Origin of the sequence: Amycolatopsis marina, assembly GCF_900111885.1 — a bacterium.
Taxonomy (GTDB): Bacteria; Actinomycetota; Actinomycetes; order Mycobacteriales; family Pseudonocardiaceae; genus Amycolatopsis; species Amycolatopsis marina.
Window position 1 is genome coordinate 1 of record NZ_FOKG01000001.1, and the last position, 57671, is coordinate 57671.

General features: G+C 68.9%; 48 protein-coding genes and 1 other RNA gene (1 of these 49 running past the window's edge). 10 read left to right on the forward strand and 39 right to left on the reverse strand.

Going from position 1 to position 57671, the window contains the following annotated elements:
• The 7 genes from BM199_RS00005 to BM199_RS00035 all read right to left on the reverse strand — a co-directional run.
• Positions 1-921, reverse strand: a 921-nt coding sequence (locus tag BM199_RS00005; RefSeq protein WP_425425476.1) for a WXG100 family type VII secretion target, incomplete at its 3' end; no start/stop codon positions are given.
• A complete protein-coding gene (locus BM199_RS00010; RefSeq protein ID WP_425425488.1) occupies positions 915-1538 on the reverse strand; it encodes a YbaB/EbfC family nucleoid-associated protein in 624 nt (207 codons plus the stop codon). The genes BM199_RS00005 and BM199_RS00010, both read right to left, overlap by 7 nt.
• A gap of 2 nt (positions 1539-1540) precedes the next feature.
• Positions 1541-1849: a type VII secretion target gene (locus BM199_RS00015; protein ID WP_091667632.1), complete on the reverse strand. Its 309-nt coding sequence runs from the start codon at positions 1847-1849 to the stop codon at positions 1541-1543.
• A gap of 52 nt (positions 1850-1901) precedes the next feature.
• Entirely contained in the window at positions 1902-3782 is a 1881-nt protein-coding gene (locus BM199_RS00020; protein ID WP_143101727.1) for a hypothetical protein, read from the reverse strand.
• 30 nt (positions 3783-3812) lie between these two features.
• Complete coding sequence (locus BM199_RS00025) at positions 3813-4217, reverse strand: hypothetical protein (protein ID WP_091667638.1); 405 nt, start codon at positions 4215-4217, stop codon at positions 3813-3815.
• Between the two features lie 38 nt (positions 4218-4255).
• A complete protein-coding gene (locus BM199_RS00030) occupies positions 4256-5095 on the reverse strand; it encodes an ESX secretion-associated protein EspG (RefSeq protein WP_091667641.1) in 840 nt (279 codons plus the stop codon).
• Between the two features lie 317 nt (positions 5096-5412).
• Complete coding sequence (locus BM199_RS00035) at positions 5413-6039, reverse strand: TetR/AcrR family transcriptional regulator (protein ID WP_091667644.1); 627 nt, start codon at positions 6037-6039, stop codon at positions 5413-5415.
• Positions 6040-6135: 96 nt separating this feature from the next.
• Here BM199_RS00035 and BM199_RS00040 point away from each other — a divergent pair, with 96 nt between their 5' ends.
• Together BM199_RS00040 and BM199_RS00045 are read left to right on the forward strand one after the other, a co-directional pair.
• Positions 6136-7026 (forward strand): SDR family NAD(P)-dependent oxidoreductase, encoded by an 891-nt coding sequence (locus tag BM199_RS00040; RefSeq protein WP_218160268.1) that lies wholly within the window; start codon positions 6136-6138, stop codon positions 7024-7026.
• Between the two features lie 7 nt (positions 7027-7033).
• Positions 7034-8014: a helix-turn-helix transcriptional regulator gene (locus tag BM199_RS00045; protein WP_091667650.1), complete on the forward strand. Its 981-nt coding sequence runs from the start codon at positions 7034-7036 to the stop codon at positions 8012-8014.
• Position 8015: 1 nt separating this feature from the next.
• Here the strand turns inward: BM199_RS00045 and BM199_RS00050 are convergent, their stop codons facing one another.
• On the reverse strand, positions 8016-8933 hold the full coding sequence (locus BM199_RS00050) for an SDR family oxidoreductase (protein ID WP_091667653.1): 918 nt from the start codon (positions 8931-8933) through the stop codon (positions 8016-8018).
• 154 nt (positions 8934-9087) lie between these two features.
• Here BM199_RS00050 and BM199_RS00055 point away from each other — a divergent pair, with 154 nt between their 5' ends.
• Entirely contained in the window at positions 9088-9642 is a 555-nt protein-coding gene (locus BM199_RS00055; RefSeq protein WP_091667655.1) for a DedA family protein, read from the forward strand.
• 131 nt (positions 9643-9773) lie between these two features.
• On the opposite strand, the gene BM199_RS00060 is transcribed toward BM199_RS00055, so the two are convergent.
• Entirely contained in the window at positions 9774-10682 is a 909-nt protein-coding gene (locus BM199_RS00060) for a LysR family transcriptional regulator (RefSeq protein ID WP_091667658.1), read from the reverse strand.
• Positions 10683-10818: 136 nt separating this feature from the next.
• Between BM199_RS00060 and BM199_RS00065 the strand changes: the two genes are divergently transcribed.
• On the forward strand, positions 10819-11757 hold the full coding sequence (locus tag BM199_RS00065; protein WP_091667660.1) for an EamA family transporter: 939 nt from the start codon (positions 10819-10821) through the stop codon (positions 11755-11757).
• A 5-nt stretch (positions 11758-11762) separates the two neighbouring features.
• Here the strand turns inward: BM199_RS00065 and BM199_RS00070 are convergent, their stop codons facing one another.
• From BM199_RS00070 to BM199_RS00110, 9 genes are all read right to left on the reverse strand, one after another.
• Positions 11763-12404 carry an SDR family oxidoreductase gene (locus BM199_RS00070; protein ID WP_091667663.1) on the reverse strand — a complete coding sequence of 214 codons (642 nt, stop codon included), beginning with the start codon at positions 12402-12404 and terminating at the stop codon, positions 11763-11765.
• A 59-nt stretch (positions 12405-12463) separates the two neighbouring features.
• Complete coding sequence (locus BM199_RS00075) at positions 12464-13573, reverse strand: ABC transporter ATP-binding protein (protein ID WP_091667665.1); 1110 nt, start codon at positions 13571-13573, stop codon at positions 12464-12466.
• Positions 13570-14565, reverse strand: a complete 996-nt coding sequence (locus BM199_RS00080) for an ABC transporter ATP-binding protein (RefSeq protein WP_091667668.1) — start codon at positions 14563-14565, stop codon at positions 13570-13572. The genes BM199_RS00075 and BM199_RS00080 overlap by 4 nt, the downstream gene beginning before the upstream one ends.
• Before the next feature lie 5 nt (positions 14566-14570).
• The gene (locus tag BM199_RS00085; RefSeq protein WP_091667669.1) at positions 14571-15497 is read right to left on the reverse strand and encodes an ABC transporter permease; all 927 of its coding nucleotides are present in this window, start codon (positions 15495-15497) and stop codon (positions 14571-14573) included.
• Positions 15494-16498, reverse strand: a complete 1005-nt coding sequence (locus BM199_RS00090) for an ABC transporter permease (protein ID WP_091667672.1) — start codon at positions 16496-16498, stop codon at positions 15494-15496. Before BM199_RS00090 ends, BM199_RS00085 begins: the two co-directional genes overlap by 4 nt.
• Before the next feature lie 81 nt (positions 16499-16579).
• Positions 16580-18259, reverse strand: a complete 1680-nt coding sequence (locus tag BM199_RS00095) for an ABC transporter substrate-binding protein (RefSeq protein WP_091667675.1) — start codon at positions 18257-18259, stop codon at positions 16580-16582.
• Between the two features lie 222 nt (positions 18260-18481).
• Positions 18482-19042: a uridine kinase family protein gene (locus BM199_RS00100; protein ID WP_091669465.1), complete on the reverse strand. Its 561-nt coding sequence runs from the start codon at positions 19040-19042 to the stop codon at positions 18482-18484.
• A gap of 18 nt (positions 19043-19060) precedes the next feature.
• Positions 19061-19657 carry a recombination mediator RecR gene (recR, locus tag BM199_RS00105; protein WP_091667677.1) on the reverse strand — a complete coding sequence of 199 codons (597 nt, stop codon included), beginning with the start codon at positions 19655-19657 and terminating at the stop codon, positions 19061-19063.
• A gap of 114 nt (positions 19658-19771) precedes the next feature.
• Positions 19772-20149: a YbaB/EbfC family nucleoid-associated protein gene (locus BM199_RS00110; protein ID WP_091667680.1), complete on the reverse strand. Its 378-nt coding sequence runs from the start codon at positions 20147-20149 to the stop codon at positions 19772-19774.
• Positions 20150-20213: 64 nt separating this feature from the next.
• On the opposite strand from BM199_RS00110, the gene BM199_RS00115 reads away from it, so the two are divergent.
• Complete coding sequence (locus tag BM199_RS00115) at positions 20214-21044, forward strand: N-acetylmuramoyl-L-alanine amidase (protein ID WP_091667682.1); 831 nt, start codon at positions 20214-20216, stop codon at positions 21042-21044.
• Between the two features lie 92 nt (positions 21045-21136).
• On the opposite strand, the gene BM199_RS00120 is transcribed toward BM199_RS00115, so the two are convergent.
• The 7 genes from BM199_RS00120 to BM199_RS00150 form a co-directional block, all read right to left on the reverse strand.
• Positions 21137-23215 carry a DNA polymerase III subunit gamma and tau gene (locus BM199_RS00120; RefSeq protein WP_091669468.1) on the reverse strand — a complete coding sequence of 693 codons (2079 nt, stop codon included), beginning with the start codon at positions 23213-23215 and terminating at the stop codon, positions 21137-21139.
• 97 nt (positions 23216-23312) lie between these two features.
• A complete protein-coding gene (locus tag BM199_RS00125; protein WP_091667685.1) occupies positions 23313-23678 on the reverse strand; it encodes an RNA-binding S4 domain-containing protein in 366 nt (121 codons plus the stop codon).
• 90 nt (positions 23679-23768) lie between these two features.
• Positions 23769-23863, reverse strand: an RNA gene (gene ffs, locus BM199_RS00130) — signal recognition particle sRNA small type.
• 79 nt (positions 23864-23942) lie between these two features.
• Positions 23943-25484, reverse strand: coding sequence for an acyl-CoA synthetase (locus tag BM199_RS00135; RefSeq protein ID WP_091667688.1), 1542 nt, complete (start codon positions 25482-25484; stop codon positions 23943-23945).
• Positions 25485-25616: 132 nt separating this feature from the next.
• On the reverse strand, positions 25617-25868 hold the full coding sequence (locus BM199_RS00140; RefSeq protein ID WP_091667691.1) for a DUF397 domain-containing protein: 252 nt from the start codon (positions 25866-25868) through the stop codon (positions 25617-25619).
• 375 nt (positions 25869-26243) lie between these two features.
• Positions 26244-27095 carry an SAM-dependent methyltransferase gene (locus BM199_RS00145; RefSeq protein WP_091667694.1) on the reverse strand — a complete coding sequence of 284 codons (852 nt, stop codon included), beginning with the start codon at positions 27093-27095 and terminating at the stop codon, positions 26244-26246.
• A 77-nt stretch (positions 27096-27172) separates the two neighbouring features.
• A complete protein-coding gene (locus tag BM199_RS00150) occupies positions 27173-28030 on the reverse strand; it encodes a helix-turn-helix domain-containing protein (protein WP_091667697.1) in 858 nt (285 codons plus the stop codon).
• A gap of 245 nt (positions 28031-28275) precedes the next feature.
• Here BM199_RS00150 and gndA point away from each other — a divergent pair, with 245 nt between their 5' ends.
• Positions 28276-29715, forward strand: coding sequence for an NADP-dependent phosphogluconate dehydrogenase (gene gndA, locus BM199_RS00155; protein WP_091667700.1), 1440 nt, complete (start codon positions 28276-28278; stop codon positions 29713-29715).
• A 57-nt stretch (positions 29716-29772) separates the two neighbouring features.
• Here the strand turns inward: gndA and BM199_RS00160 are convergent, their stop codons facing one another.
• Entirely contained in the window at positions 29773-30543 is a 771-nt protein-coding gene (locus BM199_RS00160) for a S1 family peptidase (RefSeq protein ID WP_091667703.1), read from the reverse strand.
• 264 nt (positions 30544-30807) lie between these two features.
• On the opposite strand from BM199_RS00160, the gene BM199_RS00165 reads away from it, so the two are divergent.
• Positions 30808-32172 carry a TrkH family potassium uptake protein gene (locus tag BM199_RS00165; RefSeq protein ID WP_091669470.1) on the forward strand — a complete coding sequence of 455 codons (1365 nt, stop codon included), beginning with the start codon at positions 30808-30810 and terminating at the stop codon, positions 32170-32172.
• The gene (locus tag BM199_RS00170) at positions 32165-32830 is read left to right on the forward strand and encodes a potassium channel family protein (protein ID WP_091667705.1); all 666 of its coding nucleotides are present in this window, start codon (positions 32165-32167) and stop codon (positions 32828-32830) included. The genes BM199_RS00165 and BM199_RS00170 overlap by 8 nt, the downstream gene beginning before the upstream one ends.
• A 44-nt stretch (positions 32831-32874) precedes the next feature.
• Here BM199_RS00170 and BM199_RS00175 read toward each other — a convergent pair whose 3' ends face one another.
• From BM199_RS00175 to BM199_RS00205, 7 genes are all read right to left on the reverse strand, one after another.
• Positions 32875-33306 (reverse strand): SRPBCC family protein, encoded by a 432-nt coding sequence (locus tag BM199_RS00175; RefSeq protein ID WP_091667707.1) that lies wholly within the window; start codon positions 33304-33306, stop codon positions 32875-32877.
• 121 nt (positions 33307-33427) lie between these two features.
• Positions 33428-34630, reverse strand: coding sequence for a cation:proton antiporter (locus BM199_RS00180; RefSeq protein ID WP_091669473.1), 1203 nt, complete (start codon positions 34628-34630; stop codon positions 33428-33430).
• Between the two features lie 259 nt (positions 34631-34889).
• A complete protein-coding gene (locus BM199_RS00185) occupies positions 34890-36137 on the reverse strand; it encodes an ABC transporter substrate-binding protein (RefSeq protein ID WP_091667710.1) in 1248 nt (415 codons plus the stop codon).
• Positions 36138-36151: 14 nt separating this feature from the next.
• The gene (locus BM199_RS00190; RefSeq protein ID WP_245788125.1) at positions 36152-37240 is read right to left on the reverse strand and encodes a branched-chain amino acid ABC transporter permease; all 1089 of its coding nucleotides are present in this window, start codon (positions 37238-37240) and stop codon (positions 36152-36154) included.
• A gap of 52 nt (positions 37241-37292) precedes the next feature.
• Positions 37293-38171 (reverse strand): branched-chain amino acid ABC transporter permease, encoded by an 879-nt coding sequence (locus BM199_RS00195; RefSeq protein ID WP_091667713.1) that lies wholly within the window; start codon positions 38169-38171, stop codon positions 37293-37295.
• Positions 38168-39013, reverse strand: coding sequence for an ABC transporter ATP-binding protein (locus tag BM199_RS00200; protein ID WP_091667716.1), 846 nt, complete (start codon positions 39011-39013; stop codon positions 38168-38170). Before BM199_RS00200 ends, BM199_RS00195 begins: the two co-directional genes overlap by 4 nt.
• Positions 39010-39822, reverse strand: coding sequence for an ABC transporter ATP-binding protein (locus BM199_RS00205; RefSeq protein ID WP_091667719.1), 813 nt, complete (start codon positions 39820-39822; stop codon positions 39010-39012). Before BM199_RS00205 ends, BM199_RS00200 begins: the two co-directional genes overlap by 4 nt.
• A 240-nt stretch (positions 39823-40062) precedes the next feature.
• Between BM199_RS00205 and BM199_RS00210 the strand changes: the two genes are divergently transcribed.
• Positions 40063-41121, forward strand: a complete 1059-nt coding sequence (locus BM199_RS00210) for a class I SAM-dependent methyltransferase (RefSeq protein ID WP_091667722.1) — start codon at positions 40063-40065, stop codon at positions 41119-41121.
• Here BM199_RS00210 and BM199_RS00215 read toward each other — a convergent pair.
• Genes BM199_RS00215 through BM199_RS00225 form a run of 3 tightly spaced genes read right to left on the reverse strand, consistent with a single transcriptional unit; the run spans position 41103 to position 53850 of the window.
• On the reverse strand, positions 41103-45212 hold the full coding sequence (locus BM199_RS00215; protein ID WP_177242414.1) for a non-ribosomal peptide synthetase: 4110 nt from the start codon (positions 45210-45212) through the stop codon (positions 41103-41105). The genes BM199_RS00210 and BM199_RS00215 overlap by 19 nt on opposite strands.
• Entirely contained in the window at positions 45209-45979 is a 771-nt protein-coding gene (locus BM199_RS33665) for a thioesterase II family protein (RefSeq protein WP_177242415.1), read from the reverse strand. The genes BM199_RS00215 and BM199_RS33665 overlap by 4 nt, the downstream gene beginning before the upstream one ends.
• A complete protein-coding gene (locus tag BM199_RS00225; protein ID WP_177242416.1) occupies positions 45976-53850 on the reverse strand; it encodes a non-ribosomal peptide synthetase in 7875 nt (2624 codons plus the stop codon). Before BM199_RS00225 ends, BM199_RS33665 begins: the two co-directional genes overlap by 4 nt.
• Before the next feature lie 363 nt (positions 53851-54213).
• Between BM199_RS00225 and BM199_RS00230 the strand changes: the two genes are divergently transcribed.
• The gene (locus BM199_RS00230) at positions 54214-54915 is read left to right on the forward strand and encodes an esterase/lipase family protein (RefSeq protein ID WP_091667732.1); all 702 of its coding nucleotides are present in this window, start codon (positions 54214-54216) and stop codon (positions 54913-54915) included.
• 22 nt (positions 54916-54937) lie between these two features.
• Here BM199_RS00230 and BM199_RS34370 read toward each other — a convergent pair whose 3' ends face one another.
• The 3 genes from BM199_RS34370 to BM199_RS00240 form a co-directional block, all read right to left on the reverse strand.
• Positions 54938-55192, reverse strand: a complete 255-nt coding sequence (locus BM199_RS34370; RefSeq protein WP_245788048.1) for a response regulator transcription factor — start codon at positions 55190-55192, stop codon at positions 54938-54940.
• The gene (locus BM199_RS00235) at positions 55129-57225 is read right to left on the reverse strand and encodes an ATP-binding protein (RefSeq protein WP_245788049.1); all 2097 of its coding nucleotides are present in this window, start codon (positions 57223-57225) and stop codon (positions 55129-55131) included. Before BM199_RS00235 ends, BM199_RS34370 begins: the two co-directional genes overlap by 64 nt.
• Before the next feature lie 87 nt (positions 57226-57312).
• Positions 57313-57671, reverse strand: the 3' portion of a protein-coding gene (locus BM199_RS00240) for a response regulator (RefSeq protein ID WP_091667734.1). It continues 268 nt past the right edge of the window; only the last 359 of its 627 coding nucleotides appear in the window; its start codon lies beyond the right edge, outside the window — the gene reads right to left on this strand; the stop codon is at positions 57313-57315.

Genomic DNA, 57671 nt, shown 5'->3' on the forward strand with positions numbered 1-57671 from the left:
CGAGCCGGAGGGACCGGTGGAGGTGTCGATCTTCGGTGGTGGGGACACCGGGCCCGAGTCCGCCGAAGAGGGAGTCGTGCCTCCTCCTGGACCGCCGCCCTTCGGCACCTCGGTGATCTTCTGCCCGCCGGGGAGGTCCTCGGGTGTCGCGGGCGTGCCCGGCTTGCCGTCGCGGATCTTGCGCAGTGCCGCCCCGGCGTCGCTGAACAGATCGGTCGCCTTGCGCAGCAGAGGGCTCAGCGCCTGCAACGCCTGCACCAGACGCTTGGTCAGATCGGCGATCTGCGCTGCCGTCTTGGCGACCGCGGTCACCACCTGCGGCACCACCCAGAGCAGACCGATCCCCAGAGTGAACACCACCTGCAGGGCCCAGCTGATCAGGTGACCGACCAACTCGGCGATGATGTCGCGAACCAGGCTCCGCACCGCGGCCACGACCTCGCCCGCTGTCTTGATCCCACCCGAGGCACCGTCGGAGGCCTGCTGGGCGGCGGTGAGCAGAGCGACCGTGTCGGCGGAGCGGGCCCGGTACTGATCGCCGGACACGCCTTCCCACGTGACGGTGTCGTTGGCGACCATCCCGGTCAGGTCGCTGCCGATGCTGCCGAGTTCGGTGGCGATGTTCTTCCACGTCTCGGAATGCGCCGTGATCTCGTCCGGATCACCCGCCAACGCGTCCAGCGCCTCCTTGAGCGGACCGATGTGCTCCATCAACCAGCCCACACCCGCCGCCAGGATCGCGCCGAACGGATCCAGCACGGTCGCGAGCGCGTCCAGCGCGGTCCCGACAGCACCCAGCGCCACCGCCGCCCAGTCGCCACTGTTGATCGCCGCGTTCAAATCGTGCGCCGACTCCAGCAACGTCACCCCGGAATACGACTCGGTCGAACTCGTGGTCTCCGCGATCAAAGGATTCACCACGGGTTGTTGTCCTCCTCGTCGATATCGCCTGCGCCTCGGCCGCCGCCCGCCCCTGGCGGCGAGGACGGGCCGGATTCACCCTGACCGCCCGGGGCAGCAGCAGCGTCCGGGGCAGCAGCAGCGTCCGGGGCAGCAGCAGCGTCCGGGTTGTTTGGGGCCTGGCCCTGCTCGCCCTGCTGGTTCTGCTCGGGCGGGTCCGCATCCGGGTCCGCGTCCGGGTCGGCGTCCGGGTCGGGGAACCGGGAGCGCAGGCTGCCGAGCATCACGGCTCTGGTCTGCAGGTCCTCCTCGCCGAGCTGCTCAGCCATGACCTCGCCGACCCTGGTCGCGATGTCCGCCTGAGCACGCCGCATGGTGGCCAAGATCTGCGCGGACAGTTCCGGCAACGGAATACTCCTGGCCCTGTTCGCGAACTCGAGGTCGGTCACCGCGCCGTCCGCGCCCACCGTGACGCGCACCGCGCCGTCAGGACTGGCCGCGGTCAACCGGATCCGCTCGGTCTCCTGCTGCGCCACCTGGTACCGCTGCGCCTTCTCAGCGAACCCCCGCGCCCAGCTGTCGACACGGGCCATCGCCTCATCCGGATCACCACTGAGCGCGCCGAGGCCTCCTGGCATGCTCACAGGTCCGCTCCCGCCGCATGAAAGGGAGCAGCGTGCGTCTGATCGGCATCCTGGTAACCGGCCGCCGCGGCGCGCACGTTGTCGGCGGTGATGCCGACACCCTCCACCGCGGCATCCAGCGCGCCGGACGCCTCCTCCTCCATGGGATTGACGATCATCGGCATGAACGCACACAGCAGGCCGTAGGCCTGGTCGGACATCGACACCGTGCGCGCGGCGGACGCGGCCGTGTTCAACCTGTCGACCAGCCCGTCCAGATGGCTCGCATGAGCAACCAAGTCCTCGGGCACGACCTCGTAACGCACTGTTCCTCCTCGCATCGGGCGGGACTATCGGCAACGTCCGGCTGGCGTGCCGCTACTTCCAGTCCTTGTTCTTCCAGTCCCCGATCACCGGGGGCGCGACCACTTCGTCCGCGGCGAAGATGGCCGGGTCCTCCGGCTCCAGGTACTCCGCGACGCGGTACTCCTTGTCCTCTTCGGACTTTCCGCGCCCCGCACCGGCCCCCATGGGCATGCCACCGACTCCCCTGGCCGCACCGGCACCGGCACCCGCACCGGCGGCCGGGCCCGACCCGCCGCGACCACCGGACGGGTCACCGGTTCCGGACACGCTCCCAGTGCCCACGCCCTGTCCCGGTGTTCCGCCTGCTGATCCCAGCGCCGCACCTCCGGCGCCCGATCCACCACCGATTCCGCCCAGGCTCCTGCCTGCCGTGGCACCTCCGGGGATGCCGCCCATCGCCGCGGTCGAGGGCGAACCGCCGCCGCGGCGGGTGTCGCCGGGTGCCTGCGAATCCCGGTCGCCGCCCCGCGACGCGGTTCCGGGAAGCCCGCCCAGCCTGCTGGCAATGCTGTCCCCGTTGATGCCACCTGATCGGCCGATGCTCGGTCCGCGTCCCCGCCCGGTGTCCGATCCGGTCGGCACGCCCGGGCCACCGAACGCGGGAACCCCGGACGCCGTTGTGCCCTGTGGCTGGCCGGTGAACTGGGTGCCACGGTGGGAGAACTCCTGCCCCGCGGTCGTCGCGGCAGGCACACCGCCCGGCGAGCCGTGCGGTGTGAAACCGGCAGCGCGAGTGGAACTGTCGAACTCGGGCAACGGCCCAGGCGTGACCGGGGGCGTGGCACTGCCCCGCTCCCCGGTAGCCCCGGTCGCCTCGGCGAAGCGGAGGGAAGAATCCGGCACCACCGGGGCACCTGCTCCCGGTGTCGCCGAAGCAGCAAGGGAGCTTGTCCCCGGTGCCGCCGTTCCGACGGGGTTCGCGGTGGCGTCGGCCCGCTCCCCGAGCCGCAGTGCCTGGCCGCGCGCCGCGCTTTCAGCATCCATCGACGCCGGAGGGGCCTCGGTGCCGGGGCGCACCTCCCCGAACCGGGCACCGGCTGCCGCGCCTCCCCCAGCCGTCTGGGTGGCCGACATCGCGAATGCCAACGTCGGCGGCGCCGCGAACACGGGCATCGTCGCCGCGGAACCGACGGTCTCGTCGAACTGGTTCATGATCCGGGCGGCCTGCTCGCGGGCGGACTGCTGCACCTGGAATGTTTGCATGTCCTGCTGCGCCTGGAGCGCGAACTGCACGGGATCACTGATGGTCTGCAGCCGGGCGTTGGCCTCCTGCGCCGAGAACGGCACCGGCGGGTTCGCGGTCATCCGCTTCTGCGTCTCGTTGAGAGCCTGGGAGTGGATCTGCTGCTGGCGACCGGCCAGCGTGGCGCCGGACGCGGTAGCGCCGAGCCATCGGCCCACCTCGGTGAGGTGCGTCCTGGCCGCGTCTCCACCCTCGCCCTCCCAGTTGCCCATGCTGTCGTTGATCGAGGCGGCGAGGGCGCGCTGGTGTTCGGTCAGCTCGTTGCCGAGCCGCACCCACTCCTCGGAGGACTCGGCGATGACCGCGGAGTCGGCGTCCCGGCTGATGGCCTCGACCATCTGCTCGTGCGCGGCGTTGTCCCACACGGTTCGCGGCGGCCCGCCGTCCGCCCGCAGCTCGAGCCCCTCGTCGAGGCCATCGCGCGCCTCGTCGATGCGTTGGGCATACCGCTGCTGAATCACCTCGTCCCTGATCAGCGGCAGAATCAGCTTGGCGAGCCAGTGCTCGGCGTCGGCGATTTCCGCGTCCACCTCCGCGGTGACTTCGGCTCGGATCTCGTCGCCCGACTTCGCCTCGTTGCTCATCGGGCCGAGATAGTACGGGGACGACGGGTCCGTCGTGACGTCGTAACTGTCATCCGATACGGCCACGGCCATAGCTCCTCAGCATCGGGTGGTTGGTCAGACCTGCGGATCGAGCCGGGCGACGGAGGCACGGACCTCGTCGTCACGCTCGTAGTAGTTGCGCTTGGCCAGCCTGATGGCTTCCACATAACGTGGCAGCTCGGCGCGCGCCTGGCGCAACCGCGTGAGCAGCCCGCGTTCGTCGGCAGCGGTGGCCACCGTGCGACCCGCCATCCACTGCGCGGTGGCTGTGGCGCTCAGTGGCGGCAGTTCCTGCAACTTCTGCAGCGCCTGCCACCGCGACTCCAGACTATCCACTATGGACTCCAGTGACTCGATCATCCGGTCGCCGGTGGTCTCGTCGACGGCGAAGTCGCCGCTGCGGGCGAGAGCTGTCAGCTCCCTGCCACTCAGCTGCTCCATGGTCGGGACTTCCGCCTGTATGGACGGTTGTTCGCTCATCGCGACCCCCTCAGTTCGGTACCGGACATCGAATGCGGTCAGTAGGCGACGGAGAGCAGGTCCTGGACGGCGTCAGCGAGTTCGGCCGTGCCGGCGGGCACATACTCGGCCGTGACGGTCCCGCTCTCATCGGTCGAGGTCCGCACGAGGTAACGACCCTGCTCGGTGTCCAGCCACGTCAGTGGCGGAATCGGGCCCCGACCGCCACCCCCGCTGGTGACCACGATGTACCCGGATCCCATCCGCCCTCCGGCGAGAACACCGGTCAACTCGTCGATGTCATCCCGCCGGGCCCGCTGCCGTACCGGGCTGACCGCCTGAACCACACCGCGCAGTTCGATGTTGCCGAAGGCGTCCGTCTCGTCCTCGTCGTGTTCCGCCTCGGCCCTGCGCCGAGCGACCATGGCCGACACCGACGGATCCGGGCGATGTTCGACGGTGAGTGCGGGCCCCTGGGCGCCCCTGAGCAACGGGGGGACACCGGTGAGCACCTCGACCAGCTCGTCGTCGGAGAACAGGGCGAAGGTCATCTCGTCCGCACCTGCCGATTGGGTGATTCCCAGCGCCTGCCTGCCGTCGGTGAGTGTGAGTACGGTGATATCAGCTCCGCGACCATCGGTACCCGTGATCGCCACGGCCACCCGATGACTGCCGAAAAGTTCGACAGCGGCACGCACCGACGAATGCAGCGCACCCGAGCTTGACAGCCTGCGTCGTTCCAGATCCTGGTGGACGCGTTTCGCGAGTCGCACAAGACGCACCGGATCGGTCGTGGTGCCGCGGACACGAAGCGGGAACTGCCGCACGTTCACGCCGAGCGCCTGTCCGATGATGCTCAACTCGACGCTGCCCAGCGTGAACTCGAACCGATCAGCCATGCCGCCCGCTGCCACCCTTCCGGCGACTCCATCGCGCTCGTTTGCGCTACAACAGTCTTTCGGCGTACTGCATTCGTACGAGGAACTTGCCGACAACGGGCGCAAGGTTCTGTGCTGTTCGAGGGTGAAGAGCACCGATATTCGCGAACGGATAGCCCGGGATTTGGACCCTACCACGGAATCTGTGCCCGATGATCTCTTCCTCCCCGCGAGGGTTTGCTACATCTGACGACGATCGAGATATTGGACTGGACCAGGACAAATTTCCTCAGAAGACGCTCATATGAGCGGAATGGGGAGCTGGTGCGAAATACCGTTCACCCTGATTCACCTTGGCGCGCCCTCTGGTTCACCTTGTGGACACCGAGGGTCGTGCCGAGGATCTGGTCGGCGAAGGCGTGGGTCAGGGGTTGGGTGCGGAGCATCCAGCGGTAGAAGATCGGGCCGTACAGGGCGTCGGGGAGTGTGTCGATGTCGGTGTCCCGGTCGAGCTGACCAGCCCGGACGGCGCTGCGCAAGCGGTCCTTGGTCAACTCCAGTTGCGGGCGCAGGATGTGCTCGACCACCTTCTCCGCCAGTTCGTCGTCGTGCATCGACTCCACCATGATCGTGCGCTGCGCCGCCGAGCGCCGCTCGTCGCGGAGTTCGTCCACGATCGCGTGTAGCACCAGCCGCAGGTCCGCCTCCAGGTCCCCGGTGTCGGGCAGCCCGCCGGAGTCCGCGGCCTGCTCGCCCGCGTGCAGCGCCGCGTCGAACACCACCGCGCTCTTCGACGGCCACCACCGGTAGATGGTCTGTTTGCCCACCCCTGCCTTCGCCGCGATCCCCTCGATCGTCATCGCCAGAAAACCCTCGTCCAGCAGGAGGTCGTAGGCTGCCTCCAGGATCGCCACCCTGGCCCGCTCACTGCGCCGGGCCGTCGAAGGGGCTCGTCGTTCGGTCATCTGACTCTTCCTCTCGCGAGACGCGGCGTCTTGACAGTAATCTAGCTCATGCGAGACGATACGTCTCGTTCTACCTCGCGATCGAAAGGCTTACCAGTGACCGCAACCGAAACCCGACTCTGGCTCGTCACCGGCGCAAGCCGTGGTCTCGGCCGGGCCTTCACCGAAGCGGCGCTGCGCAACGGGGACCACGTCGTGGCCACCGTCCGCCGGGCCGACGCGCTCACCGATCTCGCATACGAGTGGGGTGACCGGCTGATCCGTCGCGAACTCGACGTCACCGACCGGGCGGCCGTGACCGAGGTCGTCGATGACATCGCCGACACCGTCGGCACACCGGACGTCGTCGTCAACAACGCGGGCTACGGACTCGTCGGCGCGACCGAGGAGATCTCCGAGACCGAGGCCCGCGCCCAGTTCGACACCAACTTCTTCGGCGCGCTCTGGGTGACCCAGGCGGCACTGCCACATATGCGAGCTGCGGGGCAGGGCCGAATCGTGCAGGTCTCCAGTGTCGGCGCGGTCGGCGCGATGCCGTTCTTCGGTCTGTACAACGCGACCAAATGGGCACTCGAGGGCTTCAGCGCGGCCCTCGCCCAGGAGGTCGCTCCACACGGGATCGGCGTACACATCCTCGAACTCGGCGGATTCGCCACCGACTGGTTCGGCCGGAGCATGCGGTTCGCGGACGAGAACGGCGCGTACAACGAACTCCGCGGAGGCATCTTCGGTGCTGCGCGCTACCCGGACCTGAGTGACGCGAGCCCGGCGGAGCAGGGCGAGGACGCGACCGACGCACCGCCGTCCGTGGCGGCCGAGAGCCTGCTCGAACTGCTGGACCTCGAGGACCCGCCCCTGCGCTGGGTCGCCGGGCCAGCTGCGAAGGACATGGTGCGGATGGCTCTGGAGGACAGGCGGGACGACTACGAGAAGGATCCGGAATTCACCTGGCCCTCGGGCAGCCGCGCCCACGACACACCGGCATGATCGATGGATGCGCGCTGAACGTCTGGTAGCCCTGCTCTTCACCCTGCAGCGCAAGCGCAGCGCCACGGCGGCCGAACTGGCCGGGGAACTCGGCGTCTCTGAGCGCACGATGCACCGTGACATCGCCGCCCTGCAGAGCGCAGGCGTTCCGCTGTGGACCGAGCCGGGGCGGCACGGCGGCGTTCGCCTCGTCGAGGGCTGGCGCAGCAGGCTGGACGGACTGACGTCGAGGGAGGCCGTGGCGATCTTCGCGATGGGCGTTCCTCGTGCGCTCACCGAACTCGGCCTCGGCACGGCGGTCTCGGCCGCCCACGCCAAGGTGACCGCCACCCTGCCCGGCCCATTGCGGGAACAGGCACAGGAGGTGGCGCAGCGCTTCCACCTCGACGCGCCCGGGTGGTTCCGTCGCGAGGACACCGGCGGCGACACCGGTGCCCTCGCGACCGTCGCCGGGGCGGTGTGGTCCCAGCACCGCCTGCACCTCACCTACCGCAGGGGTGACCTGTCCGTCGAGCGCTCGGTGGAACCGCTCGGCCTCGTGCTGAAGGCCGGTGTCTGGTACTTGGTGGCCAGAGTCCCGGAAGCGGACACCATTCGCACGTACCGGGTCGCGCGGATCAGCGCCGCGACCGAAACGGCCGAACACTTCGACCGTCCGGCGGGCTTCGACCTCGCGGGGTGGTGGCAGCGGTCCTCGGCGCAGTTCGAGCAGACACTGTTCCACGAGCGGGTGCGACTGAGACTGAGCCCGGCAGGCAGGCGCATCCTGAACGGCTTGGTCGAAGCCGAAGTCGCGTTGGCCGCACTGGAGAGTTCGACACCACCGGACGCGGACGGCTGGACCGAAGTGGACCTTCGCATGGAACGGCACGACATCGCGCTGTCCCAGCTACTCGGCTTCGGCGCCGAGGTGGAGATTCTCGAACCCGCCGAGTTGCGGGCCGCCTTCGCCGAGACGGCGAGAACAATGGCGGCCCGCAACAGCTAGCTCAGCGGTAGCCGGTGGGATCCGCCGGCTTGCCCACATCGGCGACCTCCACCATGTAGCGCCAGCCCACCGGCCTGCTGCCGTCCACATCGGTGAACCCGTACTCCAGTGCCATCTGCTCGCTGGACAGGGTCTGGCCGGTGAACCGCGCCGCCTTCGGGTCGGCGGCGAGCGCGCTGACGGCACGGCCGACGTACGTCGGCGACTCCGAGATGCAGAAGTGCGGCATCTTTTCCAGCGCGTCCCGCCAGTTCTCCTCGGTGACGCCGAACTCGTCCAGCATCGCTTCCGACCGCAACCAGCCGGGAGTCATGGCCACGGCGGTGCAGTCATGCGGGGCCAGGTCGTCAGCCAGCCCGAGCGCGAGGTGGTGGGCCGCGGCCTTCGCGACATAGAAGGGCAACGACGTGCCCTTGCGGTACCTGGCGTTGTACTCGGCGGTGCCGTCGGTCATCTCCACCACCAGTCCGCCCGGCCTGCGGATCAGCAGCGGGAGCAGGAAATGGTTGGTGATGATGTGCGCGTCGATGCCGAGCCGGATCATCCGCAGTGCTCCATCGAGCGACTGCTCCCACACGGGCTTGCCCCAGTCGAGGTAGCCGTCCCCGCCCCACAGGCCGTCGACCAGGATGTCGAGCCTGCCCTGTTCGCTGTCGACACGCTCGGCCAGTGCCCGCACCTGCTCAGGGTCCAGGTGGTCCACCCTGATCGCGATCGCCTCGCCGCCCGCTTCCCTGACCAGGTCGGCGGTGTCCTCGATGGTCTCCGGACGGTTCACCTCGGATCGCTGCTCTCGGGTGGTGCGACCGGTGACGTACACCGTCGCGCCCGCCCTGCCGAGTTCGGTCGCGATCGCTCGGCTCGCACCGCGCGTGCCACCGGCCACCAGCGCGACCTTGCCCTGAAGCTGCCCGCTCATCGTGCTCCTGTCTGTCTTGCGTGAACCCTGACATGAACACGATCGCGGCGAACATGGTCAGTTCCTGTCATGGTTTCCGGCACAGAACTGAGGGATCTCTCAGCGGGGGAAGGCGCCCCGGATACTTTTCCGGGAGTCCGGCGTTGTTTCTGTTGTGGACGTCTACACGGCCGGGATGCTGGCCCTGTTCGTGATCGCGCTGGTGCCGTTGCTGCCCACCGAGGTGGCACTGATCGGCATGGGCGTGGCCGCCGCACAGCAGGAGTGGTCGTTGATTCCGGTCGTGCTGGTGGCCGCCGTCGGCTGCCTGCTCAGCGACCAGTTCCTCTACGCGCTCGCCCGGCGCGGCGGCCCGCCCGTGCTGGACCGGCTGGGCAACCGGCGCGGGGTGCGCACCGGACTGGACTGGCTGACGCGGCAGTCCGAGTCCCACGCCCGTCCGATGCTGATCGTCGCGCGCTGGCTGCCCTCCGGCGGCACGGTCGGCGCGCTGCTGGCCGGTTCGCTGCGCTGGCCGCCGAGGACGTTCCTCACCGCGTCCGCCATCGGCGTCACCCTGTGGTCGGGCTACACGGCGCTGCTCGGCTACCTCGGCGGCCAGCTGATCCAGGAGCCGGGCCTGAGCCTGCTCCTCTCCCTCGGCGTCGCGCTCCTCCTCGGTACCGGCGCCAGCCTCGCGCTGCGGACGCGGATCAGCACGCCCGTGTGACTCGCACTTTCCCGGGAAAGTGCGGTAGTTGCGCACGCACGTATCGCACTTTCCCGGGAAAGTGCGAGTCGAGAAACTCCCGCCCCTGGTCGCGGGCTTGCCCCCTCACACTTTCCCGGGAAAGTGCGAGTTCAGCTTGGGGTGACTTCGCTCGCCTCGGCGCCCAGCGCGTCGAGTACCGCGGCCACCGCGGGCCGCGCGGAGGCACCCACCCGCAGCACTGCCTCGACGAGCCGCGCGGCGCGGATTCCGGCCAGTGGCCTGCGGAGCAGACGCCGCTGACCGGCCGTGTCCATCGTGTAGCGGGGCAGCAGCGCGATGCCGTGCCCGTCGGCGACCAGCGCCTCGATGATCCGGAAGTCGTTGATGCGGTGCACCACCTGTGCTCGGACACCGGTGCGGGTGGCCAGCGAGCGCAGCACGTCGTCCACGGGGAAACCGACATCCACCCCGATCCAGCGCTCCCCGGCCAGGTCCGCGAGGTCGACCCGGTCCCGGTCACCGAGCGGATGCCCCGGCGGCAGCGCGACGTCCAGCGGCTCCCGGAGCAACCGCACGACCTCCAGCCGCTCCGAGTCGAACGGCTCCGCGTGCTCATCTCTGTGCGTGACCACGACGTCGAAGTCGGCGACCAGTCCTGGCACCTCGGGCGGGGTCATGTCGACGTCGCGCACCTCGACGTCGAGCCGGTCGTGCTCCGCGACCCGCCGCAGCAGACCCGGCAACAGCATCAGCCCGGCGGACGGGAACACCGCGACCCGCACCCGCCCGCGCGGCACGCTCCGGTAGGTGTCGAGTTCGGACTCCGCACGCTGCAGAGCGGCGAGGACGTCGTCGGCCCTGGCGACCAACGCCCTCCCGGCATCGGTGAGCCGGAGGCCGCGGCCCGCGGGCTCGGTGAGCGGCAGGCCGACCTCGGCCTGTAGCGCACGCAGCTGCTGCGACACGGCCGACGGCGTGCAGTGCAGGGCACGTGCGGTGGCGATCACACTCCCGCGATCGGCGAACTCCCGCAGCGTGCGCAACCTGCCGATATCCACGGAAGACAGTGTATGTGAAGCACTACTGAATAATGGATGCAAATAATCTCGCTGGTCCTTTACGGTTCTCTCGGCGACTCTGAGGCCATGCCCTCCCGTCGCCCGGCCACCACCCCACAAGGAGTGCTGCGCACCGATGCTGGTTCGTGATCGCCTGCTTGCCGTGTTCGTCGCGGTGCTCTGGGGCTGCAACTTCCTCGCCATCCACGCCACCATCGAGCACTTCCCGCCGCTGTTCGCCGGGTCGCTGCGGTTCCTGGTCATCGCGATCCCCACCGTGCTGCTGGTGCCCTGGCCGAAGGTCAAGGTGCGCTGGCTGATCGGGTACGGGCTCGGCTTCGGGACCCTGCAGTTCGCGTTCCTGTTCGTCGGGATGGACATCGGCATGCCCACCGGCCTGGCTTCCCTGGTGCTGCAGGCTTCGGCTCCGTTCACCGTGCTGCTCGGCGCGGTGCTCCTGCGCGAGAAGGTGTCCCCAAGGCAGTTCGCCGGGATCACCCTCGCCGTCGGCGGGATGGCGGCGATCGCCTGGCACCGGGCCGAGTTCGCGGCACTGCTGCCGGTGGTGCTGACGCTGCTCGGCGCGCTGAGCTGGGCAGCGGGCAACCTCTGCGCGCGGCAGGCGCAGCCGCGGAACCCGCTGCACCTCACGCTGTGGATGTCGGTGGTGCCCCCGCTGCCGATGTTCGCGCTGTCGCTGGTGTTCGAAGGCCCGGGCGAACAGTGGGCGTCACTGTCGACCCTTGGCAGTTCCGGCGGGCTGACCGCGCTCGGCGGGCTCGCCTACATCGTGCTGTTCGGCACGATCGTGGGCTCCGGTATCTGGACCACGCTCATGCGGCGTAACCCGGCAGGCGTGGTGGCACCGTTCTCGCTGCTCGTCCCGGTGGTGGGAATGTCACTCGCGTTCCTGCTGCTCGACGAGCGGCCCGCCGTACTGGAGATCGTGGCCGGCGTCGTCGTGGTGACCGGCGTGCTGCTCGGCTCCCTGCGACGGCGCGCCGACACTCTCCCCGGAAAGAGCGACCCCGACGCGGAGCCCGAGCGGCGCATCGACGGGAAAGTGCCGGTGTGAGCGGCTCAGTCGAGGGAGGAGAGGGCCGCCGCTATCGGGACCTCCCCGCTGTGCACGTCGAACCCCCGGCTCTCGGTCAGTGGCTCCTCCAGGCTGGCCACGACGACCGCGGCGACATCCGCCCTGGACACGCGACCCGCTTCCAGGTGACCGGCGATCTTGACGCGGCCGGTGGGTGGGTCGTCGGTCAACGTTCCGGGACGGACCACGGTCCAGCTCAGGCTCGACCTGCGCAGGATACTGTCCGAGATCTGCTTCGCCAGCAGGATCGAGCGCACCAGCCGGTCACCCTGGTCCGGTGAGTCGGCGAACTGCGCGGACAGCTGCACGTAGCGCTGGACCCCGGCCTTCTCGGCCGCATGGATGGCAGCGATGGCGCCGTCGCGGTCCACCAGGTTGACCGAGGCGGGGTCGGGATCACCGGCACCGGCCGTGTTGATCACGACCTGACTGCCCTCGAACGCCTGCACCAGTTCCTCCGGATCGGCGGCGACATCGGCGACGACCGGCCGCGCACCGAACCGCGCCACCTCCTCGCCCCGCTGCCTGCTGCGCACCCCGGCGCGCACCGCGTAGTCCCTGGCACACAACAGGCGGACGATGTGGGTTCCGGTACGGCCGCTCGATCCGAGCACGGTGACCTGCATCCCCCGATCCTGCCCCGATTTCCGCCGTCGCGCAGCGGAAAACGGGGCAGAAACCCGCTTCAGTGCCCGAGTGTCTCGGTCATCGAGGCGGGACCGATCAGTGGTACGTCCGGCGCGGCACCGGAGTCGACATCGATCGCCTCCGGGCTGACGGCGTGCGGCTTTACCCGGCCAAGCTGGATCTCCTCGGCCCAGTGGCAGGCAACCCGATGGCCCGGACGGAGCTCGCGCAGCGGCGGCCGCTCCGTGTCGCACCGGGTCTCCTGCCGCCACGGGCAGCGGGTGTGGAACCGGCAGCCACTCGGCGGGGCGGCGGGCGAGGGCAGGTCACCGGTGAGCAGGATCTGCTCCCGCTCATCCTCCACGACCGGGTCCGGCACCGGAATCGCCGAGAGCAGCGCCTTCGAGTACGGGTGCAGCGGCTCGGCGTACAGGTCGTCCGAATCGGCCTCCTCGACGATCGAGCCGAGGTACATCACGCCGATCCGGTCGGAGATGTGCCGGACCACCGCGAGGTCGTGGGCGATCACCAGATAGGTGAGGTGCAGCTTTTCCTGCAACTCCTCCAGGAGGTTGATCACCTGCGCCTGCACGGAGACGTCCAGGGCGGAAACCGGCTCGTCGGCGACGATCAGATCCGGCTCCACCGCCAATGCCCGCGCGATCCCGATGCGCTGGCGCTGGCCACCGGAGAACTCGTGCGGGTACTTGCGCAGCGAACTCTCCGGCAACCCGACCGCGGAGAGCAGTTCCCGCAGCCGAGCCGACGTCTGCTCCTTGCTCTTGTCCAGGCCGTGCGCCCGCATGCCCTCGATCAGAATGGACTCCACGGACTGCCGCGGGTCCAAACTGGACAGCGGATCCTGGAAGATCATCTGCATCCGCCGGCGCAACTTCCGCAGCGGCTCGCCATTGAGCGTTGCCACGTCGGTGCCGTCGAAGTCCACCCGGCCGCTGGTCGGTTCCACCAGCCGGAGCAGTCCGCGGCCGAAGGTCGTCTTGCCGCAACCGGACTCCCCGACCAGCCCGTAGGTCTCGCCACGCCGGATCGTCAGACTCACACCGTCCACTGCGTACACGTGCCCGACCGTGCGGTCGAAAACGATGCCGCGCTTGATCGGGAAGTGCACCTTGAGGTCGTCGACCTCGACCAGAATCTCGTCACTCATCGTTTTCCCTCCCCTGCGGCGACCGCCGGCTCGACCGGATTGTGGCACCGCAACAGGTGCTGCCCTTCCGGTTCGAGCGCAGGAGAGACCTCGCGGCACACGTCGAGCGCGTTGGGGCACCTCGGCGCGAACGCGCACCCGTGATCCCACGGGATGTTGTCCGCGACCGATCCCTTGATGGGGTTCAGCTTGTCCCCCCTCGGCGCGTCCAGTCGCGGGATCGACTGCAACAGGCCATGGGTGTACGGATGCCGCGGCGCCGCGAAGAGCTCGTGGCGCTCGGCTCGTTCCACGATCCGGCCCCCGTAGAGCACGTTCACCTCGTCGCACAGCCCGGCGACCACACCGAGGTCGTGCGTGATCATGATCAGCGCGGTTCCGGTGTCCCGGACCAGATCCGAGAGCACGGCAAGGATCTGCGCCTGGATGGTCACGTCCAGCGCGGTGGTCGGCTCGTCCGCGATCAGCAGCCGGGGACGGCACGCCAACGCGATGGCGATCAGCGCGCGCTGGCGCATTCCGCCGGAGAGCTGGTGCGGGTACTCGTCGAGCCTGCGTTTCGGGTCCGGAATACCGACCCGCTGCAACAGCTCGGTCGCCTCGTCCCTGGCCTGTTTGCGGGACATGTCCCGGTGGCGTTCGAGCACCTCCGCCACCTGCAGGCCGATCGGGATGACCGGGTTCAGCGAGGAAAGCGGGTCCTGGAACACCATGCCGAGATCGCGCCCCCTGCGGTTGCGCATCTCCCTGTCGGAGAGGCGAAGCAGGTCCGTGCCCTCGAACTCCACGGAGCCGGTCACGCTGTTGCCGCGCTCGGCGAGCAGTCGCATGATCGCCAGTGAAGTCACCGACTTGCCGCAGCCGGACTCACCGACCAGACCGACGGTCTGGCCCGGTTCCACCGAGAAGCTCACCTTGTCCACCGCCGTGAACGGGCGCTGGCCCTTGCGCTGGAAGGTGACGGTCAGATCTTGGACGTCGAGCAGAGCCATCTGGGTCACCGCCTGTTCTTCGGATCGAGGGACTCGCGCAGTGACTCACCGAGCAGGGTGAAACCCAGTGCCACGATGATGATCGCGATCGCCGGGTAGAACGCCAACTCCGGCTTCACCGACAGGTACCGCTGCGCGTTGCCCAGCATCAGGCCCCACTCGGCACGGCGGATGTCGGGGTCACCCAACCCCAGGAACGACAGCGCCGCCGCGTCGATGATCGCCGTCGCCAGTGTCAGCGTCGCCTGCACGATCACCGGGCCGACCGAGTTCGGCAGCATGTGCCGGAACACGATCGTCTTGCGCTTCACGCCCAGCGCGGTCGCGGCGAGCACGTGGTCGCTGTGGCGTTGCGCGAGCATCGCGCCACGCAACAGCCTGGCGAAGATCGGCACGCCGACCATGCCGACCGCGATGATCACCGTCCACTGGCTGCCCTGCGCGAACATCGCGGCGATGGACACGGCCAGCAGCAGCGAGGGGATCGACAGCATGATGTCGGTCAGGCGCATCAGCGCCGTGTCGACCCAGCCGCCGAGTGCCCCGGCCAGCCCACCGATGATCATGCCGAGCGTCAGGCCGAACAATGTGGCCGTGACACCCACGATCAACGTCTGCTGCGCACCGACCAGCAGGCGGGAGAAGAAGTCGAACCCGTTCTGGTCACTGCCGAGCACGAATCCGGGCATGGGTCCGGGAATCGAGTCCGGGTACAGGTTCTCCTGCAGCACGTCGTAGGGAACGGATGGATCCTTCGGCGCGATCCACGGCGCGATCGCCGCCAGCAGGACGAACAGCGCGACGATGGTCGCACCGAGAATGGCGACCGGGTTGCGGATCAGCCGCTTGACGGCGTCGGCCGCGAGGCTCGTGCCACCCTGGGCGAGATCATCGATCCGCTCGGCCTTGCGTGTTGCGAGTTTCCCGATCATCGCACCCTCACCCTCGGATCGATGATGGCGTAGGAGACGTCCACCAGCAGGTTCACCAGGACGTACACCGTTGCGGCCAGCAGGATCAGCGCCTGTAGCCGTGGATAGTCACGCCGTTCGATCCCCTCCGCGAGGAGGAAACCGAGTCCTCGCCAGGCGAACACCTTCTCGGTCAGCACCGCACCCGCCAGCAGCAGGCCGGTCTGCAGGCCGATGGTGGTGGACACCGGCAGCAGCGCGTTGCGCAGGACGTGCCTGCGCCGCACCAGTTGCGCGGTGAGCCCCTTGGCGTTGGCCGTGCGGACGAAATCCTCCTGCACGACGTCGAGCACCGATGCCCTGGTGATCCGCACGATCACGGCGAACGGGATGCTCGCCAGTGCGATCGAGGGCAGGATCAGGTGCTCGATCGCGTCCACCGTCGCATCGAACTCACCGGTGAGCAGACCGTCCAATGTGGCGAAACCGGTGACGTTGGTGGCATTGATCAGCACGTCCTGCCGCCCGGACGGCGGCAGGATCGCGAGCTTCTCCGCGAAGAAGTACTTCAGCACGAACCCGAGCACGAAGACCGGGACCGCGACCCCGACCAGCGTGCTGACAACGGTGAGATTGTCGAGCCACCTGCCGTGGTAGCGCGCCGCGATGTATCCCATCGGGATACCGATCACGACGGCGAGGAACAGCGCGGTGAGCGCGAGTTCCAGCGTCGCGGGGAACGCGGCGGCGATCTCTTCGAGCACGGGACGCCCGGACACCAGCGAGTTGCCGAAGTCACCGGAGAGCACGCGGCCGAGGAACTTGAAGTACTGCACGTATATGGGCTGGTCGAGGCCGAGTACGGCGTTCAGTGCCGCGATCCGTTCGGGAGTCGCCTTGTCACCGAGCAGCGCGCCCGCGGGCCCGCCCGGCAGCGACCGCAGCCAGGCGAAGACCAGAATGGACAGAACTATCAGCGTCGGAATTGCTTGTAGCAGCCGACGGACGATGAATCGAAGCATAAAGTTTCCTCACCCGGCCACACCGGTGGCAGTGCGCTGAACTGGTCAGCGCACTGCCACCGGTGAGTCATACCAGGTTTGTCAGCCCTTGGTGACCGTGTGGAATCGTTCGTCGGTCAGCGGGCTGGGGACGAGCCCCTGAACGCCTTCCTTGACCGCAATCGCGGGCGGGGAGGACGTCAGCGGAACCGCGGGGACGAACTTCGAGATCTTCACCGCGGCTTCCTCGTAGGCCGCCTTCTTGGCCTCGGGGTCGGTGACCTTCGCGTCGGCCTCGCTCAGAGCCGTGAAGATCTCCGGGTTGTCGAAGCCGAACTCGGCCTTCTCCCGGCCGAAGAACGTACCGATGAAGTTGCCCGGGTCACCGTAGTCACCGGTCCAGCCGAGCAGGTGGATGTCGTGCTTGCCGAGCTTCTGCACGTCGTCCTTGTAGCCACCGTTCCACGGCCGCGGGACGAGCTGGACCTTGATGCCTGCCGCCTTCAGGTCGTCGGAGACAGCGCCACCGATCTCCTGCGGGTTCGGCATGTACGGCCGGGTGACCTCGGTCGGGATGTAGAACTTCAGCGTGAGGTTCTCGGCACCGGCCTCGGCCAGCAACTGCTTGGCCTTGTCCGGGTCGTACTCGTGCTTCTCCACCGCGTCGGTGTAACCGTTCAGGTCCTTCGGGACGAACTGGTCGCGGGCGGTCGCACCCTCGGGCAGTTTGTTCTGCGCGAGCTGCTTCTTGTTGATCGCGTGCTCGATCGCCTTGCGGACGCGGACGTCCTTCAGCTTCGGGTTCCCCTCCTGGTTGATGCCCAGGTAGAGGATGTTGTTCACCGGGCGCACGAGCACCTGGGCACCCGAGTCACGCAGGCTCTGGTAGTCGGCCGGGTTCGGCAGGTCGTACCCGTCGATCGTGCCCGCGGCGAGCTCCTGCTTACGCGCGTTCTCGTCCGGGATGATCCGGAAGATCAACTTGGCGGTCTTGGCCTTCTCGCCCCAGTACTCCTCGTTGCGGACCAGGGTGATCGTGCCCTGCGACGGGTCGTAGCTCTCGAACTTGTACGCGCCGGTCCCGGTGGGGTGCTCGTTGGCGTACGCGGGATAGCTGAACGAGTCACCGCTCTGGGTGACCTCGTCGGCGTTGTACTGCTCCAGCGCTTCGGGGCTGGACATCGAGAACGCCGCCAGCCCGAACGCGTCCGGGAAGGCGCCCTTCGGCTCGTTGAGGTTCAGCACCGCGGTGGTCTCGTCGGTGGCCTCGCACGACTTGTACAGCGGGTCGCCGGTCGCGTCGCCCTCGTTCTTGGCGAAGCCGCCGAAGACGTCGCCGTAGTAGATCATCTGGCTCTGGGCGGCGGCACCGCTCATGTTGTGCCAGCGATCGAAGTTGAAGCAGACGGCCTCGGCGTTGAACGGGGTGCCGTCGTGGAACTTCACCCCCTCGCGCAGGGTGAAGGTCCAGCTCGTGCCGTCCTCGTTCGGCACCCACTTGGTGGCCAGACCTGGGACGACCTCGGCGGAGCCCGGCTTGTAGCTCACCAGCGTGTCGTACATCTGCCGGATGACGCGGAAGGTCTCTCCGTCGTCGTTGAAGATCGGGTCGAAGTTCTTCGGATTGCCCGCGGCACCGAAGACCAGCGTGTCGCCACCGGAGCCGTCGCCACCCGAGCCATCGCGCTCGGATTCGGCACAGGCGGACATCGAGACCGCGAGCGCGCCCGCAAGCCCGATCAGGGCGATGCGGCGCGTTCGAGCCACCCGCTTTTGGAGCATGTTGGCACCCCTTGAGACATGTGTCAGTTCGGACCGCGACCCCGCTCACGAAGCACGCGGCTATGTGGTGTGGTCGCAGACACTAGCCGTTATCGACCGCTCACTTAAGCACGCCAGGTTACGATCGCGCTACGCGCACCCGACCCTGAACTCGTACGGTCGGGAAATAACTACCGAACGTGTAGCGATACGTAGGCCGCTACTACTTTCGGCCGGGGCCCATTACTCCATTCGAAGGAACAGCGGCGGCCAGCCATCGTCCACCTCGAACCAGCCTTTTTCGAAGGCCTGCCACTCCTCGAAGTGTCGTCTTGCTGACTCTCCGTCACGCCGAACGGCTCGCTCCAGCCGCTCTGCCGGACCGGGCAGGGTGAGCCGGCACAAACAGGAGAGGTGTGCGCGGACGGACGCGCGGCCTGCGGACATCCCCTCCAGTACGAGCACGTCGGGCACGTCGACGGCGACCCACTCGGCGAGCACCGGGACACCGTCCGGCCAGCGGGTGCGGCGGTACCGGCCAGGACGTCCCTCGGCGAGTTCGTGCAGCACACCTTCGGCGAGTCGGGGCCACCAGCTCACCGGGTCGTCCCAGGTGGCGAAGTCGTCGGTGGAAACGAGACCGACCGTGCGGCCTGCCCGCTCCAGCTCGGCGCGGACGGCTTGGGCCAGCGTCGACTTGCCGGAGCCGGACGGGCCGTCGACGGCGAGCAGGCGGACGTCGCCCAGCCGGGGTGGCTCGGCGAGCACGGCACGGACCACCGCGGTGGCGTCCGGATCGAGCAGATCCACCACCGCGGGCCGTCAGAGCGTGCGGCGGCCGGAGAGCGCCCGGCCGAGGGTGAGCTCGTCGGCGAACTCGAGGTCGCCGCCCATCGGCAACCCGGAGGCCAGCCTGGTGACCGTGAGTCCTGGGAAGTCCCGCAGCATCCGCACCAGGTAGGTCGCGGTGGCCTCGCCCTCGGTGTTCGGGTCGGTCGCGATGATCACCTCGGTGACCTCCTCCGCGCCGATCCTGGCCAGCAGTTGCCGCATGCGCAGCTGGTCCGGCCCGATGCCGGAAAGTGGGTCGAGCGAGCCACCGAGCACGTGATAACGCCCGCGGAACTCACGGGTGCGCTCCACCGCGAGGACGTCCTTGGGCTCCTCGACGACACAGATGAGGCCGGGGTCGCGACGGAGGTCCCGGCAGATCCGGCACTGGACCTGCTCGGAGACGTTGCCGCAGATCTCGCAGAACTGCACGCCCTCCTTGACCTTGCCGAGAATCTCCTGCAGCCGGGAGATGTCCGCCGGTTCGGTCGCCAACAGGTGGAAGGCGATGCGCTGGGCACTCTTCGGACCGACGCCGGGCAGACGCCCGAGTTCGTCGATGAGGTCCTGGACTACTCCTTCGTACAAGTCAGTGCCTGTCCAGTTCTACTGCTCGACGCCTTGCCGCCTCGGTATCGGCACCGCGTCAGCCGAGTTTCACTAATCACCACGACCTCGTAATCCACCGTTCCCAGACGCCGCTCAGTGGCCGGGCAGACCGAGGCTGCCGCCGAGACCGCCGAGATCCGGCATTCCGCCACCGCCGCCGAGGCCGCCCGCGAGCGGTCCCAGCTTCTCCTCGGTGAGCTTCTGCGCGCTCGCCATCCCGTCCCGAACCGCGGCCACGACGAGATCCGCCAGGGTCTCGGTGTCCTCGGGGTCGACGACCTTGGGGTCGATCGTGAGGTCCTTCAGCTCCATGCCGCCGGACACGGTCGCGGTCACGAGCCCGCCGCCCGCCGTGCCGGTCACCTCGGTCTCGGCGAGTTCCTGCTGCGCCGTGACCAGCTGCTCCTGCATCTTCTGGGCCTGCTGCAGGATCTGCTGCATGTCGGGCATTCCGCCGCCGGGTTGCACCATGATGTCGGCTTCCGATCGTTGACTCGCCAGTACCGCCTACAAGACTAGTCGTACCGTGTCCGGCATGTGGGGTCGCGGCGTACTGGTGGCGGTGCTCGGCTCGGTCCTGCTCGCGGCCTGCGGAGCGGAGTCGGCCGGTACCGCGCCGACGCCCGCCCCCACCAGCACCGAGTCGTCCGGCGAGAGCGCACGCCCGACGACCATGTCCCCGACCACGACTACGACCACGTCCGTCCGGAAGCCACCAGCGTCCGTGGTCGTGCTGGATCCAGGGCACAACGGCGGCAACGCGGTCGCGCCCGGCGAGATCAACCGGAAGGTTCCCGCGGGCCGGGACAGGACGAAGGCCTGCAACACCACCGGAACTTCCACCGACGAGGGGTTCGGCGAGCACGCCTTCAACTTCGACGTCGCGCAGCGGGTGGGTGACATTCTCACCGCGCGAGGTGTGCGAGTGATCTTCACCCGGGACAACGACACGGGAGTCGGCCCGTGTGTCGACGAGCGGGCCCGGATCGGCAACGACAACGCCGCCGACGCGGTCGTCTCCATCCACGCCGACGGTGCCACCGCGCCCGGCGCGCGGGGCTTTCACATCGCCTACTCGGCGCCGCCACTGAACCAGGCGCAGGAGCGGCCGACGCGCACGCTGGCGCGCGACCTGCGGGACGGCTTGCGCGCGGCGGGGTTCCCGCTGTCGAACTACGTCGGCGAGGACGGGTTCTCCCCGCGCGACGACCTCGGCGGGATGAACCTGTCGACCCGGCCGTCGGTGCTGGTCGAGTGCGGGAACATGCGCGACACGGGCGAGGCCGCGGCGATGTCCACACCGGACGGACGGCAGCGCTACGCCGCCGCGATCGCCGAGGGAATCACGACCTACCTGGTCGGCTAGTGCCGAGATTCAGGCGCGGTTGGCTGCGGTTGACAACGTAAATGATCTTGCTTGGGGGTACTTGCAGGCGCTCCAAGGGAGTGCGGGAGGGCTCATTCCAGGGGGCGGGCACCGAGGTGCTCGGAGAGGAGTTTGTGGGCCTTCTCGTCCGGGTCGTCGGGGGACGTGGCGCCGGTGTCGGGAGCGTGGATGACATCGGCGGGGGCGGGGCCCGCGTCGTCGATCACGTCGTCCTCGTCCTCGGGCTCCGGCGGGAGCGGGATGTCCGGCTCCGACTGTGCCGGTGCGGGCCGGGCCGGCTGCTCCGGTGCGGCCGACGCGGACGGCCTGGCGTAGGACCGCTGTGCCTGCTGCTGCTGTTGCTGCTGCCGGGGCGTCTCCTGCTGCGTGGACTCCCCCGGCTGGGCGGGCCGCTGCGGCTGCTGGGTTCCTCGCGCGGGCGCGGCCTGCCGGGACCGCGCACCCGACGCCGGACTCGCGCCGCCGTGCACGCACTGCACGTGCCAGCTTCCGCCGAGCACGTCGTGCAGCGCCGTCGCGATCTTCTCGGAGTTGTGCTGTTCGGCCAGCCTGCGGGCGAGCGGGGCCGCACTGTGGGTCAGCACCACCGTCGACCCGTCGACGCTCTGCACGGTCGCCTGGGTGAGCATGGCCTCGGTGCTGCGCCCGCCGGGGATCTTGCGGATGGCGGCGAGCAGTTCCGGCCACACGCGCCGCACGGCGGCGGCATCCAGGCTGCCCGAGTCACCGGCGCCGGGCTCAGCCAGAGCTTCCGGCTGTGCCTGGCTCGGCTCGGGAGCGGCAGCAGGGGGCGCGGGCTCCTGCGGGGCGGGCTGCCGGGACGGCGGCTCCTGGGAAACGGGCGGCGCCTGCGCTTCGGCAGCCTGACCTGCCGGTCGCTGCGACGGTCGCGAGAACCGCGCGTCCGGAGCGGGAGCCGGCGCCTGGGGCGCAGCGGGGCTCGACGCTGCGGGGCTCGGCGCCGCGGCCTGTGGAGCGGTTCCCGCCGCCGCGGTAGCCCGGCGTTCCAGGCGTTCGAGCCGCTGCAGCAGTGCTTCCTCGCTGTCGGCAGCCGACGGCAACAGCATGCGGGCGCAGAGCAGTTCCAGCAGCAGCCGGGGCGCGGTCGCCCCGCGCATCTCCAGCAGACCGTTGTGCACGATCTCCGCGTACCGCGACAGGGTGGCGGGCCCGATGCGCTCGGCCTGCGCGGCCATCCGGTTGAGTTCGTCCTCCGGCGCGGCGACCATGCCGAGACGGGCCGCGTCGGGCACGGCACGCAACAGCACGAGGTCGCGCAGCCGGTCGAGCAGGTCGGCGGCGAAGCGGCGCGGATCGTGTCCCGCCTCGGTCAGCTTCTCCACGGTGCCGAAGACGGCGTTGGCGTCGTCGGCGGACAGGCCGTCGACCATGTCGTCGATCAGGGCGACGTCGGTGACGCCGAGCAGGGAGACCGCGCGGTCGTAGGTGACGCCTTCGGGCCCCGCGCCCGCCAGCAACTGGTCGAGCACCGACTGTGTGTCTCGCGCCGAGCCGCCACCCGCCCGGACGACAAGCGGGAACACGGCGGGCTCGACCGGGATGCCCTCGGCCGCGACGTTGCGTTCCAGCAGTTCCCGCATGGAACTCGGCGGGATCAGCCGGAACGGGTAGTGGTGGGTCCGTGAGCGGATGGTGGTGAGCACCTTGTCCGGCTCGGTGGTGGCGAAGATGAAGATCAGGTGTTCCGGCGGCTCTTCCACGATCTTGAGCAGGGCGTTGAAGCCCTGCGTGGTGACCATGTGCGCCTCGTCGATGATGAACACGCGGTAGCGCGACTCGGCAGGCGCGTAGAAGGCGCGGTCGCGCAGTTCGCGGGCGTCGTCCACGCCGCCGTGACTGGCGGCGTCCAGTTCGGTGACGTCCACACTGCCGGGCCCCTCCGGGGCGAGCGCGACGCAGGAGTTGCACACACCGCAGGGATCGGGCGTCGGACCTTCGACACAGTTCAGCGACCGCGCCATGATGCGGGCGCTGGACGTCTTGCCACACCCGCGCGGCCCGGAGAACAGGTACGCGTGGTTGATCCGCCCGGACGCCAGCGCGGTGCGCAAAGGCTCGGTGACGTGCTCCTGGCCCACGACCTCGGCGAAGGTAGCCGGACGGTACTTGCGGTACAGCGCTAATGCCACGCCGCGAGAGTACCGGCCGCCCACGACACCGCCGGACTACCCCGATGTGGCACCTGGGTACTGAAATCTCGCGGCGCCGCGATGCGGGCGGCGATTGTCACTGTGGACCGGCGCGGAACCTGTCGAGCATCCGGCGCTCCCGCTTCGTCGGTCGTCCCGCGCCTCGATCTCGGAGGGCGAAGGGGGCCGCGTCGTCCGAGGGCGGGGCGGGGGTCCGGTCGATGAAGCAGGTGGCTGCGTCGGCAGGGCCAACTCGCTTCTGAATCACCCGTACGACCTCGACGACTCGGCTCGCTCCTCCGACGCGGGTGCGCACCTCGTCGCCGGGGGTCACCGACGTCGCGGGTTTGGCCGGGCGGTTGTTGACGCGCACGTGTCCGCCTCGGCAGGCCGCGGCGGCGTCCGAGCGTGTCTTGGTCAGCCGGACCGCCCACAACCAGCGATCCACACGGGTGGATTCCATGGACCCATGATTACTGGTGGACCGCCACCGCGGTTCGGCGTTCCCGGCACGGCGGTGTCGGCATCGACGATCATCGCGCTGCCAGCACACAAAAGGGGACCCCGCGCACCCGTCAGAGCCTGCTTATCCTTGCTGCCTTCCGGCCCTGGGGAGGTTCACAGGGTGGACGCCGCGCGGGGTCCGTGGTCCAGTGTACTCACGGCTCCCCGCTCACGAGGGCGGGGGACGTACGCGGTGGGCCACAAGGAAGAACGCGGCCCGCGCTCATCGGTGCACGGTGGCCGCGCTACCGGTGTAGGTCTCCCGCAGCACGCGCTTGAGCAGCTTCCCCGTGGCGTTGCGCGGCAGCGCGTCGGTGAACTCCACCCGCCGCGGGCACTTGAAGTGGGCCAGTTGCCGCCTGGCGAACTCGGTCAGCTCGTCGGGGTCCACGGTGTCGGCCGCGGGTACGACCACCGCGAGCACGGTTTCGCCCCACCTCTCGTCAGGCACTCCCACCACGGCGACATCCGCCACCCCGGGGTGACGGTGCAGCACCTGCTCGACCTCGATGGGATACACGTTCTCGCCACCGGAAATGATCATGTCCTTCTTCCGGTCGACCAGCTTGACAAAGCCGTCGGCGTCGGCCACACCGAGATCACCGGAGTGGAACCAGCCACCCCGCATGGCCTCGGCCGTCTCCTCCGGTTTGCCCCAGTAGCCCGCGAACACAGTCGGCCCGCGCAGGACCAGTTCGCCGACCTCACCCGGCGCGACGTCACGGTCGTCGGCGTCGACGAGCCGCGCATCGACGTGCATGAACGGGCGCCCGACCGATCCGGCGTGCGAAACGACGAACTGGCTCTCCAGGTACAGCGCGGCCGGGGAGAGTTCGGTCATCCCGAAGCCCTCCATGAACGTCCAGCCGAGACCGGTGAAGTACTCGATCACCGGCAACGGGCACGGCGCGCCGCCGCAGAGCGCCCAGCGGAGCGCGGAGAGGTCGAACCGGGCGAGGTCGGGCACCTTCGTCAGCGCCGCCCACATCGCCGGAACCATGAACTGGGTGGTGACCCGCTCCTCGGCCATCAACCGCAGCGCCTGCTCCGGATCGAAACCGCGCGGCACCACCACCGTGCCACCCGCGTAGAGCACCGGGAGCGCGGAGAGCCCGAGCGCGCCGATGTGGAACAGCGGCGCGACGGCAAGTGTGGTGTCCGTACCGGAGATGCCCTTGCCCGCCGTGAGCAGGTTGACTGCGTTCCACAGCATGTTGTCGTGGGTGAGCATCGCGCCCTTGGGCCTGCCTGTGGTGCCCGAGGTGTACATGATCACGCACACGTCGTCACCACGGACGGCGTTCGGCGGCCTGCTGCCCTCGTTGCCCTGGATCAGCTCGTCTAGTCCGGCCCCCGCATCACCGATCGCCAGCGTGTGCGCGACCCGGTGCCCAACCCGGCTCAGCGCGGCCTCGGCGGTCTCGCGGTAGCCGGCGGACACGGCCAGTGCGATCGCGCCAGAGTCCTCGAGCACGTAGGCGACCTCCGCAGCGGCCAGTCGGGTGTTGACCGGGACGGTGATCGCACCGAGGCGAGCCGTGGCGAACAGGAGCTCGAGGTACTCCGCCGAGTTGTCGGCCAGCAGCGCCACCCGATCACCCTGCCGGATGCCGAGACCGTGCAGGCCCTCCGCGGCCGCGGCCACCCTGTGCTCCAGCTCGGCGTACGTCTCTCGCCGCCCGGTCGCGACATCGACCAGTGCCGTCGTCGCGGGGGCGCGCTGCGCCCTGCGAGTGATCCAGTCACCAATGCCGGCGTTCCTCATCGGACGCTCCTCCCGGATTCACCAAGTAGACCGTACGGTCGGTCAGTACTTGGTCACAAGATTCTCCGGGGAAGACGTTACGACCCCACTGTGTTCCTTGTCACTGCCCGAATACGGGCGCGCTCACCCGGACTAGGCCGGGAGATCGAACTGCCCGGCTTTCACCGCCTCGAGAAACGCGTTCCACTCGCCTGCGTCGAAGACGAAGACCGGACTCTCCGCAAGCTTTGTGTCCCGTACCCCGACCAGATCGGAGCGAAGGTTCACCTCGACGCAGTTGCCGCCATTGGGCTCGCTGGCGAAGGACTTCTGCCAGGTCGACGCATCGAAGAGGTCCACCGCCACCATCGGGTCATAATCGGCCTGACCTTCGTAATCGGCCATGACGGTCCCTCCGTGCCAAGTCGCGGACCGACAGATGAGCTCGCCCAGGTGCTCACTTGCCATGCCCCATAGTTACGTGCTTTCCCACACCGTGCCGCCGTCCGAGCGACATTGCAGCGAGTTACTCGACAGCGTGATTAATCTCCGAGTAGGATTATTACTAGCGGGTACTCGGGCTTCTGCGCAAATTATGCGGAAGTGACGAAGGGCACCCGCTCAGGCGCAAGACTGGGGAGGACAAGAAATGGCACACCGCTGGCCACCGGCCGTTACACACAGTGTCGAAACAGACACCAGCCGTACAGCTGCGGCCGAAGTGAGCAGGTGATTCGCATGGCCGTGCGACTGGAGGTCGGCACCCCCGCACCCGCCGGATCACTCCTTGAGAGCGACCCCGCCGAGCACGCAAGCAGCGGCAGGGTTGTCCGCAAGCAGCGGGGCCGCCTGGGATTCAGCCTCGTGAGGACGCCACTCGGGCACCCAGGTCACGCCGGGATCGACGAGGCCGAAATCGCCGAAGAACGACGTGAAGCCGCGACGCGTGCGCAGGCAGCCCGGCGTGCTCGACCGCCTGTACTGCTCGACGACCAGTTCCAGCTGGGACTTCTGTTCCCCGGGAACCCCGTCGTCCGAGGCGTGTGACAACACGAGGTAGGAGCCTGGGGGCAGCAGGTCCCGATAGTGCGCGACGGCATCGCCGGCCTGCTCCTCGTCCGACACGAAGTGCAGTACCGCCACCATCAGCAGGCCGACCGGCTGCTCCGGATCGAGCAGCCCGGTAGCCGCGGCCCTCGACCAGGTGTTCTGCACATCGAGCAGGTCACCCCGCAGCACCGCGTGCCGTTCCGGATCCCCGTGGGAATCCAGCAGCATCTCCGAATGCGCCACGGCAACTGGTTCGTTGTCGACATAGACACAGCGGCTCCAGGGATCCAGCTTCTCCGCGACCTCGTGCACATTGCCCACCGTCGGCACGCCCGAACCTATGTCGAGGAACTGGGTGATGCCCTGACGGACGCAGTAGCGCACCGCCCTGCCGAGAAAGTCGCGGTTGGCGCGGGCCATCGTCCTGGCCATCGGCACCTTCGAGATCGCCAGCTCGCCGAACTGGCGATCGATCGCCCAGTTCGCGGTGCCGCCGAGCAGGTAGTCATACACCCGTGCGGCGTTGGGCCGCTCCAGGTCGATGTCCTTGGGTGTGAACTTCGGCTCGACCCCTTCGCCCACGCGACAATCCCCTCCGAAAGCCTGAAAAAGCTTGCTGTGACGCGGCCCACCTCAGACTACTGCAGCGAAGGCGGGGTTCAGATAGTCATCTGCGAGCGGTACAACTCGGCGAGCTCTTTGAGGAACTGCCGGGTGTCGTGGCGCTCCAGCGCCGCACCGCGCAGCCGGTCCCAAGAGTCGACGAAGATCTGGAAGTCCTTCACGTCGTCGAGGTAGAGCCCGCCCGCCGAGTGCTCGATATAGGCGAAGTCCCTGGTGCGATCGGGAAAGCGCATGATCGTGAAGTCGTTCGGGACCGAGGCCAGCCGGGCGTCGAAGGGCAGTACGTGGATGTAGACCCGGTCCCGCCTGTCCAACTCGAGCAGATGCTCCATCTGGTCGAGCATCACCGCGGGCGCGTGCCCGCCCGGCGCCCGCCGCAGTGCCGACTCGCTCATGATGAACCGGTAGTACGGGGGCTGCTGCTGGTCGAAAACCGCCTTGCGGTCCAACCGGTTGCGGACGAGCGAGGTCACGTCGGTCGCCCCGAACTCGGTGAACTGCTTGAGCATGTAGTGCTCGGACTGCAACGGTCCCGGAATCCGCTCCCCGTGCCAGGTCATGATCTCCGCGGCGGCCGGTTCGAGGTCGGTGAAGGTGCGGAACCAGTGCGGTACTACCGATCGGTAACCGGACCAATGTCCACGCTGGCCCGCGGCGGCCCTGGCCAGCCCCATCAACGTGTCGGCCTCGTCGCCGTCGATCCCGAAGGCGTCGAGCATGGCCCTGACGTCGCCCAGCTTGACACCAACGGCGCCGGATTCGATCTTGTTGACCTTGCCCTGGGTGCAGCCCAGCACCTCCGCGACCTGCTGTTGCGTCATCCCGGAGGCGTTGCGCGCATGCCGCAGCTCGTTCCCGAGCTGCTTGCGACGCGAGGTCACCGTGCTGGCCATCAGAGGCCGCCCACCAGCGCCACGACACCCCACTCCCGCACAACACGGATTAATACGAAAGCTCGACAGTACCGCTTCGTGTCCCGCAATTCGAGCCCAGGTTGCCACCATGGTCCCTGGCGCGTCCACAATGGACCATCTGTCTCCTGTGGTCAAGCCCTTCGGCGAAGGTCGCACCAGGCGCCGGGGCGGCGATAGTGTGCAGTGAGTCGGGACATGCACGCGAGGAGAAGGTGACGCGATCAATGACTGACAAGGCGAGCATCGGGGTGACCGGGCTGGCGGTGATGGGCCGCAACCTGGCCCGGAACCTGGCGCGGCACGGGCACACCGTGGCGCTGCACAACCGGTCCGAGCAGCGCACCCGGGAGCTGGTGGAACAGTTCGGCTCCGAAGGCGACTTCGTCCCGACCTACTCCGCGCAGGAGTTCGTCGACGCGCTGGCCCGTCCCCGGCAGATCGTGATCATGGTCAAGGCCGGTGCGCCGACCGACGCCGTGATCGAGGAGTTCGCCCCGCTGCTGGAGGCTGGCGACGTCATTGTGGACGCGGGGAACGCACACTTCGCCGACACCCGGCGCAGGGAGGCGGACCTGCGGGAACGCGGCCTGCACTTCGTCGGCACCGGGGTGTCCGGCGGCGAGGAGGGGGCCTTGCACGGCCCGAGCATCATGCCCGGCGGTTCGGTCGAGTCCTACCAGTCGCTCGGCCCGCTGCTGGAGGACATCTCCGCGAAGGTCGACGGCGTGCCGTGCTGCGCGCACATCGGGCCGGACGGGGCCGGCCACTTCGTAAAGATGGTGCACAACGGCATCGAGTACGCGGACATGCAGCTGATCGCCGAGTCCTTCGACCTGCTGCGCGGCGCGCTGGGATACGAGCCCGCGCAGATCGCCGAGGTGTTCCGCACCTGGAACACCGGCAGGCTGGACTCCTACCTGATCGAGATCACCGAGCAGGTCCTCGCGCACACCGACGCGGCGACCGGCAAGCCGTTCGTCGACGTCGTCGCCGACGAGGCCGAGCAGAAGGGCACCGGACGCTGGACCGTGCAGATCGGGCTGGATCTCGGCGTGCCGATCACCGGGATTGCGGAGGCCACCTTCGCCCGTTCGCTGTCCGGACACACGGACCTGCGTTCCGCGGCCCGCGGCCTGGCGGGGCCGTCCAGGACTCCGCTCAGCGGGGCCGAGGCTGAGCGGTTCGCCGACGACGTCGAGCAGGCGCTGTACGCGTCGAAGGTCGTGGCATACGCGCAGGGGTTCAACATGATCCAGGCGGGCAGCGCGGAGTACGGCTGGAACATCGACCTCGGCGCCGTCGCGTCGATCTGGCGCGACGGCTGCATCATCAGGGCGAAGTTCCTGGATGACATCCGCAGTGCCTACGAGGCAGAACCGGGCCTGCCGACGCTGCTGACCAGCGGTGAGTTCCGCAAGGCCGTGGAGAACGGGCAGGACGCATGGCGCTCGGTGATCGCGACGGGCGTGCGGCTGGGCATCCCGACGCCCGGTTTCGCAACCGCGCTGGCGTACTACGACGCACTGCGCGCCGACCGTCTGCCCGCCGCGCTGGTGCAGGGGCAGCGCGACTACTTCGGCGCGCACACCTACCGCCGAGTCGACCGCGACGGTTCGTTCCACACCTCCTGGGCAGCGGACGGCCGCCCCGAGGCAGAGGCCTGAGAACCCGCTGTGGCCACCTTGGTGAATCCAAGGTGGCCACAGCGGGTTCAGTGGATGTCAGGCGCTCGTGTGCTGGCTGATCCAGGAGGAGTAGGCCGGGACCGAGGTGTAGATCGACGGCCCGGTCGCGCAGGTCGAGTCACCGTTGCCGCTGCGACTGGTGACCCCGATCAGCTCCCACTTGCCGCCCGCCTCGACGATCTGCGGACCGCCGGAGTCGCCGTAGCAGGCACCGGAGTTCCCGCCGGGGTTGTCCGTGCAGAGTTCGAGGCTGCCGTCGATACCACTGCACTCACCGGCGTCGACCACCTGCGTGTCCAGCTGCTGCAACTGAACCGGAGCACCGCAGCCACCCCGCGTCGGGCAGGTCTGCCCCCAGCCGATCAACCGGGACTTGGTGCCCGCTTCGGTGGCCGACCCGATCGGCACGGTCGCGGCCTGCACCGGCGAGGCGAGCTTGACCAGCGCGATGTCCGCGCCCGCGCTCTGTCCGTCGTAGTCCGGGTGCACAAGGATCTCGGTGGCCCGCGCTTCCTCGCCGCCCTGCGTCCGGTCGTTGCTGCCGATCCGGGCGGTGACCGAACTCGCCGACGTGCCCTCGACGCAGTGCGCGGCGGTGAGCACCCAGTCGGACTCGATGAGCGACCCGCCACAGAAGTGGTTACCTCCGTCCTGCAGCGAGACCATGAACGAGTACTCCTGATCGGCGTCCGAACCGCCGACGATGTACGGCATGACGTCGGCGCTCGCCGACCCGGCCCCGACGATGCCGGCGAGAACGCACGCGGCGCTCGTCACCAGCCCCATGGCCAGAGAACGTGCCTTCATGTCTGCCTTCCTTCCTGATCACTGTCGCCCTCTCCCCGCGGAGGGACTAACGGAAGGTAAGCAAGATCGGTGAATCGGTAACACCCGCCGAAAGTTCCGAGTAACACTTAGGAGTGGATCGGGCTCCATTTTGGTCACGATAGGTGGAAATGTCCGAAAGGACCTTCCACGAAGGAGTTACGCAGAACTTACGTGCGGTGTGCCCCGACGGTGGCTACGTTGATCAGCGGGAGTTTCAGCTCATCGGGACGGGGGACGCAGGTGGTGCCGCACACTACCTCCGGCCTGCACAGACTGCTGCCGACCTGGCGGCATCCTGCGCAGGTCGTGGTGACCGCGTTCGCGCTGGCGATCCTCGCCGGGACCGGGCTGCTGATGCTGCCCGTCTCCAGCGCGTCGGGCGACGTGACGGGCATCGTGCCCGCACTGTTCACCGCGACCTCGGCCGTGTGCGTCACCGGGCTGATCGTGGTGGACACACCGCTCTACTGGTCCACCTTCGGCGAGGTGGTGATCCTCGGGCTGATCCAGATCGGCGGCCTCGGGATCATGACCCTCGCCTCGCTGCTCGGCATGCTCATCTCCCGGCGCATCGGGCTCAAGATGCAGCTGAACGCCCAGGCCGAAACCAAGACCCTCGGCCTCGGCGACGTCCGCAAGGTCGTGTCCGGAGTCGTCCGGGTGAGCCTGATCTTCGAGGTCGTCACCGCCGTGTTCCTCACCGTGCGGTTCGCCACCGGCTACGGCGAGGACTGGGGCAGGGCGGCCTACCACGGTGTCTTCCACGCCGTCTCGGCATTCAACAACGCCGGCTTCGCGCTGTACACCGACAGCCTGATGCGCTACGCCACCGACCCCTGGGTCTGCCTGCCCATCGCGTTGGCGGTTATCGCCGGGGGTCTGGGTTTCCCCGTCTGGTTCGAACTCTGGCGGCACCGCAGGCGCGGCCGCGGACGCTGGTCGCTGCACGCCAAGATCACCCTGTTGGCGACCGGCGCCCTGCTGGCCATCGGCACGTTCGCCGTCACCGTCGCGGAGTGGGGCAACCCGGAGACCCTCGGCCCGATGGGCGTGCCGGGCAAGCTGCTCGCGGGCTTCTTCCACGGCGTGATGCCCCGTACCGCGGGGTTCAACAGCCTGGACGTGGCGCAGATGGAGTCGGGCACCCTGCTGATCAACGACATCCTGATGTTCATCGGCGGCGGCAGCGCGGGCACCGCTGGCGGGATCAAGGTCACCACGTTCGCACTGCTCGGATTCGTGATCCTCGCCGAGATCCGCGGCGAACCCTCGGTGCACGTCATGGGCCGCAAACTCACGCCGAGCACCCAGCGACAGGCGTTGACCGTGGCCCTGCTGAGCGTCGGCGCGGTGATGAGCGGAACGCTGATCCTGCTCACCCTGACCCCGTTCCGGATCGAGCAGGTGCTGTTCGAGACCATCTCGGCGTTCGGCACGGTCGGCCTGTCCACGGGCATTACCGCCGACATCCCACCGGCAGGGCACCTGGTGCTGGTCGCCCTGATGTTCATCGGGCGCCTCGGACCGATCACCCTCGCCTCGGCGCTCGCGCTCAAGAACCGTTCCCGCCGTTACGAACTACCGGAGGAGAGGCCGATCGTTGGCTAACAAGAACCGCGCCGACCGTGTCGTCGTGATCGGCCTCGGCCGGTTCGGCGGATCACTGGCCACCGAGCTGGCCAGGGGAGGCTGCGAGGTCCTCGGCCTCGACAGCCGCCCGCAGGTCGTGCAGCGCTACGCGGACCGGCTCACCCATGCCGCCGTCGCCGACACCACCGACGACGAGGCGCTGACCCAGCTCGGAGTGCGGGAGTTCCAGCGCGCCGTCGTCGGGATCGGCACCGACATCGAGGCGAGCATTCTCACCACATCGCTGCTCAGTGACTACGAGATCCCGACCATCTGGGCCAAAGCCGTGAACCGCCAGCACGCCCGCATACTCGAGCGCGTCGGCGCACACCACGTGATCCTCCCCGAGTACGACATGGGGGAACGTGTGGCGCACCTGGTCACCGGACGGATGCTGGACTACATCGAGTTCGAGGACGGCTACACGATCGTCAAGACCGTGGCCCCCGAGGAGGCGATCGGCAAACCGCTGTCCGAGAGCGGTCTGCGGGTCAAGTACGGCGTCACCGTGGTGGGCGTCAAGCCGCCGGGCGGGGAGTTCACCCACGCCGAGCCCACCACAGTGATCAACCGATCGGACATTCTGGTGGTGTCCGGCAAACGGCGGAACGTGGAATCCTTCGCCGACCGCACCTGACGGTTCCAGTCAGCTGCAAGAAGGTCAGGGCCAGGTTGCCCGGGTCAGGCTTCGGCAAGTGCTGCCACGAGCGCGGTGACCACGCCCTGCCAGTGCCCGCGCTGCTGCTCCCGTTCGGCGGCACTCGCCAGCCGCTCCTGATGGACCCCCAGTCTGGCGCGTCCCTCGCCAGCGGACGTCACCGTCAACTGCAGCGTCGTGTCGTGCGTCCAGTCGGACGGCTGCCAGGTGAGCCGGAGCCGGTCGAGTTCGCGAAAGCTGCGCGTCTCACCTCGCACACCGGCAGCGGTCTCGTAGCCCGCACCTGGTTCCCGTGGCACGGCGCCGCCCTCGCCCAACCAGATCGCGACACCGGCCGGAGACGTGATGAAGTTCCACACATCCTCGACCGGACGATCGATTGTCTTCGACACTCCGATCTGCCAGCCCGCGTCGCGGGTGCGCCCGACCTCGGACCCTTCCCACCCGGCGCTCATGCCGTCACCTCCGTGGACGACTGGACGAGCCCATCGGGACGGAGCAGCGACTTGTTCGTCATGTGTTCCAGTTTGCCGCAGACCAGGTCAACAGCAGCAGGATTTCGCGCTGTTGGTCCGGTCAGCTGTCGTCCTTGCGGGGAGTGCCGGTCGGCAGGTTGTCCGGCGGCTCGACGCGCAGTGCCTTGGCCACGGGAACGTCGGTCGAGGAGTGCAGCACGATCGAGATGGCGATCGTCACCGCGACGAGGTCGAACACCACCTCGTTGCCGGGGATGCCGGACTGCAGCACCAGCAGTCCGTACACCACCGAGGCGAAGCCCTTCGGTCCGAACCAGGCCGCGGTGAGCCGTTCCGCCCTGGACAGCAGCGGCGTCTTCGCCAGCGAGAGCAGCATCGCGGCCGGGCGGACCAGCACGATCGCGATCACCGCGAAGGCCCACTCGCCGACGCCGAGATGGGACAGCCGCTCCGGGGTGATCAGCGCGCCGAACACCAGTAGTGCGGCGAACTTGGTCACCTCGGACAGCAGGTCCCCGAGCGGTTCGAAGTGTTCCGCCGCCACACGGTCCATTGTGGCCAGTGTGGAACCCGCGGCGAAGGCGGCCAGGTACGGGTTCGCGTGGGTGAGGTGGCAGGCGGCGTAGAGCACCACCGCGATCGCCAGTGGGCCGAGCGCCTGCAGCCGGGGTTCGGCGGTGAAGACCCGCAGCTTCCAGGCGAGCACGACGAGGGCCGGAAGCACCACGCCGAGAACGAGTCCGAGCGCGAGTTCGCCCGCGATGACAGCCGGATGCGTCGGTTCGTGTGCGACCGTCGCGAGGAAGATCAGCACGAACGGCAGCGCGAGGCCGTCGTTGAGTCCGGACTCGACATTGAGCAGCCTGCGCAGCCGCAGGGGAACGTCCTTGCGGCCCACGATCGCGGCGGCGAACACCGGGTCCGTCGGGGACAGCACGGCGCCGATCAGCAGCGCGGTAGGCCAGTCGAGTCCGGCGAGGAAGTGCGCGGGCACCGCGATTCCGAGCATCGTCAACGGCATGGCCAGTCCGAGCGCCCGGCCGGAGAGCCGCCAGTTCTCCCGCAGTGCCCGCACATTGGCGCGCTGACCGTCGGTGAACAGGACGGTGAAGAGCGCGATGTCGGCCAGCGAACTGACCAGCGGATCCTGCGTGCCGATCTCGACGAGCCCGAATCCACCCTGGCCGATGAGCGCACCGGCCAGGAGGAACAGCAGCGCCGTGGAGAGGATCGTGCGCGCGGCGACGCCGGAGAGCGACACGCTGACCATCAGCACGAACCCGAACGCCAGCACCAACTCCACCAGCAACCCCCACTTCGCGACGCGAGAACACCTACCGGCTGAACAACGTACAGTCCCGCGCCCCCACCCGCCGCACAGAGACGGAGGGTCTGCAAGTACTACCAAGCAAGATCAGCATCTACGCTGACCGCTACCAACCGCGCCGCTCCGGGCGGGCGACGACCTGCGGGTTGGATGCAGTTTACGGCGAAGTGGATCTTGCTTGGTGGTACTTGCAGACCCTCCTAGTCGAGTGGGGACGGCGGGCGTGGGGGTGGACTTACTTTTGGTGGGGGGCGGTGTAGGACTTGGCGTCGGGGGCCTCGAAGAGCTGCTTGACGTACTTCATGCCGCCCTCGGCCTCGGCGTCCGGCTGTGCCACGTAGACCTGGCGGGTCGCAGGGGCACCCTCCTGGGAGAAGTCCAGCGGCGCGACCAGGTCACCGGTCTCGGCCGATGTCGTCTGCTTGAGTGCGGCGGCGATGCCCGCTCTGGTCAGATCCTTGTTCTCACAGGCCTTGCTCAGCACCGCACCCCACACCTCGGCCACCGCGTAGCCGTAGGGCACACCGGCGTTCGGCGGCTCGGTGTAGGCGGCCTTGTACTTCTCCGCCACCTGCTGGGCCTTCGGGATGTCCGCAGAGAATGGCACGCTGCTGGCCACGACGTAGAGCTTGTCCAGCGCTCCGGCCGCGGGACTCTGGTGCAGCACCGGGTCGAACGTGGGGTTGTTGCCGAGGACCGGCACGTTCAGGCCGAGTGCCTTGTTCGCCGCCAGCGCGGAACCGGTCTGCGTCGGCGACGTGGTCAGCAGGATCGCCTTGACACCATCGCCCTTGAGCCCGGTGACGATGTTCGTCAGGTCGTTGTCGGTCGAGGTGATCTTCACCTCGCGCAGCTTCAGGTTGTGCTGCTCGGCGTAGTACTTCGCGCCGCGCAGCCCGTTCGCGCCGTACTCACCGTCGATGTAGATGTGTCCGACGGTGTCACCGTCGGCGATCATGCCCTCCTCCTGCAAGTAGGAAAGGCCGTCGATCATCTCCACGTCGTAGGTCGTGCCGACGATCATCACGTAGGGGTTGTCCAGCAGCTCCGAGGACCACGATGCCGGGGCGGCGACCGCCTCATCGTCGGCCAGGTTCTGCTTGAGCGCGGCCACCACCGGTGAGCCGAGCAGCTGCACGAAACCGAGCACCTTCGGTTCGATCTGCGGATAGAGCGTCTTGGCCGTGTCGGCCTTGTAGCCGTGGTCGACCTGTTCCAGCGCGATCTGGCGGCCGCACACGCCGCCCGCGGCGTTGACGTCCTTCACCCACAGTTCGTTTCCCTGCGTGATGCCGAGCCCGAGGTTCTTGAACACCCCGGTCTTGTCGGTCATCACACCAAGGGTGATCGTCGAGTCGGTGACTCCGACCCCGCTCTTGACTCCGGAGTCGTCGGTACCTCCTCCACCGGTGTCTCCCCCCTTGGTGCCGCAGGCTGTCAGTACGAGTGCGGCGGTACACAACACGGCGAGCGATCGCTTCATGCTTGTCCTCTCTTTCATGACTTGCTGAGACGGCCCGTGATCCTGCGGCCGATCGCCGCGAGTCCGCCGGGTTCGAACAACACGACGAGGATGATCGCCGCGCCGTAGACGAAGGAGCTGACCAGAATCGGGGTGATGGCACCGTCTCCGGTGCCGGTGAACCAGCCGAGGTCAGCCGAGTAGAGCGAGAGCACCTGCGGGAGCCCGTTCACCAGCAACGCGCCCACCAGTGCCCCCGGCACCGAGCCGAGCCCGCCGATGATCACCATTGCCAGGAACGCGATCGACACGTTGATGCCGTAGGTGCCGAACTCGCTCTCGTCGGGTTTGAGGATGTCGAACCAGAGCACGGTCATCACCCCGGCGAGACCGGCGTACGCGGAGGACACGGCGAAGGCGCCGGCCTTGGCCCTGGTCACGCTCACGCCCATGACCGAAGCCGCGGCCTCGTTGTCCCGCACCGCGCGCCAGGAACGCCCGACCCTGCTCCTGATCGCTCCCTGTGCCAGCACGAAAGCGATCGCGGTGAGGGCGAGGAACAGATACCAGCTGCGCTCCGCCGCCCGGATCGGCACACCGGCGATCTCCAGTTCCGGCCCCCCGTTGGAGAACGGGAATCCGAACAGCTCGAACGTCGCGGGAGCCCGACCGGTGGAGGTGCCACCGGTCAGCGAGGAAGCCGCCTGTCCGATGTAGAGCCCGAGGAAGACCAGGGCCAGTGAAGCGACACCGAGGTAGATACCACGCAACCTGCCCGCCACCGGCGCGAAGGCGATACCCAGCAGGGTGCTGATCGCGACCGCGCCGATGAGCGACAGTCCCGGATCGAGCCCGAAGCCGACCAACTCCACGTCACCGGTTGGTCCGGAAAGGACCGTGTAGGAAGTGGCTCCGGCGAGCAGGAAGAACGCGTGGGCCAGCGAGAGCTGGCCAGCCTGACCGATCAGCATCGTCAGCCCGATCGCGCCGACCCCGCCGATCATCATGTACTGGCCCGCCTTGAGCCAGGCCGTCTCCAGGTAGAGCGGCATCGCCAGCAGCACGGCCAGCAGCGCCAGCCAGAGCAGGATCCGCACCAGCCGCAGGGGATCCCGGCGGCGCAGAAGATCTTCGAGGTCGGGCGGCGTCACCGAAGGCGGAGTCTCGACGGCTGCGTTAGACACGCGTACTCTCCCTCGTTCCGAACAGTCCGGAGGGCCGGACGACGAGCACCACCAGCATCACCAGGAACACCGCGCTCTTGGAGAAGTCGAACGAGATGTACTCGGCCGACAGCGCCTCGGCCAGGCCGACGACGAGCCCGCCGACCACCGCGCCCGCGGTGGAATCCAGGCCGCCGAGGATCGCCGCGGGGAACGCGGCCAGCGCGATCGAGTGCGTGCCCCTGGACAGGCCCGCGCCGGAGAAGTCCTGGGTGGCGATGAACAGCACCGCGACCCCGGCGAGCAGGCCGGCCACCAGCCACGCGGTCGCGGTCACACGGGATGACCGGATGCCCATCAGCGCCGCGGCCTCACGGTTCTCCGCCTGTGCCCGCATCGCCACGCCCCAGTTGGAGAACCGGAAGGCCAGGTAGAAGGCGGTGATCAGCACCGTGGCCACCACCAGTGCCACCAGGTGGGTGCGAAACAAGGTGATCTCACCGATCTGGAAGGGTTTCGCGTCCCACGCGTCACCGATGAACGGCAGGCTCACCCCGAGTCGGCGGACGATCTCCTCGGTGATGATCACGTCGACGCCGATGGTGAGCAGTGCGAGACTGTTGTGATCGGCGTGTTTCGACCGGGACAGCAGCAGACGCTCGACCGCGAGTGCCAGCAGTCCGGCGCTGATCACACCGACGACCGCCGCACCGGCCCAACCCAGCGCGTCCCTGGTGGCGACCACGATGTAGCCGCCGAAGAGCACGAGCGAGCCGTGCGCAAAGTTGATCACCTCGGTGGCCTTGAAGATCATCACGAAGCCGAGGGCCAGCAGGGCGAACACCGCGCCCTTGCCGAGGCCGTTCACCACGAGTTGCAGGAAGGTGTTCACGCGTTCTCCTCAGCGGCGTTCTCGCTGCCGTCAGCTTCGTCTTCCGACCCGGTGCCCAGGTAGGCCCTGACCACGTTGGGATCCGCCTGCACCTGGGCGGGTGGGCCGTCCGCGATGCACTGTCCGAAGTCGAGCACGGTGACCCGGTCGGCGATGCCCATGACCAGCCCCATGTCGTGCTCGACCAGCAGGATGGAGATCCCGAGCTCCTCCCGGATCTCCCTGATCGTCGCCGCGAGCTCCGCCGTCTCCATGGCGTTCATGCCCGCCGCGGGCTCGTCGAGCAGCAGCAGGGTCGGCTCCACCGCCAGCGCACGGGCGATGTCCACCCGCTTGGCCTCGCCGTACGGCAGCGCGCCGACCGGGGTGTGCAGCACTCCGCCGATACCGAGGAAGTCGCAGATCTCCGCCGCCCGCAGGGTGTGTCTGCGTTCGGCGCGGGTGGTCCACGGCATCCGCAGCCCGGCGGCGATGAAACCGCCGCTGGTGAGCGCGTATCGGCCGAGCATCACGTTGTCGAGCACAGTGGACCCTGGGGACAACGCGGTGTTCTGGAAGGCACGACCGACGCCGCGGCCGGCGAGCTTGTGCGGCTTGAGGTGGGTGATCTCGTCGTCGCCGAGGCGTACTGACCCCTCGCTGGCGCGGTAAACGCCACTGATCACGTTGAAGCAGCTCGACTTGCCCGCACCGTTCGGTCCGATCAGCGCGTGCAGGGAACCCGGCCGCACGGTGAACGAGACGTCGTCGAGCGCGCAGAGACCGCCGAACCGCAGCGTCACGTGTTCCACCCGCAACTCGGGCACGTCGGTCCGCTCGGGAGCCTGGGTCACCGCGGTCATCCGGCCCACCTCGACAGTCCGCGCCGTGCGGCCCGTTTCGTGGCGGCCAGCACCTCGTCCTCGTGCGCGGCGGCCTGCGACTCGGCATGCCCACCGAGGTACAGCCGCTGGACGTCCTCGCTCCGTGCCAGTTCGCGGGCGGCGCCGGACAGGGCGACCGTGCCGACCTCGAGGACGACGGCGTGGTCCGCGACACGCAGTGCCATGACGGCGTTCTGTTCGACCAGGACGACCGCGGTGCCCTGCGCATGGATCTCCCTGATGATGGCGCCGATCCGCTCCACCACCTTGGGGGCGAGTCCGAGCGACGGCTCGTCGAGCAGTAGCAGCCGGGGGCTGGACATGAGCGCCCTGCCGATCGCGAGCATCTGCTGCTCACCTCCGGAGAGCAGCCCTGCCCGCTGACGCCCCCGTTCGGCCAGCACGGGGAACAACTCGTGCACCCGGCGTCTCGCCTTCGTCCGCTGCTCGGCGGAGCGGGCGCCGATCCCGCCTGCGCGCAGGTTCTCCTCGACGCTCATCCTGGCGAAGATCTGCCTGCCCTCGGGCACGCCGACCACTCCGAGGTGCACGATCTCCGCGGGGTCCAGCCGGTCGATTCGCTTGTCGTCGTACCGGATCTCCCCACCGGCCACCGTGCCCCGATGCATACGAAGAGTGCCCGACACGGCACGCAACAGTGTGGACTTGCCCGCGCCGTTGCTGCCGAGCACCGCCAGCACACCGTCGGCGGAAACGTCCAGGTCAACCCCGTGCAGCGCCGCGACCGACCGGCCGTAACGCACCCGGAGGTCTCGCACGCTCAACACGTTGTTTCCCAGGTCGGGGCGCCGTCGCGAATGCAGCCCACGCAGCCTCCTCCGGTCGTGTGACTGTCGTCACTGGCTGTGGCAGTGGCGGCAATCCTGTGCTGCCCGTCGCGGAACGGACACCCCCAACTGGAGAGGTAAGCGCGATGGTTAGGTGGACGTGACACCACACGGTGTCTTATGCGAAGTCGGGCTATTCACCGGCGACGTGCGGTAACCCTCACGGTCTGGGGAGACGCGATGAACACTGAGCGTGGCAAGGCATTCGCCGAACATCTGCTCGCCACACTGAACGGCGGGGCACTCACCATGCTGGTCAGCCTCGGCTATCGAACGGGACTGTTCGAGGCAGCGGCAGCAGGACCCACCACCAGCACCGGCCTGGCCGAGCGGACCGGCCTTGCCGAACGGTACGTGCGCGAGTGGCTCGGCGCCATGGTCACCGGCGGCTTCTTCGACTACGACCCCGCCGATGCCACCTACACCCTGCCGCAGGAGCACGCCGGGATGCTGACCGGCGACCGCGCGGGCAACGTCGCGCCGATGGCCTCGACCCTGCGCGCGCTCACCATGGCACTGCCCGATGTGGAGCGACGTTTCGCCGACGGGGACGGCCTGCCGCACTCGGTGTTCGCGCCACACTTCGAGACCGTCTCCGCCGACCCCGGCGACTCGTGGCGGCGGATCTACGACGAGCACCTGATCGACGGGTTCCTCGGCGCCGTTCCCGGGCTGCACGACAGGCTGACCGGCGGCGGCCGGGTACTCGACCTCGGCTGTGGAGCCGGGCACGCGATCAACCTGATGGCGAAGACCTTTCCCGCGTCGCGGTTCGTCGGGCTGGACATCGAACCGCGAGTGATCGCCAGCGCCGACGCGGAACGCGCCCAGCTCGAGCTGGACAACGTCGCCTTCGAGGTCGGCGACGCGGCCGCGCTCGGCGCGGAGCGGCCCTACGACGTCATCACCGCGTTCGACGCGATCCATGACCAGCATGACCCGGACGAAGTGCTGCGCAGGGTGCGCGACGCACTGGCCCCCGGGGGAGTCTTCGTGATGGTGGACGCGAAGTTCTCCAGCCTGCTGGAGAACAATGTGGGCAACCCCTTCGCCCCGCTGTGCTATTCGATCAGTCTGATGTACTGCACTCCTGTCTCACTGGCCGACGGTGGAGCAGGACTCGGTGCCATGTGGGGAACCGAACTGGCCTGCCGGATGCTCGACGCGGCCGGGTTCGGTGATGTCGAGGTGCTCGACTCACCTCGGCCGCAGAACTGCATCTACGTCTGCAGGCCCTGATCCCGTTCCAGCAGGGCACGGTCGACGGCCTCGGCCAGCGCAGCCAGGGTGGGCTTGGCGAACACGTCGGCGAGCGGTAGCCGGACGCCGAGTTCACCGCGGATCCGGCCGATGACCCTGGTGGCGAGCAGTGAATGGCCGCCGACGGCGAAGAAGTTGTCCTCGGCACCGACTCGGTCGCGTCCGAGGATGTCCGCCCAGATGGCCGCGAGGGACCGCTCGGTGCCGGTCCGCGGCGCGACGAACCCTGCCGTGGGCGCGCCGGCGTCCGGATCGGGCAGAGCGGTGAGGTCCCGCTTGCCGTTCGTCGTCAGCGGCATGCCGTCCAGCAGGGTCCAGGACACCGGCAGCATGTAGTACGGCAGCTCCTCCGCCGCGGCCGCGCGCACGTCCGAGAGCAACGCCGTCCTCGCCCGCCACATCTGCTGCCCAGGGTGTCGGCCGGGCTCACCTCGGTCGGCCGCAGTCATCGGCAGCCTGCTGGCGTAGACGTTGTACAGCTCGGTCTGTGACAACTGTGGATCGCGCAACACCGTGCTGCGATATCCCTTGCTGTGCAGCAGGTCCCGCACGACCTCCAGCCTGCCGTCCTGGTCGTGCACCTCGATGACGATCTGGTCGATCTTCGAGAAGTCCTCGTCGCTCAGCCCGGCGAGGACATCCAGCTCGCTCTTCTCGACGTCGATCTTCAACAGGTCGACGTGTGTGATGTCGTGTTCGGCCAACACGGCACCGAGGGGACGCACCCTGCACGTGTAGGGCTGAGTACCCAGCCGCTCGATCAGCAGCTCGTCGATGACCTCCTCGTCCAGCTGCACGCCCTGCGAGGCCAGCTGGCCGACGAGGAACGACTTGACCATGCCGCTGTCGGCCGCCGACTCGGCGTACCGGCCGGAAAGGACGGTGGCATGCGGGTAGTAGGAGAACTCCACAGTGGACTCTTCTGCCCCGGCGCCGAATGGCAGCACCGCACCGCGCACGTCGTGGATGTACAGGTTTCTGCGCAGCAGTTCCTGCAGCGGCGGCAGTGGCTCGAGCGCGAACACCACCGGATCACGGCACACCTCGGCGACGAAGACGCCGAACAGCCCGATGTTGGCGCCGACGTCGACGACACACGCGTTGTCGGGCAGCACGATGCCGCCCTGCAGATAGGTCCTGTCGGTGAAGATCTCCCTGGCCATGAAGTCGGTCTCGGACACATTGGCGGCGAACACCGTCGCCCCGTTCGGCAGGTCCACGGTGACCGGTTCCATCTCGGAGGGCGTGGCGTCCCACTGTGCGCGGCTCAGCTCGATCAACCGGCGGACCGGCAGCGCATGCCGCCTTGAGGGGACGAGGTAGGCCGCCAGATCGCCGTTACCGCGCTGCACCACCGCCGCCTCATCGATCCCTGGGTGCCCGGCGAGCACCGTCTCGATCTCACCCAGTTCGACGCGGAACCCCCGGACCTGGACCTGGTCGTCGCCCCGGCCACGGAACTCCAGTGTGCCGTCAGGGAGGTAGCGGGCCAGGTCGCCGGAGCGGTACAGCGTGCCCGCACCGGCGAAGCGGTCGGGCACGAACCGCTGCGCCGTCAGCTCGGGCCTGCCGCGGTAGCCACGCGCCACCCCCGTCCCGCTGATCCACATCTCGCCGAGCACGCCGTCCGGCACCAGATTTCCGTGCACGTCGGTGACGTACACCCCGGCACAGGGGAGCGGCCTGCCGATCGAGTGCGGACGGAGGTCGGCGTCCTTCGGCGACAGTCGCTGTTGCGTGACGTGCACGGTGGCTTCGGTGATGCCGTACATGTTCACCAGGACCGGACGTTCGTCGCCGAAAGTGGCGAACCACTGCCGCAGATCGGCGACGTCCAGGGCCTCGCCACCGAAGATCACCAACCGAAGGCTGCCCGTGTCGCCGCGTTCCACCAGCGTTTCGGCCAACGGCCGGAACGCGGACGGCGTCTGGTTCAGGACCGTGACCCCTTCGTCCACGAGCAGCTCGGCGAACCGCTCGGGCGACCTGCTGATCTCGAACGGCACGACTACCACCCGGCCCGCGTGCCCGAGCGCGCCCCACAGCTCCCACACGGAGAAGTCGAACGCCGCGGAATGGAACATCGTCCAGGTGTCGTCGGAGCCGAACCCGTACTCGTCCCGAGTGGACTCCAGCAGCGAGACGACGTTTCGGTGCGTCACCTCGACCCCCTTCGGCTTTCCCGTCGAGCCGGAGGTGTAGATGACATAGGCAAGATCATCGGGACCGGGCCGCGACGCCGAGACATTCGTAGCCGTGTCGGCAGCCGTGTCGTCGGAGCCTTCGGTCTCGTCGCCGAGGAGCACGGCGCCTGCTGCCAGGCGGGGGAATCGAGCGGCAGGCTCCGGATGCAACACCACGGTCCCCGCCCCCGAGTCGGCGACGAGGAAGTCCAGCCGGTCCGACGGATTGTCCGGATCCAGCGGGAGATAGGCGGCGCCCGACCTGAGTACCGCGAGCAGTGCGATCACCAGCTCCGGTGAGCGAGGTGCGCACACGGCCACGACGTCTCCTCGGCCACAGCCGCGGGCGCGCAGCCGTCGCGCGAGCCGGCCTGCCCGCCGGTCCAGCTCCGCGTAACTGAGCCGGTCCTCCCCGCACACGACCGCCTCGGCGGCACCCCGGCTCGCGATCGAGGCCGCCACGAGGTCCACGAGTGTGCGTTCCCCGGTTCGCGGAGCCGGCCTCGGATCCGCACCACGTGCGGCCAGTGCACACCGCTCGTCCGGATCGGCCAGGGAGACCTCACGCACCAACCGCTCCGGTGCAACGGCCACCTGTTCGAGGACAGTGCACAGCCGCTGGACCAGCGTTCGCACCGCGTCCCCGCCGAAGCGCCGCTGGTCGTACAACGCCTGCACGGCCAGCCGGTCGCCCGGCACGAACAAGAGGGTGAGGGGGTAGTGCGTGTAGAAGCGGCCGCCGCGCAACCGCTGCGTCACCGGGACCGTGTCCCCAGGTGCGGCGAGTTCGGTGTCGCGCAACGGATAGTTCTCCACGCCGATGAGCGTTTCGAACAGCGGCGTCCCCCCTGGCACCTCGCCGCACGACTGGATCCGCACCAGCGGCGTGTGCTCGAACTGGCGGGCCTGCGACTGCCGTACCTGCAGCGCCCGCAGCCACTCCGCGACCGGCAGACTGCCGTCTATCCTGGCTCGCACCGGAAGCGAGTTGATGAACATCCCGACCATCGAGTCGACGCCGGCGAGTTCCGGCGGCCGCCCTGAGACAGTCGCACCGAAGACCACATCGGACTCCCGGGCGTACACGGAGAGCACCAGCGCCCAGCATCCCTGGATCACCGAGTTCAGGGTGAGCTGCTCCTGCCGTGCGGTTTTGGCCAGTGCCGCCGTTGTGTCCGCGGACAACTCCACCACCAGATCACCGAAGGCGGCCGCCTCCTCGTCGGCCGGGGAACCGTCGTCCGGCATACCGAGGTCGAGCACTGTCGGCGCGGTGAACCCGGCGAGTTCCTTCCGCCAGAACTCGTCCGCCTCGGCGAGGTCGTGGTCGCGCTGCCACGCGATGAACTCGCGATAGGCGCGCGGCTGTGCCTGCGGTTGCTCACCCCGGTAGCACGCGGCGACATCAGCCAGCACCAGCGGGACGCTCCAGCCGTCGATCACCAGGTGGTGCACGGTCCACACCAGCAGATGCTCGTCGGCCCCGGTGCGCAGCAGCGTCAGTCGCAGCAGTGGCGGCGCGGTCAGCGGGAAGCCGCGCGCACGGTCCTCGGCGAGGAAGTCGCCGAGCCGCCGGTCCAGCTCGTCCCCCGTGCTGTCGCTCCAGTCGTATTCCGCCCATCGGGTGTCGGCCCATGGTTCGGCCCCGGGCGGGGACACCACCTGCAGTGGCTCCTCCAGCCCTTCCCAGACGAAGCCGGTGCGCAGGGCGGCGTGCCGCTCGACGACGTGTTCCCAGGACCTCCGCAGCCGGCTCACCGACAACGGCCCGCTGAGCGACACCGTGACCTGCTGCAGGTAGGCACCCGAATCGGGGCGCAGTGACACGTGGAAGAGCAGCCCCTGTTGCAGCGGTGAGAGCGGGTAGATGTCGGCGACGGTGCTCACCGGTGGCTCCCCGAGGGCAGCTCGGCTCGAACCGTTGCGGCCACCAGCTCGGGGGCGACGTCCATGAACGTGTGATCCCCTTCGAACACACGCAGGTCCACCGGCCCTGAGGTGAGCGCCGACCAGCCGCGCATCTCCTCCGGTGAGAAGCGGGTGTCGTCCTGTGCGGCACACAGGGTCAAGGGGCAGTTCAGCCCGGGTTCGCTCGGCCGCCCCCTGCGCCGGATGTCCTCGCACAGCGCGGAATCCGCGCGAGCCGCGGGCAGCATGAAGGTCAGCAGTGCTGGCTCGGCCAGCATTCGCGGCTGCAGTGCGCCGCGCGCCCGGAGTTCCCGGATGAGTTCGGCGTCGCTCAGGTCACTCAAATCGAACGTCGACTCGTCCTGCCACGCCGGGATCGCCCCGGACAACACGATGGCATCCGGCTCGACGCCGTGCTCGCGTCGCAGGGCCAGCACGAGCTCCGCGCTGATCAACGCCCCCATACAGTGTCCGAACACGACAAACGGACGATCGAGCCACGGCAGCGCCGCGGGCACCAGCTCGGCCAGCAGGTCGTCGATCCGGTCCACCGGCTTCTCCGTCAGCCGGTCCTCCCGCCCCGGCAGTTGCACGGCACCGACCTCGGCGGCTCCGGCGAGAAAGCCGGGCCAGTCCCGGTACTGTGAGGCTCCCTTCGCCGAGTAGGGCACACAGAGCAGGCGCGGGACCGGCGCGGGCAGCTCTGGTCCCAACTGGATCCATGGGGTCTGGTAGCTGGTGCTCACTGGTCTGTCCCCTCTGCCTGTTTCGATGCTCCGCCGAACTGCCCCAGCACCGCCGCCAGCGACTGCTGGTCGAGTCCGGCCAGCGGAAAGTCCGACGGGGTGTACTCGCCCGCACCCGGCGCCGTGCAGTGGGCCACGAGGCGCCGTAGCGCGTGCGCGAAACCGTCGGCGAGCCCGGCCACCGTCTCGTGCCGGTGAATGGACTCGCTGTGGGTGAACTGGACCTCGAACCGTCCACCGACGACCTGGCAGTTCACCTCCAGCAGGTACGGCCGGCGATTCGCCTGCCCGCGCCAGGCCCCACCGGTACCGGGAACGAGCCGGAACCGGTCCCCGCCGATCCGGTCCAGCCTGCCGAGGTAGTTGAACCCGATCTCCGCGGCGGGCAGGTCGTCGAGACCTGGTGCCGCGGCGGCCGAGGGCGGGTAGCGCAGCAGCCCGAAGTCCGCAGGGCCGCCGGGAACGGCGCGGCGCTGCTCCTTCACCGCGGTGAGCAACCGGCCGGGGTCGTCGGCATCGAGGCCGCCGATGTCCAGCAGCAGCGGCGTGAACGTGGTGAACCAGCCGACGGTGCGGGACACGTCCAGCTCCGGCAGGACGTCGCGCCCGTGCCCTTCGAGGTCCACCCGGACGCTGGTGCTGCCCGCCCACTCGTGCACCGCGGCGACCAGCGCGGCGAGCAGCAGTTCGTCGGTGTGCGTCCGGTATGCCGCGCCCGCCCGCAGCAGCAGTTCGTCGGTCTCCTCCGCGGTCAGCTCCCTGGTCACCGTGCAGGCATCGGCCTCCACCCCCGTGCCGGCGTCCGCCTCGATGTCGCGCGGCAGCGCGTCCGGGACGGCGCCGAGCACGCGGCGCCACCCCGGGATCTGCTTCCGCAACTCGTCGGCCTCGGCCCGCTGCCGCAGCGCACGAGCCCAGTGGGCGAACGCGGTTCCGGTCGCGGTGTCTTCGGTTTCGGGTTCACCGCGCTCCAGGCGGGAGTACTCGGTCGCGAGGTCGTCGACGAGGGTCCACCAGGACACCCCGTCCACCACGAGGTGATGCAGGGTGATCAGCAGCCGGTCGCAGCCGGCCGGGCCGTGCACGAGCACGACCCTCGCCAGCGGTCCCCGCTCCAGGTCCAGCCGGGCGTTCTGCTCGTCGGCGATCTTGTCCAGCCAGGTCCGCCCGCTCTGCGCACCGTGGTCGGCATCGACCCTGCTGACCACGACCGCCTCGACGTCCCGCAGGCACTGCCGCCAGCCGGTCCCGGCTTCGTGGCGGAATCGCATCCGGAGGGCGTCGTGTCCGCCGAAAGTCGCCAGCACGGCGCGTTCAACGCGATCGGTGTCCAGCGGCTCGCCCCGCACGGCGAACAGGAACGACTGGTTGAAATGGCCGGGATCACTGAGCCCGAGGTCGAAGAACCAGTGCTGGGCCGGGGTGAGCGGCACCTCTCCGTCCCCGGCGAGCACGATGTCCCCGCCCGCCGGTCCGGCCGGGGCGCTTGAGCCCGCCGCTGCGGCCAACTCCGCCACGGTCTGGTGCTGGAACAGATCGCGCGGCGCAAGACGTATCCCGCGCTGGGCGGCCCTGGACACCACCTGAATGCTCAGGATCGAGTCGCCGCCGAGTTCGAAGAACCGGTCGTGCACCCCGATCCGTTCGATACCGAGCACATCGCACCAGATCTCCGCGAGCACTTCCTCCTTCGGGTTCCGCGGCGCGGTGAACTCCGTGGTGACGGCGGCGCGCGGCTCGTCCGGCTCGGGCAGTGCCCCCCGGTCCAGTTTGCCGTTCGCCGTGACCGGAAGCCCGCCCGGCAGCACAACGATCGTGGCCGGAACCATGTACTCGGGCACCAGCGAACGCAGATGCTCGCGCAGCATCGCCACCAATGCCCCCGCTTTGCCGGGCCGCACCGGCACGTTGGTGAAGTCGCGCCACGGCCGTCCTGTCGGCTCGACCCGGCGCGCAGGGTGCGCGGCCCCACGCCGGACGGCCAACAGGTCGAAGCGGCCCGCCGTCCCGGACAACGGCCAGCACGCCCGGACCGTCCACTCCGACGGCCCGCCCGGCAGCAGATCCGGAAGTCGCTGGACGGCCGCGGGGTCGACAGCGGGCGCCACAGCGGGCAGGTCGGCGGCCGTGCTCCCGGAATCCGCGGCGGCGCCGCTGTCGATCAGCTCCCGCAGTGCGGTCACCGGCACGAGTCGCGCGTCGGCGATGTCGGTTATCCGCACCGCGGAGACCTTCCGTTCCGCGCCGGCGGAAATGTCCTCCGCAAGGCCGGGAAGGTCCGCTCCGGTCCACTGTGCTGTCACCTCCGCGTTCGCCGGGCTGTCTGATGTGGACAGCACGACGTCGTACCGGAAGGTGTTCAGCTCGTTGTGGTGCCGCCCGTGCTTGACGAGCACCGTGGCGGCCTGGAGTTCGGCGGTCCGGCCGCACAGCTCGGCGAAAAGGTCGGGGTGCACCAGGAGTTCACGCTCCCGCTGCGATTCGACGGCGGCCAGTTCGGCGAGGCGGCCGAGCGGCGGCTGCTCCCCGTCCTGCCCGGCGCGATGCAGTTGGGCGGACAGTCGCAGCTCCCGTTCGAGGGCGAGGTTGCGCACATCCCCGATGAATATCGAACCACCGGGCGCGAGCAGCGTCGCGGCTTCGGCGAGTACTCGCGCCAGGTAGTCGGCATCCGGGAAGTACTGGACGACGGAGTTGAGCACGACGAGGTCAAAGCGCCTGCCCGCCAGCCGGCGCAACTCGTCGGCGGCCAGCTGGTGCAACTCGACGACCTCGGTCAGCCCCGCGACGGCGGGCACCACGCGTTCCCGGACATGGGCGAGAGCCCGCGCCGACACGTCGAGACCCACGTAGGCCGCGCACTCTGGCGCGACACGCGCCAGCAGCAGGCCGGTGCCACACCCGATTTCCAGCACTGTCGCGCCGGTGCCGACGCGCTCCTGGATCCGCCCGACCGTGTCGTCCACCCACTCGCGCATCTCCGCGTCACTGAACGGAAGGCCGGTGTGGCCGTCGATCCAGCCCGCGGTGTTGAACGTCGGATCGGCGCCGGAAACGTCCCTGCCGTAGACGTCGTCGAAGACCTGTTCCCACTCGCCGACGAGCTGTCCGGTCTGGTCCCCCGCCGCTGGGGTCACGTAGGCGACGAGCCGCTGCTCACCGCGGCCACCTCTGGCGACGACGGCGGCGTCCCGCACGCGGGGGTGCCGGGCGAGGGCCGACTCGATCTCACCCGGCTCGATCCGGTAGCCGCGCACCTTGACCATGGTGTCCACCCGGCCGAGGAACTCGATCGTGCCGTCCTCGGTGAACCTGGCCCTGTCGCCGGTGCGGTACATCTTCGCGTCATCGCGAAGTCCGAAGGGATCGGGCACGAACTTCTCCGCACTGAGTTCGGGATCGCCCGCGTAGCCGCTCGCGAGGCAGTCACCGCCGATGAAGAGTTCGCCCGGCACGCCGACGGGGCAGGGGTTGCCCGTCCGGTCCAGGACGTAGTAGCGGGCGTTCTGGATCGGCCTGCCATAGGGAATGCTCGGCCACTCCGGGTCCACGTCGACGATCTCGTGGAAGTTCGACCAGATCGCGGCCTCGGTCGCGCCGCCGAGACCGATCACGGCGGCGTTCGGGAACGCCGCGGTGATCCGCCCTGGCATCGTCACCGGTATCCAGTCGCCGGACAGGAACACCAGCCGCAGTGCCGACGCCGGTTCGGCTCCGTCGCCGGCGTCGAGGAGCGGCAGCAGCCGGGTGAGCGCGGCGGGCGCGGAGTCCCAGAAGGTGATCCCACCGTGACGGAGCAGTTCGAGCAGCCGCTGCGGATCCGCGAGTTCGGCCGACGAAGCCACCCGGATCGACCCACCCGTGGCGAGCATGCCGAAGACGTCGTAGACCGAGAGGTCGAAGCACAGTGACGTGACGAACAGAATCCGGTCGTCGGCGTCGACGGAGTACCTGCCGTTGACCCACTCGATGGTGTTGACCACGGGGCGGTGGGTCACCGCGACGCCCTTCGGGACACCGGTGGACCCGGAGGTCAGGATCACGTAGGCGAGGTCAGCCGGGTCGCCCCGCCGCGCCGGTCTGTGCCGCGGCGCCGACACCGGCTCGTCGACGGCGAGAACGTGCGTGACACCGGTCAGCTCGCCCAGCCTGCGCGCGTGCGCGGCGTTGGTCAGCACCCGGTGCACGCCGAGCCGGGTGAATGTTTCCGTGGTGCGCGGGAGCGGGTTATCCGGTTCGACCGGTACGTAGGTGCAGCCCGCCTTGAGCACGCCGAGCAACGCGGGCACCATCTCCGGGCCTCGCTCCAGCACCACCCCGACCATTTCCGCACGCCCGGCTCCCTCTGCCAGCAGCCGGTTGGCGATCTGGTTGGCGGCCGTCTCGACGTCGGCGTAGGTCAGCACGCCGCGCTCCGACACGACCGCGGGCGCGTCCGGTGCGCTGTCCACCCTTGCCTCGAACAGTTCGTGCAGGCAGGTGCTGTCCGAGTAGGGCGTCGCGGTGTCGTTCCAGTCGTGCACCATCCGCTGGTGCTGCGCGGCCGTCAGCAGCGGCAGCTCGTCGAGCGGGAGGTCCGGGGCCGCCAGGGCCCGATCCAGCAGCACCTCGAAGTGCTCCATGAGCTGCCCGGCGACCTCGGGGGTGAACAGATCCGTGCGGTAGCGCAACGAGCCGAGCAGCTCGTCACCCTCCTGCGCGATCCACAGTTCGAGATCGAAGCGGGCAAGGTCCTGCTCGACGCCGAGCGACTCGAGTTCGAGCCCGCCGATCCGGAGCCGGGCACCGGGCTCGCCGAGGGCGAACCGGACCAGCTGGTCCGCATCCGGCCGGTGGGACTTCTGCAGCAGGAACGCGACGTCGAACAGCGGCGAACGGCTCGCGTCGCGCTGCACGCCGAGGCGGTCGACCAGTTCGGAGAACGGCAACGACTGATGCGCGAGCCCGTCGAGGACGTTGCGGCGGGAACTCACGAGCAGCTCCCGCAGCGTCGGGGCCGCGGAGAAGTCGGCGCGCAGCGGGATCATGTTGACGAAGTAACCGAGCGTCTCGGCGAACCTCGCCTCGCTCCTGCCCGACGTCGGCGAGCCGACCAACACGTCGTCCTGGCCGCTGTAGCGGTGCAGGAGTGTCTGGAACACCGCCAGCAACAACGTGTAGAGGGTGACTCCCTCGCTGCGGGCGAACTCGTGTGCCCGTGCGGAAAGCCCGGGCCCGATGGTGAACGTATGGGCCGCGCCACGGTTGCCGAACACCGGCGGCCTGCGGCGGGCGACCGGCAGGTCGAGCACCGCGGGGGTGTCCTCGAGTACCCGGCTCCAGTACGCCCAGTGCGTTTCGTCGGTGGACGCGGTCTCCGACGACCGCGCGGCGTGTTCGAGGTAACCGGCGGGCTCCGGCCCCAGTTCGGCGGAGGTGCCGGTCACGGCAGCCGAATAGCAGGTGGCGAGCTCGTCCACGAGGATGCCGAGCGACCAGAAGTCGAGCGCGATGTGCTGCACGCACAGCAGCAGCACGGACTCCCCGGACGGCCTGCCCAACACCGCCGTCCGCAGAACCGGCCCGCGCGTCAGGTCGAACGGGCGGTGCACCTCGTCATGCAGCCGGGACCGCACCTGCGCTTCGGTCCAGTCGGTGGCGTCGACGTGCAGCAACTCGACCGGCAGGTCCGCGTGCACCTGCTGGAAGGGACTGCCGTCCCGCTCGCCGTAGGTGGTGCGCAGGATCGGATGCCGCCGCACCAGCTGCCCGAGTGCGGTGCGCAGTGCGGCGACGTCGAGCGGCGAACGTACGGTAGCCGCGAAGATCTGGTTGTAGGCCGGGCTTTCCGGAGCCAGCCGGTGCAGGAACCACAGCGCCCGTTGCCCTGGCGAAAGTCCGTGCCTGCCGGTTCGTTCGGTCCGTTCGACGGTGGCGGTCTCCGGTTTGTCCTCGGCGCCGGCCAGCAGGTCGGCGAGACCATTGGCCGTGAGACCGTCCAGCAGCACGGACTGGTCGACCGGCACGCCGAAGCGGGTCTCCAGGTCGTGGGCCAGTTCGACCGAGCGCAGGGAGTCGAGACCGAGCACCACCAGTGGGACATCCGGTTCCGCGGCGAGGCGGGGGTGGTGCTCGGCCAGCCACTCCGGCACGGACCGCGGTCCCAGGTCCGGACTTCCGGACTCCGTGCCGCCGGGACTCCCCGAGTCCTGGACACTCGAAGCCAGCACCCGGAGAGCGTCCGCGTCGTAGCGCGAACGGCAGAGTCTTCGCTGGATCTTGCCGCTGGAGGTCTTGAACAGCTCGGCGCGCGCGACGAGCGCCACCTCGTCCGGCTGCACGTCGCACTGCTCGGCGACGGCGAGCCGGATGGCGCGGATGGCCTCGGCGTACCGCTCGGGCTCCGCCTCTTCCCGGACCTCCTGCAGGATGACCACTCGTTCGTCGTCCTCGGAGGCGAACGCGGCGACACACCCCGGGCGCAGCAGCGGATCGCTGCGTTCCGCCGCCTGCTCGATGTCCTGCGGGAAGTAGTTGCGGCCCCGGATGATGATCAGGTCCTTGTGGCGGGCGGCGAGGTACAGCTCACCGTCGCGCAGGAAGCCGAGATCACCGGTACGCAGGTAGGGCCCCTGGCCAGTGCCGGTGTAGGCGCCGAAGACGGCTTCGGTCTCGGCGGGGTGGTCCCGGTATCCGTGCGCCACGGCCGGTCCGCGCACCCACACCTCACCGATCTCGCCGTCGGCCCTGACCTCGCGGGTGGCCGGATCGACGATGGCCATCTCGCCGCTGTCCACGGCCGTGCCACAGCTGACCAGCTCCCGCACCGAGCCGGACTTCTCGTCGGCCGCGACGAGTCTGCCCTCGCTGAGCTGCTCCGCGTCGACCCGCATGATCCGCGCCGCGGGCGCGGGTTTGCCCGCAGAGACGATCAACGTCGCCTCGGCGAGGCCGTAGCTCGGGTAAAAGGTTTCCCTGCGGAACCCCGACCAGGAGAAGGCCGAGGTGAACCTGCGCAGGGTGGCCGCCCGTACCGGCTCCGCCGCGTTGAAGGCGGTTCGCCAGCGGCTGAGATCCAGTGTGTCCCGATCGGCGTCGCTCACCTTGTTGACACAGAGATCGAAGGCGAAGTTGGGGGCACCGCTGATCGTGGCGCCGAAGTCGTCGATGGCGCGTAGCCAGCGGACCGGTTTCCGGACGAACTCCACCGGTGACATGAGTTGCACCGGGAAGCCGAGGTAGAGCGGCAGCAGCATCCCGGCGATCAGCCCCATGTCGTGGAAGAGGGGCAGCCAGGACACCATCCGGCTGTGCTCGTCGACCTGCCAGGCCTTCGCGATGGCCGCGCAGTTGTCCAGCAGGTTGCGGTGCCCGACCATGACCCCCTTGGGGTTTCCGGTGGAGCCGGACGTGTACTGCAGATAGGCGAGGTCCTGTCCGGGCAGGACCAGGTCGCCGGGAGCACCGGTGGCCCGCTCGCCGACGTCGGTGGCGAGCCACCGTAGCTCCCGCAGTTCCGCGGCGGCGGGCAGGTGTGCCTCGATGAGGTTCTCGATCGCGGAGGTGGTCAGGGCGACCCGTGCGCGCGAGTCCGCCACCACCGCAGCGAGGCGCGGCAACGTCCGGGACACCCGTGCCGGGTCGGGCGGATACAGGGGTACCGCTACGGCACCGGCGTAGAGACAACCGAGGAAGCCGGTGACGTAGTCGAGCCCCGGCGGATAGAGCAGCAGCACTGGCTCGCCGGTGACACCGGCGTCGCGCAGCCGCTCCGCGATCGCCCTGGCCCGCTGTTCCAGTTCCCCGTACGTCAGCCGCGCGGTTTCGCGTTCACCGTCGCCGAGAAAGGAGTACGCCAGTGCCTCGGGTGAGCGCCGGGCATGGTCGATCAATACGTCATTGAACGTACGAAATTCACGCTGCGGCATTCTGCCCCCCAGATACGCCCAGTTGCAGTAATGGCATGCCAGCAGAAATCGTTCTTTACACCCCAGTGACTGCCGACTCGTGGTAACCCACGTCCGAATCTTCCTCCAGACTGCCCCAGAGGCCGGAGGCGGTCAAGAACTTCAATTCGGACAACTACGGACAGGACTCGGGGGCCAATTCGGAACGATTCCTCTGCGGCAAGTAAGCCAACCATCGCGTGTCAAGTACGTAATTCTGCCGAAGACCTCGTCGCGCGCTTGCTGCACCGTGTTGCTCCAGTGACCAGGACCGCAACGGGTACTGGCCGAGCGTGAGGAGTATGCGTGATGAAGCGTTTTCGCCGCGGTCTCGCGGCCGTCGCAGCGGCGTTGGCGGTTGCCGCCATCGGGGTGACCGTCCAGTCATCGCTGCTCTCGGCTGCGGCATCGCCTGCCGCCCCGGAGCGCAACCCGGTGATCCTGGTGCACGGGTTGTTCGGCAGCCCTGGCAACTGGAGTCAGGTCACCGCCTCGTTGCAAGAAGCCGGGTACGCCGAGGAGCAAATCGTCACCTTCGGCTACAACAGCATCAGTCAGTCGAACGCGGTCACCGCCGAGAAGCTCGGCGCGAAGGTCGACGAAGTCCTCGCCAGGACCGGTTCGTCCAAAGTGGACATCGTCGGCCACTCGATGGGCAGCCTCAACAGCCGCTACTGTATCAAGTACGCGGGATGCGCCGGCAAGGTCGACGACTGGGTGTCGCTGGCCGGGCCCAACAACGGGGTCACCAGCGCCAATCTCTGCTGGTGGCAGATCACCTGCCGCGAGATGCGGATCGGGTCCACGTTCATCACGAAGCTCAACACCGTTGCCACGCTGCCCGGTGACGTCCAGGGCACGGTGATCTGGTCCCCGGACGACGGCGTGGTCACCCCGGCGACCAGCTCGGTGCTCGACGGTGTGCACAACATCGAGGTGGCAGGGGTCCGGCACATCGCCATGCTGACCGACGACAAGGTCGCCGGGTTGTTGGCGGACGCGCTGGCCTGACCGGACGCGCGGCCCGCGTGGATCAGTTCCCGTGGGCCGCGTGTCGTTGGTTCACCCAGGCGGCGAGCTGGGTGCGGTTGGTGAGGTCCAGCTTCGTCAGAATGTGCTGGACGTGCGTCGCGGCCGTGCGCTGGGAGATGACCAGGCGGTGGGCTATCTCCTGGTTGGTCATCCCGCCCGCGACCAGTTCGGCGACCTCCGCCTGCCTGCCGGTCAGCGGGGACAGCGAGAGGCCGGCCGGTGGTGCCCCGGCGGCACGGCTGTCATCCGGGCACAAGGCCACGTCCTCCGGCGCCGTCGACCGGCCCTCGGCGAAGGCCCGCTCGAACCGCTCGGCCCGCAGCGCGTCGCGGGTGGCATCGAGGAACAGCCGGTGCGGGATCGACACCGCGACATCCGGGATCGCGCCGCAGCGTTCCCACAGGGTCGCCGCGACGCCGAACAGCGTCGCGGCCCGTTCGTGCTCGCCCTGCCGGGAGGCGACCCAGGCGAGCCCGTCGACCCGGTAGGCGGCGGCCAGCCTGTCCCCGGAACGCAGATCGATCCGAAGTGCCTCGACCATCGCCTCCTCGGCGACGCCCACGTCGCCGAACCACACCTCGACGACACCGATCCCGAACAGGGCCATCGAGCGGTAGTGGCTTTCGCCCGCGTCCTCGGATAGCGACAGCATCCGGCGCAACAGCGCCCGCGCGGCCGCCAGATCTCCCCGGTAGGCCACCGAGACGCCCTGGATGAACAGCGGATGCATCTGCCACCGGAGGCTGCCTTCGCGGCGAAGGCACGCACCGCCTCCGCGGCGAGTTCGACGGCAGGCTCGATGCTCATCATCGCCGCGAAGCTGCGCACGTAGGTCAGCTGCGCGTGCGCCTCCGGATCGTCGAGCCTGTCCGCCTCGTCCAGTCGCGCGCGGGCCAGCGGCAGATCGGAGTGGACCAGCGCGCACAGCGCCGACATGCTGAGCGCGATCGCCCGCCCTTCGGTCTCGTCCGGCACGGCGGCCAGTGCACGATCGATCCAGTCCCGCCCCTCCCTCGCAGAGCCGCGCATCGCCCAGTACTCGAACACGCGGGTCGCGATGCGCAGCGCGGCGGAAGCCTCACCAGGCGCACGGAGCGACCATGCCAGCGCGACCCGCAGGTTCGCGTGCTCGGCGCGCAACCGGTCCATCCACTCGAGCTGGCGTGGCCCGAACCACTCGTTGTCCGCGTTCTCGGTCAGCTGGTCGTAGTAGTCCCGGTGCCTGCGGGCGAGCACCACCTCCTCGCCCCTGTCCACCAGCCGCTCGTGGCCGTAGTCGCGCAGCACCTCCAGCATGCGGTACCGCACCGTCGGCCCGCTCTCCTCGCGCAGCAGCACCGACATGTCGATCAGGCTGTCGACGGCGGCAAGCACCTCGCCGCGCCGCACGCCCTCGCCCGCGCAGACGTACTCGGCACCGGCCAGGTCGAACGATCCGGCGAACACCGAGCACCGCGACCACACCGCGCGTTCCACCTCGGTGCACAGCGCGAAGCTCCAGTCCACCGTGGCCCGCAGACTCCGCTGCCGGTCGGGCACGCCGTGCTCCCCGGTGGACAGCAGCGCGAGGCGGTCGTCCAGCCGGTCGGCGATCTGTCTCGGCGACAGCGCCCGGATGCGGGCCGCCGCGAGTTCGACGGCCAGTGGCAGACCGTCCACCTGACGGCACACCCGCACGACGTCCTGACCGTTGTCACTGGTCAGGCGGAAGGAGGAGCACATCGACCTCGCCCGCTCGACGAACAGCCGCACGGCGTCGTAGGCCAGGAGATCACCCGGGGACGGCAGGTCATCGGGCGGCAGGGTCAGCGGCGGCACGGTCAGCACGTGCTCACCCGCCACCCCGAGAGATCTGCGGCTGGTGGTCAGCACCACCAGGTGCGGGCACCAGCGCAGCAGCGTGCTGACCAGCTCCGCGCAGCCGTCGACCAGGTGCTCACAGTTGTCCAGCACCAGCAGCACCCGCTGCTCCCGCAGGTGGTCGAGAACCGCGTCGACCCTGGACTGGTTCGACTGGTCGTACAGGCCGAGCCGGTGGGCGAGCAGGCCGGTGAGCAGGCGGGCATCCCGCACCTCGGCCAGTGCCACGTCGACGACGCCGTCGGTGAACGCGCGGCTGACCGTGGTGGCGACCTGTGCGGCGAGACGGGTCTTGCCCACGCCACCCGGCCCGGTGAGTGTGACCAGCCGCGCGGTACCGAGCAGCCGCCGGATCTCACCACTCTCGGCCGTGCGACCGACGTAGCTCGTCAGCCCCGCTCGCAGCGTGGTCTCGCCACCGGTCGCCATCCCCTGCTCCAACCGACTACGTCGTCGAAGGAACGATCTTACTCAGACCTGGTGTACCAGGTAGCGCCGTGGAACGTCCGCCGTTGGTTACAGCAGACCGGCCTCGCTGGCCTTCCCGATCGCCTCGACCCGGTTGCGGGCGCCCAGCTTGTGCAGGGCCGACTGCAGGTAGGTCTTCACCGTGTTGCGCGTCAGCCCGGTCGCCTCGGCGATCTCCGGGTTCGTCCTGCCCTGTGCGGCGAGCCGGATCACCTCGTACTCGCGCCGGGTGAGCCCGCTTCGCGCGAGCGCGTCGGAACGCTGCCCGGCGTCGGGCAGGATGCGCGGATCGACAACCCGTTCCCCGCGCAGCACCCGGCGCAGTCCGGAGACGAGATCGGTACCGGCGACGTCCTTGAGCAGGCAGCCGTTCGCCCCGGCCTCCAGCGCCGCGATCACTCCCTGGT

Bases quoted from the DNA above. Each gene is read 5' to 3' on its own strand.
- BM199_RS00110 (WP_091667680.1), bottom strand. From the start codon at position 20,149: ATGGTGCAACCCGGCGGCGGAATGCCCGACATGCAGCAGATCCTGCAG.
- BM199_RS00210 (WP_091667722.1), top strand. From the start codon at position 40,063: ATGAACACTGAGCGTGGCAAGGCATTCGCCGAACATCTGCTCGCCACA.
- BM199_RS00095 (WP_091667675.1), bottom strand. From the start codon at position 18,259: ATGCTCCAAAAGCGGGTGGCTCGAACGCGCCGCATCGCCCTGATCGGG.
- BM199_RS00045 (WP_091667650.1), top strand. From the start codon at position 7,034: ATGCGCGCTGAACGTCTGGTAGCCCTGCTCTTCACCCTGCAGCGCAAG.
- BM199_RS00025 (WP_091667638.1), bottom strand. From the start codon at position 4,217: ATGAGCGAACAACCGTCCATACAGGCGGAAGTCCCGACCATGGAGCAG.
- BM199_RS00080 (WP_091667668.1), bottom strand. From the start codon at position 14,565: ATGGCTCTGCTCGACGTCCAAGATCTGACCGTCACCTTCCAGCGCAAG.
- BM199_RS00185 (WP_091667710.1), bottom strand. From the start codon at position 36,137: ATGAAGCGATCGCTCGCCGTGTTGTGTACCGCCGCACTCGTACTGACA.
- BM199_RS00150 (WP_091667697.1), bottom strand. From the start codon at position 28,030: ATGGCCAGCACGGTGACCTCGCGTCGCAAGCAGCTCGGGAACGAGCTG.
- BM199_RS00090 (WP_091667672.1), bottom strand. From the start codon at position 16,498: ATGCTTCGATTCATCGTCCGTCGGCTGCTACAAGCAATTCCGACGCTG.
- BM199_RS00175 (WP_091667707.1), bottom strand. From the start codon at position 33,306: ATGAGCGCCGGGTGGGAAGGGTCCGAGGTCGGGCGCACCCGCGACGCG.
- BM199_RS00200 (WP_091667716.1), bottom strand. From the start codon at position 39,013: ATGACCGCGGTGACCCAGGCTCCCGAGCGGACCGACGTGCCCGAGTTG.
- BM199_RS00115 (WP_091667682.1), top strand. From the start codon at position 20,214: ATGTGGGGTCGCGGCGTACTGGTGGCGGTGCTCGGCTCGGTCCTGCTC.
- BM199_RS00160 (WP_091667703.1), bottom strand. From the start codon at position 30,543: ATGAAGGCACGTTCTCTGGCCATGGGGCTGGTGACGAGCGCCGCGTGC.
- BM199_RS00075 (WP_091667665.1), bottom strand. From the start codon at position 13,573: ATGAGTGACGAGATTCTGGTCGAGGTCGACGACCTCAAGGTGCACTTC.
- BM199_RS00030 (WP_091667641.1), bottom strand. From the start codon at position 5,095: ATGGCTGATCGGTTCGAGTTCACGCTGGGCAGCGTCGAGTTGAGCATC.
- BM199_RS00050 (WP_091667653.1), bottom strand. From the start codon at position 8,933: ATGAGCGGGCAGCTTCAGGGCAAGGTCGCGCTGGTGGCCGGTGGCACG.
- gndA (WP_091667700.1), top strand. From the start codon at position 28,276: ATGACTGACAAGGCGAGCATCGGGGTGACCGGGCTGGCGGTGATGGGC.
- BM199_RS00135 (WP_091667688.1), bottom strand. From the start codon at position 25,484: ATGAGGAACGCCGGCATTGGTGACTGGATCACTCGCAGGGCGCAGCGC.
- BM199_RS00140 (WP_091667691.1), bottom strand. From the start codon at position 25,868: ATGGCCGATTACGAAGGTCAGGCCGATTATGACCCGATGGTGGCGGTG.
- BM199_RS00235 (WP_245788049.1), bottom strand. From the start codon at position 57,225: ATGGCGACCGGTGGCGAGACCACGCTGCGAGCGGGGCTGACGAGCTAC.
- BM199_RS00035 (WP_091667644.1), bottom strand. From the start codon at position 6,039: ATGACCGAACGACGAGCCCCTTCGACGGCCCGGCGCAGTGAGCGGGCC.
- BM199_RS00010 (WP_425425488.1), bottom strand. From the start codon at position 1,538: ATGCCAGGAGGCCTCGGCGCGCTCAGTGGTGATCCGGATGAGGCGATG.
- BM199_RS00125 (WP_091667685.1), bottom strand. From the start codon at position 23,678: ATGGAATCCACCCGTGTGGATCGCTGGTTGTGGGCGGTCCGGCTGACC.
- BM199_RS00230 (WP_091667732.1), top strand. From the start codon at position 54,214: ATGAAGCGTTTTCGCCGCGGTCTCGCGGCCGTCGCAGCGGCGTTGGCG.
- BM199_RS00085 (WP_091667669.1), bottom strand. From the start codon at position 15,497: ATGATCGGGAAACTCGCAACACGCAAGGCCGAGCGGATCGATGATCTC.
- BM199_RS00070 (WP_091667663.1), bottom strand. From the start codon at position 12,404: ATGCAGGTCACCGTGCTCGGATCGAGCGGCCGTACCGGAACCCACATC.
- BM199_RS00065 (WP_091667660.1), top strand. From the start codon at position 10,819: ATGCTGGTTCGTGATCGCCTGCTTGCCGTGTTCGTCGCGGTGCTCTGG.